57 protein-coding genes and 1 pseudogene (1 of these 58 cut by a window edge) are annotated in these 54,396 nt (G+C 71.5%); 25 read left to right on the top strand and 33 right to left on the bottom strand.

Translation table 11 applies throughout. The features are described 5' to 3' along the window. Position 1: 1 nt before the first annotated feature. Genes ADK54_RS28290 through ADK54_RS28275 form a run of 4 tightly spaced genes read left to right on the top strand, consistent with a single transcriptional unit; the run spans position 2 to position 2,492 of the window. On the top strand, positions 2-586 hold the full coding sequence (locus tag ADK54_RS28290) for a TetR/AcrR family transcriptional regulator (RefSeq protein WP_053728562.1): 585 nt from the start codon (positions 2-4) through the stop codon (positions 584-586). 34 nt (positions 587-620) lie between these two features. Beyond that, positions 621-1,034: a cupin domain-containing protein gene (locus ADK54_RS28285; RefSeq protein WP_053728561.1), complete on the top strand. Its 414-nt coding sequence runs from the start codon at positions 621-623 to the stop codon at positions 1,032-1,034. A 10-nt stretch (positions 1,035-1,044) separates the two neighbouring features. Then, a complete protein-coding gene (locus ADK54_RS28280; RefSeq protein ID WP_053728560.1) occupies positions 1,045-1,614 on the top strand; it encodes a DUF4865 family protein in 570 nt (189 codons plus the stop codon). Next, entirely contained in the window at positions 1,608-2,492 is an 885-nt protein-coding gene (locus ADK54_RS28275; protein ID WP_053728559.1) for a phosphotriesterase family protein, read from the top strand. The genes ADK54_RS28280 and ADK54_RS28275 overlap by 7 nt, the downstream gene beginning before the upstream one ends. Here ADK54_RS28275 and ADK54_RS28270 read toward each other — a convergent pair. Then, entirely contained in the window at positions 2,480-3,700 is a 1,221-nt protein-coding gene (locus tag ADK54_RS28270; RefSeq protein WP_053728558.1) for an ROK family protein, read from the bottom strand. The two genes, ADK54_RS28275 and ADK54_RS28270, sit on opposite strands and share 13 nt — an antisense overlap. A 397-nt stretch (positions 3,701-4,097) precedes the next feature. On the opposite strand from ADK54_RS28270, the gene ADK54_RS28265 reads away from it, so the two are divergent. Further along, positions 4,098-5,312, top strand: coding sequence for an MFS transporter (locus ADK54_RS28265; protein ID WP_078966695.1), 1,215 nt, complete (start codon positions 4,098-4,100; stop codon positions 5,310-5,312). A 61-nt stretch (positions 5,313-5,373) separates the two neighbouring features. On the opposite strand, the gene ADK54_RS28260 is transcribed toward ADK54_RS28265, so the two are convergent. Next, positions 5,374-5,778, bottom strand: a complete 405-nt coding sequence (locus ADK54_RS28260; RefSeq protein WP_053728556.1) for a MarR family winged helix-turn-helix transcriptional regulator — start codon at positions 5,776-5,778, stop codon at positions 5,374-5,376. A 160-nt stretch (positions 5,779-5,938) separates the two neighbouring features. Between ADK54_RS28260 and ADK54_RS28255 the strand changes: the two genes are divergently transcribed. Then, the gene (locus tag ADK54_RS28255) at positions 5,939-6,226 is read left to right on the top strand and encodes a DUF6332 family protein (protein ID WP_053728555.1); all 288 of its coding nucleotides are present in this window, start codon (positions 5,939-5,941) and stop codon (positions 6,224-6,226) included. On the opposite strand, the gene ADK54_RS28250 is transcribed toward ADK54_RS28255, so the two are convergent. The 3 genes from ADK54_RS28250 to ADK54_RS28240 form a co-directional block, all read right to left on the bottom strand. Next, entirely contained in the window at positions 6,187-6,852 is a 666-nt protein-coding gene (locus tag ADK54_RS28250; RefSeq protein ID WP_053728554.1) for a response regulator transcription factor, read from the bottom strand. The genes ADK54_RS28255 and ADK54_RS28250 overlap by 40 nt on opposite strands. After that, positions 6,849-8,114 carry a sensor histidine kinase gene (locus ADK54_RS28245; protein WP_078966694.1) on the bottom strand — a complete coding sequence of 422 codons (1,266 nt, stop codon included), beginning with the start codon at positions 8,112-8,114 and terminating at the stop codon, positions 6,849-6,851. Before ADK54_RS28245 ends, ADK54_RS28250 begins: the two co-directional genes overlap by 4 nt. 98 nt (positions 8,115-8,212) lie before the next feature. Continuing rightward, entirely contained in the window at positions 8,213-8,911 is a 699-nt protein-coding gene (locus ADK54_RS28240; RefSeq protein ID WP_053728552.1) for a TetR/AcrR family transcriptional regulator, read from the bottom strand. Between the two features lie 203 nt (positions 8,912-9,114). On the opposite strand from ADK54_RS28240, the gene ADK54_RS28235 reads away from it, so the two are divergent. Continuing rightward, on the top strand, positions 9,115-9,570 hold the full coding sequence (locus tag ADK54_RS28235) for a nitroreductase family deazaflavin-dependent oxidoreductase (protein ID WP_053728551.1): 456 nt from the start codon (positions 9,115-9,117) through the stop codon (positions 9,568-9,570). Positions 9,571-9,603: 33 nt separating this feature from the next. On the opposite strand, the gene ADK54_RS28230 is transcribed toward ADK54_RS28235, so the two are convergent. The 4 genes from ADK54_RS28230 to ADK54_RS28215 are packed head-to-tail and all read right to left on the bottom strand — an operon-like array spanning position 9,604 to position 14,183. After that, the gene (locus ADK54_RS28230) at positions 9,604-10,914 is read right to left on the bottom strand and encodes an alpha-glucosidase/alpha-galactosidase (protein ID WP_053728550.1); all 1,311 of its coding nucleotides are present in this window, start codon (positions 10,912-10,914) and stop codon (positions 9,604-9,606) included. A gap of 11 nt (positions 10,915-10,925) precedes the next feature. Next, positions 10,926-11,813, bottom strand: coding sequence for a carbohydrate ABC transporter permease (locus tag ADK54_RS28225; protein ID WP_053728549.1), 888 nt, complete (start codon positions 11,811-11,813; stop codon positions 10,926-10,928). Beyond that, positions 11,810-12,808: a carbohydrate ABC transporter permease gene (locus ADK54_RS28220; protein ID WP_053728548.1), complete on the bottom strand. Its 999-nt coding sequence runs from the start codon at positions 12,806-12,808 to the stop codon at positions 11,810-11,812. Before ADK54_RS28220 ends, ADK54_RS28225 begins: the two co-directional genes overlap by 4 nt. 31 nt (positions 12,809-12,839) lie before the next feature. Continuing rightward, the gene (locus tag ADK54_RS28215; protein ID WP_053728673.1) at positions 12,840-14,183 is read right to left on the bottom strand and encodes an ABC transporter substrate-binding protein; all 1,344 of its coding nucleotides are present in this window, start codon (positions 14,181-14,183) and stop codon (positions 12,840-12,842) included. A gap of 354 nt (positions 14,184-14,537) precedes the next feature. On the opposite strand from ADK54_RS28215, the gene ADK54_RS28210 reads away from it, so the two are divergent. Beyond that, on the top strand, positions 14,538-15,275 hold the full coding sequence (locus ADK54_RS28210; protein WP_420717418.1) for a TNT domain-containing protein: 738 nt from the start codon (positions 14,538-14,540) through the stop codon (positions 15,273-15,275). Positions 15,276-15,315: 40 nt separating this feature from the next. Here the strand turns inward: ADK54_RS28210 and ADK54_RS28205 are convergent, their stop codons facing one another. After that, complete coding sequence (locus ADK54_RS28205) at positions 15,316-16,581, bottom strand: geranylgeranyl reductase family protein (RefSeq protein WP_398878029.1); 1,266 nt, start codon at positions 16,579-16,581, stop codon at positions 15,316-15,318. A gap of 177 nt (positions 16,582-16,758) precedes the next feature. On the opposite strand from ADK54_RS28205, the gene ADK54_RS28200 reads away from it, so the two are divergent. Together ADK54_RS28200 and ADK54_RS28195 are read left to right on the top strand one after the other, a co-directional pair. Continuing rightward, a complete protein-coding gene (locus ADK54_RS28200; protein WP_053728546.1) occupies positions 16,759-18,123 on the top strand; it encodes a dipeptidase in 1,365 nt (454 codons plus the stop codon). A 95-nt stretch (positions 18,124-18,218) separates the two neighbouring features. Continuing rightward, on the top strand, positions 18,219-18,929 hold the full coding sequence (locus ADK54_RS28195; protein ID WP_053728545.1) for an MBL fold metallo-hydrolase: 711 nt from the start codon (positions 18,219-18,221) through the stop codon (positions 18,927-18,929). Here ADK54_RS28195 and ADK54_RS28190 read toward each other — a convergent pair. Then, positions 18,888-19,928 (bottom strand): NUDIX hydrolase, encoded by a 1,041-nt coding sequence (locus tag ADK54_RS28190; RefSeq protein WP_053728544.1) that lies wholly within the window; start codon positions 19,926-19,928, stop codon positions 18,888-18,890. The two genes, ADK54_RS28195 and ADK54_RS28190, sit on opposite strands and share 42 nt — an antisense overlap. A 244-nt stretch (positions 19,929-20,172) precedes the next feature. Here ADK54_RS28190 and ADK54_RS46875 point away from each other — a divergent pair, with 244 nt between their 5' ends. Beyond that, positions 20,173-20,349 (top strand): hypothetical protein, encoded by a 177-nt coding sequence (locus tag ADK54_RS46875; RefSeq protein ID WP_199827044.1) that lies wholly within the window; start codon positions 20,173-20,175, stop codon positions 20,347-20,349. Positions 20,350-20,475: 126 nt separating this feature from the next. Further along, positions 20,476-21,192 carry a 2OG-Fe(II) oxygenase gene (locus ADK54_RS28185; RefSeq protein ID WP_053728543.1) on the top strand — a complete coding sequence of 239 codons (717 nt, stop codon included), beginning with the start codon at positions 20,476-20,478 and terminating at the stop codon, positions 21,190-21,192. 13 nt (positions 21,193-21,205) lie between these two features. On the opposite strand, the gene ADK54_RS28180 is transcribed toward ADK54_RS28185, so the two are convergent. The 7 genes from ADK54_RS28180 to ADK54_RS28150 form a co-directional block, all read right to left on the bottom strand. After that, positions 21,206-22,129: an AAA family ATPase gene (locus ADK54_RS28180; protein ID WP_053728542.1), complete on the bottom strand. Its 924-nt coding sequence runs from the start codon at positions 22,127-22,129 to the stop codon at positions 21,206-21,208. Between the two features lie 8 nt (positions 22,130-22,137). Further along, positions 22,138-23,343, bottom strand: a complete 1,206-nt coding sequence (locus tag ADK54_RS28175; RefSeq protein ID WP_234392230.1) for a T4 RnlA family RNA ligase — start codon at positions 23,341-23,343, stop codon at positions 22,138-22,140. Between the two features lie 79 nt (positions 23,344-23,422). Further along, positions 23,423-23,695 (bottom strand): hypothetical protein, encoded by a 273-nt coding sequence (locus tag ADK54_RS28170; protein WP_053728540.1) that lies wholly within the window; start codon positions 23,693-23,695, stop codon positions 23,423-23,425. Positions 23,696-23,903: 208 nt separating this feature from the next. Further along, entirely contained in the window at positions 23,904-24,827 is a 924-nt protein-coding gene (locus ADK54_RS28165) for a carbohydrate ABC transporter permease (protein WP_053728539.1), read from the bottom strand. Beyond that, positions 24,824-25,738 carry a carbohydrate ABC transporter permease gene (locus tag ADK54_RS28160; RefSeq protein WP_053728538.1) on the bottom strand — a complete coding sequence of 305 codons (915 nt, stop codon included), beginning with the start codon at positions 25,736-25,738 and terminating at the stop codon, positions 24,824-24,826. Before ADK54_RS28160 ends, ADK54_RS28165 begins: the two co-directional genes overlap by 4 nt. A 71-nt stretch (positions 25,739-25,809) precedes the next feature. Further along, positions 25,810-27,105, bottom strand: a complete 1,296-nt coding sequence (locus ADK54_RS28155) for an ABC transporter substrate-binding protein (protein ID WP_053728537.1) — start codon at positions 27,103-27,105, stop codon at positions 25,810-25,812. A 293-nt stretch (positions 27,106-27,398) separates the two neighbouring features. Continuing rightward, the gene (locus tag ADK54_RS28150) at positions 27,399-28,352 is read right to left on the bottom strand and encodes an ROK family protein (protein WP_053728536.1); all 954 of its coding nucleotides are present in this window, start codon (positions 28,350-28,352) and stop codon (positions 27,399-27,401) included. Positions 28,353-28,511: 159 nt separating this feature from the next. Between ADK54_RS28150 and ADK54_RS28145 the strand changes: the two genes are divergently transcribed. After that, positions 28,512-29,549, top strand: a complete 1,038-nt coding sequence (locus tag ADK54_RS28145) for a LacI family DNA-binding transcriptional regulator (protein ID WP_053728535.1) — start codon at positions 28,512-28,514, stop codon at positions 29,547-29,549. Between the two features lie 169 nt (positions 29,550-29,718). Here the strand turns inward: ADK54_RS28145 and ADK54_RS28140 are convergent, their stop codons facing one another. Beyond that, on the bottom strand, positions 29,719-30,999 hold the full coding sequence (locus tag ADK54_RS28140) for an RNA-guided endonuclease InsQ/TnpB family protein (protein ID WP_053728534.1): 1,281 nt from the start codon (positions 30,997-30,999) through the stop codon (positions 29,719-29,721). Between the two features lie 23 nt (positions 31,000-31,022). On the opposite strand from ADK54_RS28140, the pseudogene tnpA reads away from it, so the two are divergent. Next, positions 31,023-31,229, top strand: a pseudogene (tnpA, locus tag ADK54_RS42705) (IS200/IS605 family transposase); the annotation flags it as partial. A gap of 238 nt (positions 31,230-31,467) precedes the next feature. Here tnpA and ADK54_RS28130 read toward each other — a convergent pair. From ADK54_RS28130 to ADK54_RS28110, 5 genes are all read right to left on the bottom strand, one after another. Further along, on the bottom strand, positions 31,468-32,766 hold the full coding sequence (locus ADK54_RS28130) for a DUF6986 family protein (protein ID WP_053728533.1): 1,299 nt from the start codon (positions 32,764-32,766) through the stop codon (positions 31,468-31,470). Positions 32,767-32,928: 162 nt separating this feature from the next. Further along, positions 32,929-33,891: an electron transfer flavoprotein subunit alpha/FixB family protein gene (locus ADK54_RS28125; protein ID WP_053728532.1), complete on the bottom strand. Its 963-nt coding sequence runs from the start codon at positions 33,889-33,891 to the stop codon at positions 32,929-32,931. Positions 33,892-33,996: 105 nt separating this feature from the next. After that, the gene (locus ADK54_RS28120; RefSeq protein ID WP_053728531.1) at positions 33,997-34,782 is read right to left on the bottom strand and encodes an electron transfer flavoprotein subunit beta/FixA family protein; all 786 of its coding nucleotides are present in this window, start codon (positions 34,780-34,782) and stop codon (positions 33,997-33,999) included. 199 nt (positions 34,783-34,981) lie between these two features. Beyond that, positions 34,982-35,491, bottom strand: a complete 510-nt coding sequence (locus ADK54_RS28115) for a flavin reductase family protein (protein ID WP_053728530.1) — start codon at positions 35,489-35,491, stop codon at positions 34,982-34,984. Between the two features lie 222 nt (positions 35,492-35,713). After that, positions 35,714-36,067: a TlpA family protein disulfide reductase gene (locus ADK54_RS28110; RefSeq protein WP_053728529.1), complete on the bottom strand. Its 354-nt coding sequence runs from the start codon at positions 36,065-36,067 to the stop codon at positions 35,714-35,716. A 233-nt stretch (positions 36,068-36,300) separates the two neighbouring features. Here ADK54_RS28110 and ADK54_RS28105 point away from each other — a divergent pair, with 233 nt between their 5' ends. After that, on the top strand, positions 36,301-37,032 hold the full coding sequence (locus ADK54_RS28105; RefSeq protein WP_053728528.1) for a lysophospholipid acyltransferase family protein: 732 nt from the start codon (positions 36,301-36,303) through the stop codon (positions 37,030-37,032). 4 nt (positions 37,033-37,036) lie between these two features. Here the strand turns inward: ADK54_RS28105 and ADK54_RS28100 are convergent, their stop codons facing one another. From ADK54_RS28100 to ADK54_RS28080, 5 genes are all read right to left on the bottom strand, one after another. Beyond that, a complete protein-coding gene (locus ADK54_RS28100) occupies positions 37,037-37,741 on the bottom strand; it encodes a B3/4 domain-containing protein (protein WP_053728527.1) in 705 nt (234 codons plus the stop codon). A 13-nt stretch (positions 37,742-37,754) separates the two neighbouring features. After that, positions 37,755-38,354: a transglutaminase-like domain-containing protein gene (locus ADK54_RS28095; RefSeq protein WP_053728526.1), complete on the bottom strand. Its 600-nt coding sequence runs from the start codon at positions 38,352-38,354 to the stop codon at positions 37,755-37,757. An 82-nt stretch (positions 38,355-38,436) separates the two neighbouring features. Further along, positions 38,437-39,498 (bottom strand): threonine aldolase family protein, encoded by a 1,062-nt coding sequence (locus ADK54_RS28090; RefSeq protein WP_199827042.1) that lies wholly within the window; start codon positions 39,496-39,498, stop codon positions 38,437-38,439. Further along, positions 39,495-40,241 carry an SDR family oxidoreductase gene (locus tag ADK54_RS28085; RefSeq protein WP_053728524.1) on the bottom strand — a complete coding sequence of 249 codons (747 nt, stop codon included), beginning with the start codon at positions 40,239-40,241 and terminating at the stop codon, positions 39,495-39,497. Before ADK54_RS28085 ends, ADK54_RS28090 begins: the two co-directional genes overlap by 4 nt. Before the next feature lie 26 nt (positions 40,242-40,267). After that, complete coding sequence (locus tag ADK54_RS28080) at positions 40,268-41,668, bottom strand: DUF6421 family protein (RefSeq protein WP_053728523.1); 1,401 nt, start codon at positions 41,666-41,668, stop codon at positions 40,268-40,270. A 363-nt stretch (positions 41,669-42,031) separates the two neighbouring features. Between ADK54_RS28080 and ADK54_RS28075 the strand changes: the two genes are divergently transcribed. Together ADK54_RS28075 and ADK54_RS28070 are read left to right on the top strand one after the other, a co-directional pair. After that, complete coding sequence (locus ADK54_RS28075; protein WP_199827041.1) at positions 42,032-42,676, top strand: PadR family transcriptional regulator; 645 nt, start codon at positions 42,032-42,034, stop codon at positions 42,674-42,676. Positions 42,677-43,007: 331 nt separating this feature from the next. Continuing rightward, entirely contained in the window at positions 43,008-43,691 is a 684-nt protein-coding gene (locus tag ADK54_RS28070; protein ID WP_053728521.1) for a glycerophosphodiester phosphodiesterase, read from the top strand. 7 nt (positions 43,692-43,698) lie between these two features. On the opposite strand, the gene ADK54_RS28065 is transcribed toward ADK54_RS28070, so the two are convergent. After that, positions 43,699-44,247, bottom strand: coding sequence for a GNAT family N-acetyltransferase (locus tag ADK54_RS28065; protein WP_053728520.1), 549 nt, complete (start codon positions 44,245-44,247; stop codon positions 43,699-43,701). 75 nt (positions 44,248-44,322) lie between these two features. Here ADK54_RS28065 and ADK54_RS28060 point away from each other — a divergent pair, with 75 nt between their 5' ends. The 7 genes from ADK54_RS28060 (at position 44,323) to ADK54_RS28030 (ending at position 50,236) form a co-directional block, all read left to right on the top strand. After that, a complete protein-coding gene (locus tag ADK54_RS28060; protein ID WP_053728519.1) occupies positions 44,323-44,709 on the top strand; it encodes a VOC family protein in 387 nt (128 codons plus the stop codon). Positions 44,710-44,883: 174 nt separating this feature from the next. Further along, on the top strand, positions 44,884-45,447 hold the full coding sequence (locus ADK54_RS28055; RefSeq protein ID WP_053728518.1) for a DUF5134 domain-containing protein: 564 nt from the start codon (positions 44,884-44,886) through the stop codon (positions 45,445-45,447). A 200-nt stretch (positions 45,448-45,647) separates the two neighbouring features. After that, on the top strand, positions 45,648-46,583 hold the full coding sequence (locus ADK54_RS28050) for a M56 family metallopeptidase (RefSeq protein WP_053728517.1): 936 nt from the start codon (positions 45,648-45,650) through the stop codon (positions 46,581-46,583). Positions 46,584-46,617: 34 nt separating this feature from the next. Then, complete coding sequence (locus tag ADK54_RS28045) at positions 46,618-47,289, top strand: phosphatase PAP2 family protein (protein WP_053728516.1); 672 nt, start codon at positions 46,618-46,620, stop codon at positions 47,287-47,289. Positions 47,290-47,308: 19 nt separating this feature from the next. Next, positions 47,309-48,013 (top strand): HAD family hydrolase, encoded by a 705-nt coding sequence (locus tag ADK54_RS28040; protein WP_053728515.1) that lies wholly within the window; start codon positions 47,309-47,311, stop codon positions 48,011-48,013. Positions 48,014-48,191: 178 nt separating this feature from the next. Next, a complete protein-coding gene (locus ADK54_RS28035) occupies positions 48,192-48,794 on the top strand; it encodes a TetR/AcrR family transcriptional regulator (protein WP_053728514.1) in 603 nt (200 codons plus the stop codon). 95 nt (positions 48,795-48,889) lie between these two features. Further along, entirely contained in the window at positions 48,890-50,236 is a 1,347-nt protein-coding gene (locus tag ADK54_RS28030; RefSeq protein ID WP_053728513.1) for an FAD-dependent oxidoreductase, read from the top strand. A gap of 13 nt (positions 50,237-50,249) precedes the next feature. On the opposite strand, the gene ADK54_RS28025 is transcribed toward ADK54_RS28030, so the two are convergent. Further along, positions 50,250-50,612, bottom strand: a complete 363-nt coding sequence (locus tag ADK54_RS28025) for an ArsR/SmtB family transcription factor (protein ID WP_420717410.1) — start codon at positions 50,610-50,612, stop codon at positions 50,250-50,252. 95 nt (positions 50,613-50,707) lie between these two features. Between ADK54_RS28025 and ADK54_RS28020 the strand changes: the two genes are divergently transcribed. Continuing rightward, positions 50,708-51,811, top strand: coding sequence for an NADH:flavin oxidoreductase/NADH oxidase (locus ADK54_RS28020; RefSeq protein ID WP_199827048.1), 1,104 nt, complete (start codon positions 50,708-50,710; stop codon positions 51,809-51,811). A gap of 13 nt (positions 51,812-51,824) precedes the next feature. Here ADK54_RS28020 and ADK54_RS28015 read toward each other — a convergent pair whose 3' ends face one another. Continuing rightward, positions 51,825-53,711, bottom strand: a complete 1,887-nt coding sequence (locus ADK54_RS28015; RefSeq protein WP_053728512.1) for a neutral/alkaline non-lysosomal ceramidase N-terminal domain-containing protein — start codon at positions 53,709-53,711, stop codon at positions 51,825-51,827. Between the two features lie 10 nt (positions 53,712-53,721). Beyond that, a protein-coding gene (locus ADK54_RS28010) for a class II aldolase/adducin family protein (RefSeq protein ID WP_078966691.1) crosses the window boundary here: on the bottom strand, positions 53,722-54,396 show its 3' portion. It continues 150 nt past the right edge of the window; only the last 675 of its 825 coding nucleotides appear in the window; its start codon lies beyond the right edge, outside the window; it ends in the stop codon at positions 53,722-53,724.

Here is a 54,396-nt window from a genome sequence, read left to right as displayed (position 1 = left end):
TATGTACAGTGGCTTCATGAGCACTCCGGAGCGTCTGATCGAAGCCACCCGCGAGCTGCTGTGGGAGCGGGGCTACGTAGGCACCAGCCCGAAGGCGATCCAGCAGCAGGCGGGCGCGGGACAGGGCAGCATGTACCACCACTTCGCGGGCAAGCCCGATCTGGCACTCGCCGCGATCCGGCGCACCGCCGAGGAGATGCGTGCCGCCACCGAGGCCACGTTCGGGGGCGGTGGCACGGCGTACGAGCGGATCTCGGCGTACCTGCTGCGCGAGCGCGACGTGCTGCGCGGCTGCCCGGTCGGGCGCCTCACCATGGACCCCGAGATCATCGCCGGCGCCGAGCTGCGCGCGCCGGTCGACGAGACGCTCGACTGGCTGCGCGGCCGGATCGCCGAGATCGTCCAAGAGGGCCTGGACCAGGGCGAGTTCGCTGACACGCTGGTGCCGCGGGAGATCGCCGCGGCCGTGGTGGCGACCGTCCAGGGCGGCTACGTCCTGGCCCGCGCCTCCGGCTCGCCCGACGCCTTCGACGCGGGCGTGCGCGGCCTGCTCTCGCTGCTCGCCCCCGCCGCCAAAACCCAGTGACCACCGCCAACCCCCAGCGAAGGAACGGTCGTACGTGCACATCACCCGTCAGCGCCCCGACACCCGGCCCGGACCGGCCGAGCACTTCACCGGCACGGTGTGGCTGGACGAGATCGCCGCGCCCCAACCCCCGTCCCGGCTACGGATGTTCAGCGTCCACTTCGCCCCGGGTGCCCGCACCGCCTGGCACCGCCACCCGCACGGCCAGGTCCTTCACGTGACCGAGGGCGAGGGCCTGGTGCAGCGCCGGGGCGGCGGGATCGAGCCGATCCGGGCGGGCGACACGGTCTGGATCGAGCCGGACGAGTGGCACTGGCACGGCGCCGGGCCGCGCACGTTCATGACGCATCTCGCGGTCGTCGAGGCCGCCGCCGACGGCACGACCATCGAGTGGGACCGCCACGTCGGAGCCGACACGTACCCGGCCGTGACCGGCCCCGCATCCTGAGGAGTGCGCGATGCACGCCATGCAGTACGAGATCACGCTGCCCGCCGACTACGACATGGAGATCATCCGCAAGCGCGTCGCCACCCGGGGCCACCTCCTGGACGACTTCCCCGGGCTCGGCCTCAAGGCCTATCTGATGCGCGAGCGCGGGACCGAATCGCCGGTCAACTCCTATGCCCCGTTCTACCTTTGGGCCACCCCCGAGGGAATGAACTCCTTCCTTTGGGGTCCCGGTTTCCAGGGGATCGTCAACGACTTCGGGCGTCCGCGGGTGCGGCACTGGGCGGGTCTGTCGTACGCCGATGGACCCGCGTCCGGGGCCGGGCCGACCACGGCGACCAGCCTGCGCGTGCCCGTGCCGGAAGGCGTCGAACCGGCCCGGTTCGTGACGGACGAGGTGGCCCGGACGCCGGAACCCGGAGTGGTGGCGAGCGCCGTGGCCATCGACCCGAGCCGGTGGGAACTGGTGCGGTTCACGCTCTGGGAGCAGCCCGATCCACCGGCGGAAGGCGACCGGTTCCAGGTGCTTCACCTGTCGGAGCCCGGGCGTGCGGGGCTGCGGTCGGGACGGCAGTGGTGAAGGCGGCGCACACGGTGCTCGGCGAGGTGCCGGCCGACCGGCTCGGCGTCGTCGACGCGCACGACCATCTCTTCATCCGCAGCCCGCGGTTGCCGGGTCAGGAGGTCGACGACGTCGGGGACGCGGCGGCCCGACTCGCCGGGTTCGGCGCGCTCGGCGGTGGCACGGTGGTGCAGTGGACGCCGTACGGCATGGGGCGCCGCATCGCCGAACTGCCCGCCCTTTCACGGGAGTCGGGGGTGCGGATCATCGCCGCCACCGGACTGCACCAAGCCGCCCACTATTCCGGCGAGTTGCTCGATTCGGTACGCGACCGGCTGGCCGAGCTCTTCGTCGGCGAGCTGATCGAGGGCATCGGGGACACGGGCGTCCGGGCGGGCCTGATCAAGGTGGCGGGCGGCTTCCACGGGCTCGACGAGCACGCCACGCTCACGATGCGGGCGGCCGCCGAGGCGCACCACCGCACGGGCGCGCCGGTCGCCGTCCATCTGGAGCTGGGCACGGGCGCACTCGACGTACTCGACCTGCTGTGCGGGGAGCTGGAGGTGCCGCCCGGCTCGGTGATCCTCGGCCACCTCAACCGCTCCCCCGACTTCGCCGCGCACCGCCTGGCCGCCGAAGCGGGTGCCAACCTCGCCTTCGACGGGCCGTCACGGGCCAACCACGCCACCGACTGGCGGATGCCGGACGCGCTGCGGGCGCTCGCGGACGCCGGGTTCGCCGACCGGCTGCTGCTGGGCGGGGACACGGTGACCCCGGACACCCCGGGCATGCAGTATCTGCTGCGCCGGGTGCGGCCCAGGCTCGAACTCGCCCTGGGGAAAGGGGTGTTGGAGCAGATCCTCATCGCCAATCCGGCGCGGGTCTACGCCTGGTGAGTGAGCGCGCCGAGCGGGTCGTCGAGCACCGGCTGCCAGGCCAGCTCGGCCGCTCCGACCAGGCTGTTGTGGTCGAGGGAGCAGGCGAGGATCGGGACGCCGCCGCTCCGGCCCCACAGACTCCGGTCGGCCACGACGGCCCGCAGCCGGTCCGGGTCCGCCTCCAGGAGCGCCTTGTGCAGGCCGCCGAGGATGATCCGGTCGGGGTTGAGGATGTTGACGAGTCCGGCGAGGCCGAGGCCGAGCCGGTCGATGAGCCCCTCGGCGGCGTGCCGGATCGCGACGTCCGCGTACTCGTGGCGCAGCAGGGCCCGTGACTGTTCGAGGAGCGACACCTCGGGCCCGGGGGTTCGGCCCGCCGCCGTGAGGAAGGCGAGCGGGTCGGCCTCTACGTCGAGGCAGCCTCGGCTGCCGCAGTAGCAGGGGCGGCCGTCCGGGTTGACGGTGAGGTGGCCGACCTCCAGGGCCAGGCCCGAACTCCCGCTGTGCAGACGGCCGTCGAGGACGAGCGCGCCACCGACGCCGCGGTGGCCGGTGGCGACGCAGAGCAGGTGCTGAGCGCCGCGGCCCGCGCCGTGCCGGTGCTCGGCGAGGGCCGCGAGGTTGACGTCGTTGCCGGTGAAGGCGGGGCCCGTGATGCCGGCCGCCCGGACGCATTCGGCGAAGATCTCGCGCACCGGGGAGCCGGCGGGCCAGGCCAGATGCAGCGGGTTGAGCGCGGTGCCCTCCGGTTCGGCGACGGCGGAGGGCACGGCGAGGCCCGCGCCCACACAGCGGCGGCCGGTGCCCTTGAGGAGCGCCGCGCCCGCATCGACGACCTCGCCGAGGACCTGGGCCGGATCGGCCGAGACGATCACACAGCCGGGGTCGGTGGCGACGATCTCGCCGCCGAGGCCGACCAGGGCGGCCCGGTAGCCGTCGGCGTGGACCTGTGCGGCGAGCGCGACGGGCCCTGTCTCGTTGACGGCGAGCCGGTGCGAGGGGCGGCCCTGGGAGCCGGCCGCGGCGGGCCGGGAATCGACCTGGATCAGGCCGAGCGCTTCGAGCTCGGCGGCGACGGCGCCCGCGGTGGCGCGGGTGACGCCCAGTTCGGCGGTGAGCACGGCGCGGGTCGGCGCACGGCCGGTATGCACCAGTTCGAGCGCGGGTCCGAGCGCACTGCGGCCCCGCTCCAGCCTGGTCCGGGTGGTCGTCGCCTTGCCGTTCATGGGGGCGAGTCTCCCATGATCCCGGACGGAAGCGGTTCTTCCGGCAGTTGGCCGGGCCAGGGGTCCGGCGCTGCGGCCCGGTGGTCGGCTCCTGGGGCTCCGCCCCAGACCCCGTTCGCGCCTTAAGGACGCTCGTCCTCGAACTCCCCCAAGGCCTCAAGGGCCAGGGGGGACCCTCATGACGGGCTGAAGATGCCGGTGCGGACCGAGGCCGGTGCTGCCAGGGGCGCGGGGAACTGCGCGAGCAACCACGCACGGCCCGCGGCCGAATGCGGGTTTTAAGGGGCGCGGGAAACTGCGCGACCAGCCATCCACGGCCCGCAGCCGAAGCCCCCGGGCGGGGCCCCGCCGCCCCCAACCGGTTGATGCGCCACCCCATCGCCCCTATCCTGACTTTGTGCCGCTACTAAACAAAGTCCGGACGGCCGCTCCGGGGGGACCTGGCGAAAACACCGCCGCATCCTCCCTGCCCCGCCTCCGCTCCGCCCTGACCGTGTTCTTCGCCCTCGACGGCTTCCTCTTCGCCGGCTGGGTGGTCCGCATCCCCGCGATCAAGCAGCAGACCGGGGCCTCCGCGGGCGAGCTGGGGCTCGCCCTGCTCGGCGTCTCGGCCGGGGCGGTGGTGACGATGGTGCTCACCGGCCGGCTCTGCCGCCGGTTCGGCAGCCACCCGGTCACCGTCGTCTGCGGCGCGCTGATGGCGCTGGCCATCGCGCTGCCGCCGCAGACCCACTCGGCACTCGCGCTCGGCCTGGTGCTGCTGGTGTTCGGCGCCGCGTACGGCGGCATCAACGTGGCGATGAACAGCGCGGCCGTGGACCTGGTCGCGGCGCTGCGCCGCCCGGTGATGCCGAGCTTTCACGCGGCGTTCAGCCTCGGCGGGATGGTCGGCGCGGGCGTCGGCGCGCTGGTCGCATCGAGCCTCTCCCCCACCTCGCACCTGCTGGCCCTGACCGGGGTCGGCCTCGTGGTGACCGCACTCGCGGGCCGGGTGCTGCTTCACCATCCGGCGCCGGTGCACGCGAGCACACCCCACGCCCAGGGGCGCCGGCTCGACGGGCGGGCCCGGCGCCTCGTGCTGCTCTTCGGCGTGATCGCGCTCTGCACGGCGTACGGCGAGGGCGCGATGGCGGACTGGGGCGCGCTGCACCTGGAGCAGGACCTGGACGCGGCGCCCGGTGTCGCGGCCGTGGGCTACTCACTGTTCGCGCTGGCCATGACGGCCGGGCGGCTCTCGGGCACCGCGCTGCTCGAACGGCTCGGCCAGACCCGCACGCTGGTCGCGGGCGGGCTCACGGCCAGTGCCGGGATGCTGCTCGGCGCGCTCGCCCCGACGGTCTGGCTCGCCCTTGCCGGCTTCGCCGTGATGGGCCTGGGCCTCGCCAACATCTTCCCGGTCGCCGTCGCACGGGCGGGTGCGCTCGCCGGGCCCGGCGGGGTGGCCGCGGCCTCCACGCTCGGCTACGGCGGCATGCTGCTCGGGCCGCCCGCGATCGGGCTGCTGGCCGAGTGGGCGTCGCTGCCGGTCGCCCTGACCACGGTCGCGGTCCTGGCGGCGGGCGCCGCGCTGATCGGCTACACCGCACGGCACGCGACGGCGTCCCAGGCCTGAAAGGATCGCTCAACTCACGGCTGCGGCAAGGGAGTTCACCGCAGCGGCGCGCTTCAGGCGCCTACCGCTCGGCCCGGTCCCCGAGCATCCGGGAGAGCACCGCGCGCTGGAGCGGCAGCACCTCGGCGTGACGGGACCGGCCGGACGCGGTGATCGCCACGCTCACCCCGCGCCGGTCCTCGCTGCACATCCCCCGCGCGACCAGGCCGTCCTTCTCCAGACGGCCGATGAGGCGGGACAGCGCGCTCTGGCTGAGGTGGATCCGCGAGGCCAGCTCCTGCACGCGGAACGCGCGGCACGGGTCGCCCTCGCACCCCTCGGCCAGGACGTCGAGGACCTCGAAGTCGCTCGCACCGAGCCCGTACACATGGAGCTCGCGGTCGAGTTCGCACGTGGTGCGCGCATGGAGCGCGAGGAGCTCCCGCCATTGCGCCACGAGCAGGCGCTCGGTCTTCTCAGCTGCCATGGCGGCACCGTAGCAGAGCCGGACGTTTTTGTTGCAACGGCATTAAATGCACCCGCATTCAATGCACGCGCAGGTAGTGTGCGCCGTGCAAGCATCGGGGGGAGGGACGGCCGGAGGGCGATGGTTGCCCACCGGCCGTCCCTGCTGTGAGACTTCGCGCATGGGGACACGGAGCCGGGCCGAGCGGGACGCCATCACGATCGAGATCGGATACGCGCTGTTCAGCGCCCTGTTCGCGGCCGGCGTGGTGTTCGGCGCGATCGGCGGCTCCGGCTACGCCCTCGAACTCCCGCACCCCCTGCGGCGGGTGCTGCTGCTCATCGGCGGCGGCTGCGCCCTCATCGTCTTCGTCTGGCGGACCGTGCACGTGCTGTGGCGCTTTCCGTACGGGGCCGACCGGGGCCCGCGTCAGCCCAGCCAGCCCGGGCGCACCAGACCCGACTCGTAGGCGAGGACCACCAGTTGGGCCCGGTCGCGGGCGCCGAGCTTCACCATCGCCCGGCTGACGTGGGTCTTCGCGGTGAGCGGGCTGACGACGAGGCGGCGGGCGATCTCGTCGTTGGAGAGGCCGATGCCGACCAGCGCCATCACCTCCCGCTCCCGCTCGGTGAGTTCGGCCAGGGTGTCGGCCGCGGCCGGCTCCTTGGAGCGCGCGGCGAACTCGGCGATCAGCCGCCGGGTCACCCCGGGCGAGAGCAGGGCGTCGCCGTCGACCACGGCCCGGACCGCGCGCAGCAGTTCCTCCGGCTCGGTGTCCTTCACGAGGAAGCCGGAGGCACCGGCGCGGATCGCCTCGAAGACGTACTCGTCGAGCTCGAAGGTGGTGAGCATGACCACCTTCACCGCGGCCAGGTCCGGGTCGGACGTGATCCGGCGGGTGGCGGCGAGGCCGTCGAGCCGGGGCATCCGGATGTCCATCAGGACGATGTCCGGCCGCAGTTGGCGCACCAGGCCCAGCGCCTCCTCGCCGTCGGCGGCCTCCCCCACCACCTCGATGTCGCCCTGGGCGTCGAGCAGCGCCCGGAACCCCGCCCTCACCAGGAGCTGGTCGTCGGCAAGCAGTACGCGGATCAAGGGGTCTCCTTCGGGTGGGCGGCCAGCGGAAGCCGGGCGGTCACGCGGAAGCCGCCGGCCGGGACCGGTCCCGCGTCGATCGTGCCACCGAGCGCGGCGGCCCGCTCCCGCATGCCGATCAGGCCGTTGCCGCTGCCGCCCGCGTCGCCGCCGCCGGACGGCGGTCCCCCGTCGTCGATGCGCAGCACCAGGGCGCCGGGTTCGTAGCCGACCGCGACCCGTGCGGTGCGCGCTGCCGAGTGGCGTACAACGTTGGTGAGGGCCTCCTGCACGATGCGGAAGGCGGCCAGGTCGGTGCCGGGCGGCAGCGCCTCGGGCCCGCCGGTCGTCGTGGTCTGGACGGTGAGTCCGGCGCTCGCGGCCTGCTCGACGAGTTCGGGGAGCCGGTCCAGGCCCGGGGCCGGGGAGCGCGGGGCCTCCCCCGGCGCGCGCAGCGTCTCCAGGACCTGGCGCACCTCGCCGAGCGCTTCCTTGCTCGCGGACTTGATGGTGGTCAGCGCGGTGCGAGCCTGCTCGGGGTCGGAGTCGAGCAGCGCGAGGCCGACGCCGGCCTGGACGTTGATGACGGAGATGCTGTGGGCGAGCACGTCGTGCAGTTCGCGGGCGATGCGCAGCCGCTCCTCGTCGGCCCGCCGTTTCGCCGCGGCGGCCCGCCCGGCCCGCTCCCTGGCCCACTGCTCCCTCCGTCCGCGTACGAGCTCGGCGACTGCGATGATGGCCACCGCCCAGGCGGCGACGCCCACTTCCTGGCTCCAGGGCGCGGCGGTGTCGCCCGCCGGGGGCAGCCAGCGGTAGAGCCAGTGCGCGACGAGCAGGTGCCCGAGCCAGAGCATGGCGATCGCGCCCCACGCCTGGCGGCGGCATCCGGCGACGACCGCGGTGAAGCAGCCGACCATGACGGGCAGGAAGACCGGTCCGTAGGGATATCCGGCGCCCAGGTAGACCATGGCGGCCGCCGAGGCGGCGAAGACCGCGACGACGGGGTGGCGCAGGCGGATCAGGAGCACCGCGCAACTGGCCACGAGGAGTACGTGGGCGAAGGAGTCGAGCGGGGCCCGGCCTGCCTGGGAGTGTTCGGCGAAGTGGGATCCGACCAGGACGAACACGGTGAGCGCGGCCGTCGACGGCCACGGCAGCCGGGCGCTGGGCCGGTCCTCGCCGTCGGGCCCCCGCACCCAGCGCCGCACGAACGGAGGCGGCCCCTCCTGGTGCCGGGGTGGGCCGCCGCGGCCGGTGGCGCGCGGTGACTGCTGCTCTTCCATACCGGCCACGCTAGACCGGGGGCGGCGGCCGGGGCGTCAGCCGGGCGAGGTGATCACACGTACTCCGCAGGGAGTACCGGGCGCGCGGAAGCGCTGGGCTACCCGGGGAGCACCAGGCCCACCGAACGGGCCAGCTGCTCGGCGGCGTGCGTGAAGAACGGCTCGCGGTCCTCGACGACCCGGTGGAACTGGCCGAACACCTCGAACGAGACCAGGCCGAACAGCTGCGACCAGGCGGCGACCAGCGCGACGGCCACCGCGGGGGGCAGGTCGGGGACGAAGTCGGCGGCCATCCGCTCGGCCTCGGCGCGCACGGGCGCGGCGAGCGGCGGCGGGGCGATGCCCTTGCCCTGGTGGGCGTCCCGGGCGATGGAGATGAGGACGAGCCCGACCCGGGCGGCAGGCCCGATCGTCGCCTCGGGCGCGGTGTAGCCGGGGACGGGCGAACCGTAGATCAGGGCGTACTCGTGGGGGTGGGCCAGCGCCCAGGTGCGCACCGCGCGGCAGACGGCGGTCCAGCGCGTCGCGGGCGACGCCGCGGCGCGCTGCTCGGCGAGGGCGTGCTCTGCGGCTTCGCCCACGGCGTCGTAGGCGTCGACGATGAGGGCGGTCAGCAGGTCGTCCCGGCTGGGGAAGTACCGGTAGAGGGCCGAGGAGACCATGCCCAGCTCGCGGGCGACGGCACGGAGCGAGAGCTTCGTCGCGCCGTCGGCGGCCAACTGCTTTCTGGCCTCGTCCTTGATGGCCTCGGTGACTTCGATACGTGCCCGTGCGCGGGCTCCCTGGACGGTGCTCATGGCTTCAGTCTGCCAGTTCGGAGAGCAGTGGCCAAGAACGCGACTGCCGCACTGAAATCGGAGCAGTGAACATTTTTGAGAGCACTGCTCTTGATTTGGAGCGGCGCTTCGGTGCACACTGCTCACGAACGAGAGCACCGCTCTCGACCAGGATTGGCGCGCCACTCGCCTACCGGCCCACTCACCCCCAGGGGAGACACACCATGTCCGCATCCGCACACGTCCAGAAGCCCGGCTGGTTCACGGTCAACGTCCTCAACCGGTCCGTCGCCTGGCTGACCCGGCGCGGGCTGAGCGTCTGGGGCTCCCGGGTCCTCGCGGTCCGCGGCCGCAAGAGCGGCGAGTGGCGGCGCACCCCGGTCAACCTGATGACCTTCGAGGGAGAGCAGTACCTGGTGGCTCCGCGCGGGCACGTCCAGTGGACGCACAACATGCGGGCGGCCGGCGGCGGCGAGCTGCACCTGGGCAAGAAGGCCGAGGCGTTCACCGCGGTCGAGGTCCCCGACGACGACAAGCCCGCCCTGCTGCGCGCCTACCTCAAGCGCTGGAAGGCCGAGGTCGGCGTCTTCTTCAACGGCGTCGGCCCCGACTCCAGCGACGAGGAGCTCCGCCGGATCGCCCCCGACCACCCCGTCTTCCGCGTCACGATGACCCGGTGACCCCGCTCGGCACCTCAGGCCCCCGTCCGGGGCTCAGTGTCCGAGCACCGACCTCAACTCCGGTTGCAGCAGCGGCTCATGGGCCCGTACGAGATCGTCGCAGAGGTCCCAGATCCGCTCGACGGGCAGCGTCGCCGCCGTCGCCGGGTCGCACATCGCGGCGTGCCGGATGTGGCGCGGCTCGCCGAGCACGGCGGCCCGTACCACGAGGTCGGTCACCGAGACGTAGGCGCGGTTGAGCGCCGCGCACTGCGGCGGCAGCGCGCCGATCCTGGTGGGCTGCACCCCCAACGCGTCGACCAGGCAAGGGACTTCGACGACCGAGTCGGCGGGCAGGTCGTCGATCAGACCGTGGTTGGGGACGTTGCCGTAGACGGTGCGCGGGGTGCCGGTGACGATGCTGTGGATGATCTGCGGGGCGTACTCCATGGTCCCCTCCACCGGCAGCGGCCGCCCCGAGGCGAGCGCGTCGCGGGTGCGGGCGTAGGTGGCGAGGTTCTCCTCGACGATGTCGAGGTAGACGCCGACCGGCAGGCGCAGCCGGTCGACCTCCGCGTCGTGGTGCAGATACCAGGGCACGTACTCCGAGGAGTGCTCGCTGGTCTCGGTCGGATAGTGGCCGAGCCTGCGGTACATGTCGACGCGTACCCGGCGCAGCAGTTCGGGGTCCTTGGCGATGGCCTCGTCGAGGAGGGGATACAGGTCCTGGCCGGCGCGTTCGAAACGCAGCACCCAGGACTGGTGGTTGACCCCGGCGGCGAGGTAGGAGACCTCCTCGAAGGGCGTGCCGATCAGCTCGGACAGGTCGTGCATCGTCCAGTACACGGAGTGGCACAGGCCGACGGCCCGCAGCGCGGGGGCCACCCTGTGCAGGTAGAGCAGGTTCATGGCCATCGGGTTGGTGTAGTTCAACAGGTGGGCGTCCGGGCAGAGTTCGGCCATGTCGGCGGCGAGCGAGCGCAGCAGCGGGAAGGTGCGCAGGGCGCGGAAGATGCCGCCGATGCCGAGGGTGTCGCCGATGGTCTGGCGCAGCCCGTAGCGGGCGGGGATCTCGAAGTCGGTGCGGGTGGCCCGGTTCATGCCGATCTGGACGGTGTTGATGACGAAGTCGGCGCCGTCGAGCGCCGCGCGCCGCTCCGGGTGGGCGCTGACGAGCGGCGCCGCGCCCAGCTCGGCCGCGATGTGGCGGGCCGCCGCCTCGCTGGTGGCCAGACGTCCGGGGTCGATGTCGTGGAGCGCGATGCGGGCGCGGGCGAACTCGGGGAAGGCGAACAGGTCGGCGAGCAGCCCCTGGGTGAATTCCACGCTGCCGGCGCCGATGAAGGCGATCTTGGTCTCGGTCATGGCGTGCTCCCTCACCCCTTCAGCCCGCTCGACGTCAACGACTGGATGAAGGTCTTCTGCGCGAACAGGAACGCGAGGAGGACCGGCAGGACCGTGACGACGTTGCCCGCCATCACCGCGGACCACTTGGTGTGGTGCTGGCCCTGGAAGGTGGTCAGGCCCAGTTGCAGGGTGTAGTGCGCGTCGTGGTTGATGGCGATGAGCGGCCACGAGAGGTCGTTCCAGGTGGCGAGGAAGGTGAGGACGGCGACCGTGGCCAGTGCCGGGCGGGCCAGCGGCGCCACGATCGAGACGAGCACCCGCAGCCGCGAGCACCCGTCGATCCAGGCCGCCTCCTCCAGCTCCCTGGGCAGGGACAGGAAGAACTGCCGGAACAGGAACACCGCGAACGGCGTGACCAGGGACGGCACGATCAGGGCGCCGAGCGTGTCGATGAGCCCGAGCCACTTCATCACCAGGAACGTCGGGATCATGGTCAGCTGGAACGGCACCGCCATCGTCGCGAGCATCAGCCCGAGCAGCAGCCGCGACCCGGCGAACCGCATCCGTGCGAAGGCGTAGCCGCCGAGCGCCCCGAGCACCAGGTTCGAGGCGACGGCCACGAACGCGACGATGCACGAGTTCAGGAACCAGCGCGGGAACATCGCGTTGCCCAGGACGTAGCGGTACCCGCCGAGGTGGATGCCGTGCGGCCACAGCGCGGGCGGGAACCGGTTGATCTCCGCGTCGCTCATCACGGAGCTGAGGATCAGCCACACCAGGGGCAGCGCGAAGCCGATCGAGAGCGGGGCGAGGAGCAGGTGCCAGGGGCTGAACGGCAGCCGGCGGCGCCGGGAGGTGCGGCTGGCGGGGGCGCTGACGGAGGCGGCCGCCCCCTGGGTCATCGTGGGCGCGGTCATCGGCCCGCTCCTTCCGGTTGGGCAACACCCGTTCCCCGTACGGGAGTTGCTCCCGTACGTTCCCGGTGGCGCCGGTACAGGCGCAGCACGACGGCCGCCGCCACCAGGCCGACCGCGAGGACATAGGCAGCGGCGGCGCCGTATCCGGCGGTGAAGTTCTGGAAGGCCTGCTCCCAGACGAAGTACACGATGACGGTGGTGGCGCCGAGGGGGCCGCCCTTGGTGGTGACGTACACGAGGTCGAAGACCTGGAGGGCGATGATGAACTGCCACAGGAGCAGGAACACCGTGACCGGGGTCAGCGAGGGCAGGGTGACGTGGCGCAGCACCTGGGCCCGGTTCGCCCCGTCGAGACGGGCCGATTCGACGAGTTCGGCGGGTACGTCCTGGAGGGCGGCGAGGTAGACGATGACGCAGAAGCCGATGCCGCTCCACAGCGAGATGAGCAGCAGGACGTAGAGCGCCTGGCCCGGGTCGGAGAGGAAGCCCTGCGGGGAGACGCCGAGGTGGTGCAGGAGCGCGTTGGCCACGCCGAACTCGGGGTCGAAGATGAACGAGAACAGCACGCCCTGAGCGGTGGCGGAGACCACGAACGGGATGAAGACCAGCGTGCGGTAGAGCCCGACGAGCCGGATGCGCCGGTTCAGGGCGAGGGCGAGCGCCAGCCCGCCGGCCAGGCTGAGCGGTACGTAGACGCCCGCGTAGATCAGGGTGTTCTTCACGGCGGTACGGAACGCCGGGTCCTTGCTGAGGGCGTGGTAGTTGTCGAGCCCCACCCAGCGGCCCGGCGTGACCAGGTCGTCCGCGCGGAAGGAGAGCAGCAGCGACCACAGCAGGGGTACGACGCTGAGCCCGAGGATCACCAGGACGGCCGGGCTGATGAAGGCCCAGGCGGTGGCGGTCTCGCCGCGCGCCCGGCGGCGCCTGGCGGCGCGGGCGGCCGGGGTCGGGTCGAGCGTGAGCGGGCGGGGAGTCCGCGGCCCAGTACTTCTCATCTCTCGGACCCTTCTGGTCACGGGGTCGGCTTCAGCGCGGGATCAGCAGGGCGGCGTCGGCCTTCTCGACGCACTGGCGCATGGCCTTGTCCGGGGAGGAACGCCCCAGCAGGATCGCCACGACGGCCTCGCCGAACGCCTGCGAGATCTGCGGGTAGGCCGGGTGCACGGGCCGCACCCGCGCCGACTCCAGGGCCTTGGTGAACACCGGCAGCCCGACGGTCTTCGCGGAGTGGTCGGCCCAGGCGGGCAGGCGTGCGCTCTCCACACTGAGCGGCAGGCTGCCCGCTCCCATGTCCCATTTGACGTCCTGGTCGGGCGCGATGAGCCACTGGACGAATTCGACGGCGGCCTTCGAGCGTGCGGAGCCGTTGTCGAATACGGTCCAGGTGTCGGGGCCCGAGATGGTGATCGGCCGACCGCTGAACGAGGGTAGCGGCACCACCGCGTAGTCCACCTTCGCGGTGATGATGTCCGCCAGCGTCCAGGGGCCGCCCATCACCATGCCCATGCGTCCGGACAGGAAGACCTGGTACATCTGGGCGCTGCCCGGCTTGGGGTCTATGTAGACGCTCTTGCCCGCGACGAGCGAGGCGATGGTCTCCAGGGCCCGGCGGCCCTGGTCGGCGAAGCCGATGCTCTTGCCGCCCGGCCCGATGATCTCCCCGCCGAGGTCCCACACCATCGGCCACAGCCGCCAGGTGGTGTCCTCGTCGCCGACGCCGGGCCAGCCGGTGCCGAAGACGCCCTTGGAGGCGTCGGTGAGTTTGTGGGCGGTGTCGATGAACTCGGCCCATTTCCAGCCGGGTTGGGGCAGCTCAAGCCCTGCCCGCCGGAACAGGGTCTTGTTGCACACGACGGCCATGGAGTCGACCAACGAGGGCGCGGCGCGCACCTTGCCGTTGACGGTGACCGCGTCCCGCAGCGAGGGCCAGTAGTCGGTCCATGGCACGGGTCCGCCGCGCAGGGCCGTGGTGAGGTCGACGACGCGGGGGCTGCGGGCGATGCTCGCGATGTCCGAGCCGAAGACGTAGGCGATGTCCGGGTACGAGCCCGAGGCGAGCGCGGCCGTCACCTTCTGCAGCATCACGTCGGAGGTGGCCCCGCCGCCCGTGTCGACGTGGATCTTGGCGTGGGTGCGGTTGAACTCCGCGACCAGGGCTTCGATCGCCTTCTTCGAGGTGTCGGTCTGGCCGTGCCAGAGCTCGACGGTCACCGTCCCGTCGGGGGCGACGCCCTCGGCGGAGCCGCAGGCCGCGAGGGCCGGTGCGGCGACGGCGGCCACCGCGCAGCCCGCCGAGGCCCTCAGCAGCGCGCGGCGGTCCGGCGCTCTGTGGGACGAAGGGGCGGTGGAGTGATCCGGGCCGGCGGGCATGATCCGCTCCATCCCTCGCGGGTACGTCCCCGCCTCGGACCCGGGGTCGGATCCTGGCGACTCGGGCCGGTCCTGGGACCCCGGTCGGGGGACCTTGTCGGCTGGGCGCACCTCTCGCGGTGCCGGACCAAGCCGCGGTCCGGGCCACTGGCTGGATGAAAGCGCCTTCTGCCGCCGGGCGTCAAGAGCCCGGAGCCGTGTCGTTGGGGTGCTCCACCGGATGGGGTCGCGGGGGCTGCCCGCAACGGTCCCGATCCGGCCCCCGACCGGCCGCTATTCGGCCGAACTTGCGACCGGGGACCCACAAGTCACTTTCTTCCCAGTAGATGTGATGACTCATCATCTCTGAGGAGGATCTCGGTGAAACCCCTGCGCAGACTGCGCGTTCTCGTCGGGACGGCGTTCGCGGCCCTGGCCGCCACAGCGCTGATAGGCACCGGCACCGCGCAGGCGGCCACGGACGGCGGCACGGCGCCGGTCACTCCTGCGGCCCAGCATCCGGCCGCGTGCTCCGGCACGTACCAGGGCGACGAGCGGCTCGGCCCGCAGAACCTGCCCCGCCCGTGGAACGGACCGGTGGGGCCGCTGGTCCTCGGCTACCACCGCACCGGGCACCTCACCCCGGGGACGTTCCTCGCCACGTTCTGGGACACGACCGCCGGGTCCTGGAAGTACCCGCCCAATGACGGCTTCGCCAACCGCGCCGACGGCACCCCGGACAAGCACGCGGTCGCGCTGCGCGTCGGCGAGGACCTGGACCGGTTCGGTTCGGAGTACGGCTCGTTCCTCGCCCCGGCGGGGGCCCGCTACAGCGAGCGGGCGCTCCCCCCGCAGAGCCTGATCACCCGTGAGGCGGCCTACCCGTGCGCCTATCACTCGTACGAGGTCGTGAAGTCGTTCACCGTGTGGCAGGGCCGGATCGCGCCCTGGTTCGACCAGCCCGGCGGCGGTCGGCAGATCAAGCTGGACCCGGCGTTCGTCGACCCGGGGCAGGGCCAGTCCCTCAACGTCAAGTGGCTGCTCGACCACGGCTACCTGAAGGCCGAGACCAACCCGGCGGCCGCGGCGAGCGCGCTCGCGGGCGTCGGCTGAGCCGGGCGGGCCGGGGCTGGTCGGCCCCGGCCCGGGCCGGTCAGCGGTCGACGGCGTCCAGGGCGCGGCGGGCCATCGGGTGCGAGCGCACCAGACCGGCCAGCGTGGTGGCACCGCGGGTGATGTCGGCGAAGGCCTTCCACGCGGGCCGGAATCCGGTGATCGCGGCGTGCAGCAGCAGCGGGCGCTTCTCGAAGAGGGTGAGCATGCGGCGGCCCACCCCCATCTCGACGCCGAGGCCGGCCTTGATGGCGAACGCGTAGTTCAGGGCCTGGCGGCGGGCGTCGACGGCGTCCTGCGACTCTGCGATGCGCACCGCCCATTCGCCGGCGAGGCGGCCGGAGCGGAGGGCGAAGGAGATGCCCTCCCGCGTCCACGGCTCAAGCAGACCCGCCGCGTCGCCACAGACCAGGACGCGGCCGCGGGACAGCGGCGAATCGTCGCTGCGGCAGCGCGTCAAGTGCCCGGAGGAGACGGCCGGTTCGAAGCCCGCCAGGCCCAGCCGGGCGATGAAGTCCTCCAGGTAGCGCTTGGTGGCGGCGCCTTCGCCGCGCGCCGAGATCACGCCGACGGTCAGCGTGTCGCCCTTGGGGAAGACCCAGCCGTAACTGCCGGGCATCGGGCCCCAGTCGATGAGCACCCGCCCGGCCCAGTCCTCGGCGACGCTCGGCGGCACCGGAATCTCGGCTTCGAGACCCAGGTCGACCTGCTCGGTCTTCACTCCGACGTGTGCCCCTATGCGGCTGGCGCTGCCGTCGGCGCCGACGACGGCGCGGGCCAGCACGGTCTCCCCGTCGGAGAGGACCACGGCGACGGTGCGCCGGTCGGGCACGGCCGAGCCGTGCTGCTCGACCTTGGAGACGGTGACGCCGGTACGGATGATGGCGCCCTCCTTCTCGGCGACCGCGACCAGGCCCGCGTCGAACTCCGGCCGGTTGATCAGGCCGAACAGCATGTTCTTGGAGCGGCGGGTGCGGGTCAGCTTCCCGTTGAGCGAGAAGGTGACCGCGTGCACCCGGTCCTGGAGCGGCAGTTCGAAGCCGGGTGGCAGGGCGTCGCGCGAGGGGCCGATGATGCCGCCGCCGCACGTCTTGTAGCGGGGCAGTTCGGCCTTCTCCAGGAGCAGCACCTTGCGCCCCGCGGCCGCCGCCGCGTACGCGGCCGAGGCTCCCGCGGGGCCCGCGCCGACCACGACGACATCCCAGACGGGCCCCGCACCCGGTCCGGTCACCGATTCGGCGGCGGGCTCGCCCTGGTGCTCTTCCAGCGGTCCGTCCGTCCCGGCGTCTGCGTTCTCGCTGCTCACGATGTGCCTTTGCTCCCCGTCCGACCAGTGGCCCCTGTTGACGACCGCATCCTACGGGGCAGTAGCCCCGCCCTCCTGTCCTGGCCCGCTGTGGGAGGATCGGCCATATCTTCGCCGTACACACACGTGCACCTGCGTATCTGTACATACAACGTCGCACCCACGAGGAGCGTGCCCATGACCGCCAATCCGATCGCCGAGACCATCGCCTCACTGATGCCCCGCGCCAAGACGGAGCTCACGGAGCTGGTCGCGTTCCAATCGGTGGCGGACGAGGCGGTGGCGCCGAAGAGCGAGTGCGAGGCCGCGGCGAACTGGGTGGCCGACGCGCTGCGCACCGAGGGCTTCCAGGACGTGGCCCTGCTCGACACCCCGGACGGTTCGCAGTCGGTGTACGGGCTGCTGCCCGGCCCGGTCGGCGCGCCGACGGTGCTCCTCTACGCGCACTACGACGTGCAGCCCAAGCTGGACGAGTCCGCGTGGGTGACCCCGCCGTTCGAGCTGACCGAGCGCGACGGCCGCTGGTACGGGCGCGGCGCCGCGGACTGCAAGGGCGGGTTCATCATGCACCTGCTCGCGCTGCGCGCCCTCAAGGCGAACGGCGGCGTGCCCGTCTCCGTCAAGGTGATCGTGGAGGGCTCGGAGGAGCAGGGCACCGGCGGCCTCGAACAGTACGCCGAGGCGCACCCCGAGCTGCTCACCGCCGACGCGATCGTCATCGGTGACACGGGCAACTTCCGGGTCGGCCTGCCCACGGTGACGGCGACGCTGCGCGGCATGACCATGATCCGCGTGCAGATCGACACCCTTGAGGGCAACCTGCACTCGGGTCAGTTCGGCGGCGCCGCCCCGGACGCGCTGGCCGCGCTGATCCGCGTACTGGACTCGCTGCGGGACGAGCACGGCCAGACCGTGATCGAGGGCCTCGCCGCGGACTCCGCGTGGGACGGTCTGCAGTACCCGGAGGCGGAGTTCCGCCAGGACGCCAAGGTCCTCGACGGGGTGGCGCTGCCCGGCACCGGCACCGTCGCCGACCGCATCTGGGCCCGCCCGGCCGTCACGGTCATCGGCATCGACTGCCACCCGGTGGCCGGCGCGACGCCGTCCATCCCGGCGACCGCCCGCGCGCAGATCAGCCTGCGGGTGCCGCCCGGCCAGGACGCGGCCGAGGCGACCAAGCTGCTCTACGCGCACATCGAGAAGCACGTCCCGTGGAACGCCCGGGTCGGCTTCGAGCAGGTCGGCCAGGGCCAGCCGTTCCGCGCGGACATCAACAGCCCGGCGTACACCTCGATGGCCGAGGCGATGGCGGTGGCCTACCCGGGCGAGGAGATGCAGTCCTCGGGCATGGGCGGCTCGATCCCGCTCTGCAACACCCTGGCGGCGCTCTACCCGCAGGCCGAGATCCTGCTGATCGGCCTCAGCGACCCCGAGGCGCAGATCCACGCGGTGAACGAGAGCGTGTCGCCCCAGGAACTGGAGCGCCTGTCGGTCGCCGAGGCGCACTTCCTGGTCAACTACGCCGAGTCCAAGCGGAGTTGAGCCCGCACGGGCGGCCGAGGGGTTAAGCGCTCGGCGGACATCGCCCAGAGCGTAGATCCATGCGGCGAGCGGCGTCACCGACGTACGTTCGCCGCATGGATCTGGTTGAAGTCCTCCCCCGGCTGCACATGTTCCGCTTCCCCGTCGGCCAGGCGTATCTGTGGCGCGACGACGACGGGCTCACGCTCGTCGACGCGGGCGATCTGAACGCCGCGGCGCCCATCGAGGGGGCGATCCGCGGGCTCGGGCTCGACCCGGCCGCGATCCGCCGCATCGTGATCACGCACTGCCACCGCGACCACTTCGGCGCGGCCGGCGAGCTCGCCGAGCGGTACGGCGCCGAGGTGATCGCGCACCACCTCGACGCCCCGGTGATCAGGGGCGAGGCTGCGATGACCGAGCCGGTGCTCCTGGACTGGGAAGTTCCGCTGTACGAGCGCGGGCTGACGCTTCCGGAGGCACCGCCGACCCGGGTGGACCGCGAGGTCGGCGACGGGGACGCGCTGGCCTTCGGGGACGGCGCGGTGGTCGTGCACTCCCCCGGCCACACCGACGGTTCCCTGTCGGTCCATCTGCCGCGCCACGGCGTGCTGTTCACGGGTGACAGCGTGGCCGGCGTCGGCCAGGTGATGGTGGGTGTCATGAACACCGACCGGGAGCGGGCGCTCGCCTCGTTCCGCCGCCTCGCCGGTCTCGGCGCGGACACCGTCTGTTTCGGGCACGGCGACCCGCTGACCGAGAACGCGGCGGCGGTCATGAAGGCCTCAGCCGACCGGGACTCCGGCCTCCAGGTTGAGCACGGTTGACCGCTCCCTCGCCCGCAGCGCCCAGCGCAGCCGCTCGAAGCGGGCGGGCGGCAGCAGGTGCGCGGCCTCCTGCTCGCTGACGAAGCGCCAGCCGCGCAGTTCGGCGCCGGGCAGCAGCACCTGCCCGGCCCGCGCGCTGTCGAGCCGGCCGCCGTCGAAGAGCATCCGCAAGCCGCCGAACCCGGGGGGCCTGGGCGGTTCCCAGTCGACCACCAACAGCCTCGGTACGCGGTCGAGCCGGACGCCGAGTTCCTCCTCGACCTCGCGGACGCCGGCCCTGGCCGGGGCCTCGCCGCGCTCGACGACGCCGCCGGGGAACTCCCAGCCGGGTTTGTAGGTGGGGTCGACCAGGAGCACCCGGTCCTGGTCGTCGAAGAGCAGCACCCCGGCGGCGAGCGTCTCGGCGGTGGGCTCGGGGGTCTGCACGATCTCGCACGCGCGGGCCGCTCCGGAGCGGACCGCGTCGGCTATTCGCTCGGCGCTCTCGCGCGGGGTGAGCGCGCTGTTGTCGACGGGGTGCGCGTCGGCGGCGATCCAGCCGAGCGCGCGCCGGAAGGGCTCGATGTGCTCGTACGCCCACTTGCGGACGCGCTGCTCGTCGGCCTCGGGGTCGTCGGGGAACTCCACCCGGGCCGCGATGCGCGCCCGCAGGATCGTTTCCTCCTGGGTGAGGACCACATGGCGTACGGGGATGCGGCGGGCCGCGAGCCCACCGAAGATCTCGTCCCGGTACTCCTGCCTCAGCAGGGTCATCGGCACCACGAGCACGCCGCCGACCTCGGCGTGCAGCGCGGCCGCGCCGTCCACCACCAGGCGCCGCCAGATCGGCAGGTCCTGGTAGTCGGTCACCTGGTCGAGCATCTTCTGCGGCAGCAGGTGCCGCAGTGCCCCGCCGATCACCTCGGGGTCGTAGAACGTGCTGTTCGGGATCAGGTCGATCAGCTCGCGCGCGGTGCTGGTCTTGCCCGCGCCGAACGCACCGTTGACCCACACAATCACGGTTCCCCCTCTTCGGTAGCCCCCAGTGGACTGCCCGCAACACCCTGCCACGGAAACCCGCGCCCCGGCTGTGGCCCTCCTTGATCGCATACCCAACTGTGGCCGGGCTGTTGCCTGCCGGGCGCGACCTTCGGGCCCCGCCCGGCGTCTTGGTGTACGAGCACCGGCCACGGGGGCCCGTAACGCCGACGGCGCGGACGTCGTTGTGCGGGTGCCAAAAGAGACGACAAGGGGGTGCGACGAAATGCGTCGTACGGTACTGGAACGATTTCCCGCGGGCGGGCCGCGCGGCCACTGGCCGGCCGAGGAGTTCGCACGCGACCGCAGGAACGAAGGGCTCGCGGCCGAGGTCGTGATGGACCTGGAGAGCGACGCCTTCCTGGTCGTCGTCACCCGCCCCGTGCCGGAACCGGTCGGCTGACGCGGCTGAGCCCGCGCTCAGCGCGACGTCCGGATTCCGCCGGTCGGCGCGGACCGACGGCGCGACCCTCGATGGTGAACAACGGTCCGGGTACGAGCCCGGTACCCCGCACATCGGAGGGTCCCCATGTCCAGCACCCGCACGGCCGACCGCGTGAGCGCGGGCGACTGGCCGAGGATCGTCGAGGAGCTCGACGCATACGGCTGCGCGCCGACCCACCGCCTGCTCACCGCGGCCCAGTGCCGGTCACTGGCCGAGGCGTACGACCAGGCCACCCGGTTCCGGGCGACGGTCGACATGGCGCGCTACCGCTTCGGATCGGGGCAGTACCGCTACTTCGCCGAGCCGCTGCCGGACCTCGTCCGAGAACTGCGGGCGGCCTTCTATCCGTTGCTGCTGCCCATCGCGCGCGACTGGGCGGCGAGGCTGGGGCGGCCGGCTCCGTGGCCGGACACCCTTGAGGAGTGGCTGGCCCGGTGTCAAGAGGCAGGGCAGGCCAAATATGCGCAGATCCTGCTGCGTTACGGGCCCGGCGACTGGAACGCCCTGCACCGCGACGTGTTCGGCGAGGCCGTCTTCCCGCTCCAGGTCGTCGTCGCTCTGGACGCGCCCGGCGCCGATTACACCGGCGGCGAGTTCCTGCTTGTGGAGCAGCGGCCGCGGGCCCAGTCCAGGGGCACCGCGACCCTGATTCCGCAGGGCCACGGGCTGGTCTTCACCACCCGGGACCGGCCGGTGGCCTCCCGGCGCGGCTGGTCGGCGGCGCCGGTGCGGCACGGCGTCAGCACCGTACGCAGCGGACACCGCCGCACCCTCGGCCTCGTCTTCCACGACGCGGCCTGAGGCATGAACTCGCTCAGAAATCCCCGTAGTTGACCTGCCAGGTGGGCAGGCCCATGCGGCGCCAGACGGCGACGACCCGGTCCCGGTCGTCGAGACTCACGCGGACGTTGAACCGGTGACGGACGTGCGCGTCGAAGAGCTCGGCCTTCACCAGGTCGTCGCGCCGCCCGTCACCGGCCGGCCGCATCCACAGCTCGTCGTACGGCACGTCGTGCGCGGCGAGCCAGGCCTGGGTCTGCGGCCGGAACTCCTCGCCCCGGCCCGAGAGCAGCACGACCTTGTCCCCGTGCGCCTGCCGGAAGCCGGTCAGCGCGTCGCGGACGGACCCGTTGAGGCCGTCCTGCTCGCAGCGCGTGAAGTCGTACGGGTTGCGGTTGAGGTTGATGGCCAGCGTGCCGTCGATGTCGCACATCACGGCGCTGGGCAGGGTCTCGTCCGGGGTGTAGGGCTCGACCTCGGCGAGGACGACGGTGTCGTTCAGCCAGGCGTCGGTGAGCCGCCAGCCGTTGCGTACGGCCTTGGCGTGCTTGTCGGCGAGCAGGCGGATGATGTCCTCGCCGACCGGGTTGGCGCGGGCCGCGTCGCGCCGCAGGCACTCCTCGACGGGCACGTCCGTGAAGTCGTGCACGACGAACCGGGCCCGGCCCGCAACGGCGGCCTTGAGGCGCTTGGGGATGTTCGGGGTCAGGTGCGTGTTGTCGACGACCACGTCGAACCCGGCGGCGATCGTCTCGCGCACGGCCGCGTCCTGGACCGCGAGGACGGTCTGCTCGGCGGTGTACGCCCGCTCCCGTCCCTCGCCCGCGTTGTCGAACATGCCGCGCAGGTCGTCGAGGTTGACGCGGCGGCACTGGCCGTCGGAGTCCGCCACGAGCTTGCGGGCGGCGGTGGTCTTGCCGGAGGCGGGCAGTCCGGTCATGACGTGCACGGTGGGCATGGAAAACTTCAGCTTTCTTCGTCGTTCGTGAACGGGTCGGCGGCCGTCGGCTTGACGCTCCGCCAGATCATGAGGTCGATGCCGCGGCCGTCGAGCAGTTGGAACACGGCCGCGCGTACGGTGCGGTCCTGGATCTGCTGGGCGGCGCGGGCGAACGCGCCCCGGTCCTCGGCGAGTCGGGCGATCTCGCCGAACCGTTCGGCGGCGAGGCGGGCCAGTTCGGCGGCCTGCCCGTCCAGGCGCGCCGTCACACTCCGCACCCAGGCGTCGAACTCGTCGGGGACCTGCTGAAGCATAGCTTCCAGCGGATCGGCGCCGTCCGCGGTGAGCTCCTCGATCTCGCCGGGCGCGCAGCCGAGCGCCTGGGCGACCCGCTTGGGGTCCTCGCCGGCGAACCGGCGGATGCCGAGGAAGCGCCAGATGTCCCGCTCGGTGATGCCGGTGAGCACCTTGTGCAGCCGTACGTACTCGCTGATCTTGGCCTTGACCCGGAGGCCGGAGGCGTACCGCAGGACGTAGCCCTCGGCGTCCGTGCCGGTTGCCTCGCGGCCGTCGGCGTGCACGTTGGACTCGGCGCGCGTCAGGAGTTCGGCGAGTGGCATCGCGGGCCACGTGCGCGTCACCGAGCCTATGGACGCCCAGTCCTCGGCGGCCCGGGACAGACCGATCTCCTCGCCCGTCGCGTCGTACGCGGCGAGGAGCACGAGGTCCCGGCGGCCGCCGTAGTCGACGACGATCCGGTTCTCGGGGTAGAGGATCTCCGCGAGGTAGGTGACGCCGGGCCGCAGCGCCGTCGTGTCCCGCCCCTCCAGCCAGGCGGTCGCCCAGGCGGCCTGTTCGGAGGTGAACGAGCCCCGGGAGGCGACCTGCCAGCGGCCCTCGTAGTGGAAGGCGATGCCGAGCGAGCCGTCGACCTTGTCGTACACCTCGAACGGCTCGTCGGGCAGCGGCGGCGCGTAGGGACGGCCGTGGGCGTGCTCGCCCACGTTGAAGAACTTGGGCAGGCAGTGCGCGACGACCGTCCCGCTCACGTCGTCGACCACGAGTCCGCGGCAGCGCGTGGTCACCTCGTCCCACGCCTGCTCGTACTGACACGCCCTCGTGTACGAGAGGATCGACAGAGGCAGTTCGGGGTGCGCCTTGCGGACGACGTGGCCGGCGTCGATGGCGGCGGCCAGGCCTGCGGGCGGGACGATACGGTCGAGGTCGATCACTGCTTGCTCCAGGGAAGGGTGCTGTCACCTGCAGCTTGACCGATCCTGACCGGCAGAGCGAGGGAATTTCGATCAGTGCTCAGGCCGCGAGCGGGATGCTGGGCGCGATGAAGTAGCCGTCCCGGTCGTACCAGCGGATCTCGGTGATGCGCACGTCGTGGAACCCGGTGCGCTGGAAGATGGGATCCATGAGGGCGGCCCCCTCGGGTGCGTCGGACGTCTCCAGGTCGAGGATGGTGACGGTGGGGTTCACGGGACTCGGCCGACGGGCTATCTCGCGGCCGGGCAACGGGTTGTGCGCGGAATCGAAGTCGTGCAGGAGCGCGGTGGCTACGTGCAGTTCGACGGTCATGGCGACCTCCGAGTTCAGGCTGCGACTGCCCGTGCGGCGGCCGGGCGGTGGCAGGCGCGTATCTGCTTAGGGTCGCAGACCTTCTGGCGGACGCCTTGAGGGGCCCTGGATTGCCGCTTGAGCCGGCCTGGACGGCCGGTCGCGGGGCCGACGAGCCCGACTGGTTTCCCGGCCGGGCCCGCCTCCCTGACGATCCGTCAACTATCCGCTACCCCTTGCTCGACCCCAGCGTGAGCCCCGCGATGAAGTGCCGTTGCAGCAGCAGGAACACGATCAGGGTCGGCAGCGCGACGATCACCGAGCCCGCCGCCAGCAAGTTGTAGTCGGTGAAGAATTGGCCTCTCAGGTTGTTCAGCGCCGAGGTGATCGGGAGTTTGTCGCCGTCGGACATGAAGACCAGGGCCCACAGGAAGTCGTTGTACATCCAGGTGAACTGGAGGGTTGCCAGCGCCGCGAGGGCCGGGCGGCACAGGGGCAGGGTGATGCGCCAGTACTGGGTCCACACGCCGGCGCCGTCGACGATCGCCGCCTCCAGGATCTCCTGCGGCAGGGTGCGCATGAAATTGGCCAGCACGAAGACGCAGAACCCGATCTGGAAGCCGACCTGGACGGCGATGACGGCCCAGTACGAGTCGAACATCGTCATCGAGTCGGACATCCAGTACGGCAGCGGGATGCGGTTGAACACGACGTACAGCGGTGTCACGATCACCTGCTGCGGCAGCAGGTTGCCCGCCGTGAACAGCATCAACAGGACGATTCCGCCCCGGAGTTTGAGGCGGGACACGGCGAACGCCACGAACGCGGCGAAGAACAGGACGAGGATCACGCCCGGCACCGCGATGATCAGGGTGTTGACGAAGTACTTCGTCATGCCCGAGTCGGTGAACGCCTGCTTGTAGTAGGCGAAGGAGAGGTGCTTGGGGAGCGAGAAGTAGCCGTCGCGCGAGGTCTCCTCGTACGGGCGCAGCGACGCGTACACGGCGAGCAGCAGCGGTGCGAGGAAGGCGAGCGAGACCGCCATCAGGAACGCGTGCACGCCGAGGCGGCCCGGGCGCACCCGGCGCCGGCGGGTGGCGGGGGCCGTCGCCGGGGCGGTGGTCGTGGGCGCGGGGGCGGTGTGCGTGGTCATCGGTTCTTCTCCCCTCGGATCTCCTGGACCAGGTACGTGATGACGAACCCGAGGGAGACGGTCAGCAGCACCACGGCGATCGCCGAGCCGAAGCCGATGCGGCTGGCCTCGCCGATGATGTTGTCGGTGACGAGCACCGAGAGCACTTCGAGGCCGTTGCGCCCGTGGTTGACGGCGTACACGATGTCGAAGGCGCGCAGCGACTCGATGACCGTGATGACGCCGACGATGACGTTGACCGGGCGCAGCGTGGGGAAGACGACCCGGAAGAAGGTCTGGCGCTCGCTCGCGCCGTCGATGGCCGCGGCCTCCTTGAGCGAGGGGTCGACGGCTTTCAGCCCCGCGAGGTACAGGATCATCACGTAGCCGGTGTGCCGCCAGGCCGCGGCCAGCAGGATCATCCAGATGTTCAGGTTCGGGTCGCCGAGCCAGTCGGTCGGGTTGCTCTTGTCGCCGAGCACGGCGTTGAGCGCTCCCTGGTCGCGGGAGAAGACCAGTTGGGCGATGAACCCGACGACGGCGAGGGAGAGGACGACCGGCATGTACAGCGTCGACTGGTAGAAGCGGCTGAACCGCACGCCCTTGTCGATGAGGACGGCGAGCAGCAGCCCGAACGGCGTTGCCACGAAGCCGAGTACGCCCAGCCACATCAGGTTGTGCCGGACCGCCGGCCAGAACGGCGGGTAGTTGGTGAAGAGGTCGGTGTAGTTCTGCGTGCCGACCCATTTGATGTCGCCGATGCCGTCCCAGCTGGTGAAGGACAGGACGACGGAGGCGAGGGTCGGGCCCCACACGATGGCGATGTCGAGCAGGACGGGCAGTCCAAGCAGCACGCCGAGGACGACGAGGTCGCGGGCGGTGAACCGCCTGGGGCCCCGTCGTCCTGCGCGCCGCGCGGTGATGAGCGCCACGGCTGAGTACTCCAAGTGGAAGCAATCGACGGTCAGTTGGGAGAGCGCTGAGCCCCCTCGGGCCCGGGCTCTTAGCCCTCGGTGGCGAAGATGGACTTCTTCTGCCGTTCGATGTCGTTGACGAGGCCGTCGACGTCCTTCGGGTTGCCGATGAACTTCTGGATGGCCGGGATCATCACGGTGGAGGCGAAGTCGGGGCGGGTGTCCCGGTCGAGGAACTGCGAGATCTGCTTGGCCCCGGAGACGAGCTCGACGGCCTTCTTCTGCAGCGCGCTGTACTTCGCCGTGTCCGCCCCGGAGTTGACCGCGATGTTGTTCGGGTCGCCCGCTAGGTAGACGTCCTCCGCCTGGGGCGTGGCGAGCCACTTGAGCAGGTCCTTGGCGCTCTCCATGGACTGCTTGTTCTTCAGCTCCTTGGCGTTCTTGGCGAGCAGGAAGCCGTCGATGGGCGCCTCGACCGCGTCCTGTCCGTACTGCGGGTTGATCTCCGGGAACGGGAAGAACGCGATGTCGTCCTGGTCGGCCTTGGGGAACTGCTGGCCCACGTGCGGCAGTCCGAACACCGCCATGCCCGACTGCTTCTTCTGGAGGCTCTGCGCGGCCTCCTGCCAGGTGCGCCCGTTGGCGCCCTGCTGGCAGTATGGAAGGATGCGGCGCCAGCTGTCGAAGACGTCCTTGACCCGCTTGTCGGTCCACGCCTCCTTGCCGGCCATCAGGGACTTGTGGAAGTCGTAACCGTTGGTGCGCATGTTGAGGTAGTCGAAGGTGCCCATGGCGGGCCAGCCGTCCTTGTCGCAGAACGCGATCGGATCGAGCTTGTCCTTCTGCATCTGCTTGGCCAGGTCCACGTACTGGTCGAAGGTCTTCGGCGCGGTGTAGCCGTGCTGCTCGAAGACGCTCGCGCGGTGGAAGACCGCCCACGGGTAGTAGTAGTACGGCACGAAGTACTGCTTGCCGTCCGCGCCGGTCGACTGCGCCTTGAGCGCGTCGGAGAAGCCCTGGAAGCCCGACCACAGGTCGCTGATGTCGTACAGCAGCCCCTTCTGCGCGAAGAACTGCATGCGGTAGCCCGCGAACCACATGAAGACGCCGTCCGGCTTGCCCTGCAGATAGCGGTTGATGTTCTCCTGGAAGGTGTTGTGGTCAACGGTGTTGACCTTGATCTTGCGGCCTTCCTTGGACTGCTTCTCGTACGCCGCGAACGCGTCGGCGAACGCCTTCTTGGGGACGGCGTCCGAGGAATTCGAGCCCATCCGGATCGTCTTGGTGTCCCCGCCGGGCCCGCTGCCGCACGCCGCGAGCAGCGAGGGCAGCGTGACCGCCCCAGCTCCGATCGCCGCACCACGCAGAAGATTCCGCCGGGACATCCGATGTCCTGCCACGCTACTGGGCGTTATAGGACCGTTGAACGATGACTGCGCCATGTCCCCCTCCTCCGGGGTGCAACCCAACACAACCAAACGCGAGGCTTGGATCACACCCCCAAGTCAGGGCGTCGTCAAGGGTTTTGACGCAAAGCCGAGCAACCGTTACCGCTTCTCATCCAACAGACTCCAACAAGCCCTACCGGAAACGCTCGTCACTGGCGGGTGGTTGGCAGGGGCATGAAGTCGTCCTACCTTGCCCCTTTTTGACTCCGTGGGCAAAGACGTCGGAGCAGTTACTTCAGCAACGCCGCCTCGTCCGACCGCCGCGCCGAGGCGGCCGCGGCCGCCCCCACCAGACCCGCGTCCGTACCCATCAGCGCGGGCGCGACAGTGAGGCGCTGGACGAAGGAGAGCGTGGCGTAGTCGCGCAGGGCCCGGCGCAGCGGGGTGAAGAGGACGTCGCCCGCGCCGGCCACTCCCCCGCCTATCACCGCGATGTCGATCTCGACCAGCGTCGCGGTCGCGGCGATGCCGGCCGCCAGCGCCTGGGCGGCACGCTCGAAGGAGGAGGCGGCGACGGGGTCGCCGGTCCGGGCGGCTGCGGCGACGGCGGCGGCCGAGGCGTCGCCGTCGGGGCCGGGGCGCCAGCCGTTCTCCAGGGCCCGGCGGGCGATGTTGGGGCCGCTGGCGATCCGTTCCACACAGCCGCGCGCACCGCACGGGCAGGCGTCGCCGTCGAGGTCGACGCAGATGTGGCCGATGTGGCCCGCGTTGCCGGTGGGGCCGGGGTGCAGTTTGCCGCCGAGAACGAGGCCGCCGCCGACGCCGGTCGACACGACCATGCACAGTGCGTTGTCATGGCCGCGGGCGGCGCCGAGCCAGTGTTCGGCGGCGGCCATCGCGACGCCGTCGCCGACGAGCTCGACGTCGAGGCCGCCGGTGACCGCGCGCACCCGCTCGACCAGCGGAAAGCCGCGCCAGCCGGGGATGTTGACGGGGCTGACCGTGCCGGCCGAGGCGTCCACGGGCCCGGCGCTGCCGATGCCGACCGCGCCCGTACGCTCCCACAGCGGGGATCCGGTCAGCTCGGCGAGGACCGCCTCGGCCGCGCGCATCACCGTGTCGCCGTCCTCATGGGCGGGAGTCGGCCGCTGGGCGCGGACGAGCAGCCGTCCGGCGGCGTCCACCAGGGCTCCGGCGATCTTGGTGCCGCCGATGTCGAGCGCGGCCACGAGGTCGGTGTGCATCGAGGTCGGATCTCCTGGTGAAGGCCGGGTAACAGCAGGTCAAGATGAGAGTCTCCACGCATGTGACAACGTTGTCCAGGGCCTATGCTCGACGCCACACGCACCGTTATGGCACTCGACCGCGCCGGACGGCTCCCGACGACGACAGGACAGCGCACTGTGGCCGAGAACGCCCGCCACCACGAGCCCCGCTACGGCAACCGTCCGACGATGAAGGATGTCGCCGCGCGCGCCGGTGTCGGCCTCAAGACGGTGTCCCGGGTGGTCAACGGTGAGCCCGGGGTGACCCCGGACACCGAGCGGCGGGTGCAGGAGGCCATCGAGGCGCTGGGCTTTCGCCGCAACGACAGTGCGCGGGTGCTGCGCAAGGGCCGCACCGCGTCGATCGGCCTGGTCCTCGAAGACCTCGCCGACCCGTTCTACGGGCCGCTCAGCCGGGCCGTCGAGGAGGTCGCGCGGGAGCACGGGGCGCTGCTCATCAACGGTTCCAGCGCCGAGGACGCGGACCGCGAGCAGGAGCTGGTCCTCGCGTTCTGTGCCCGCCGGGTCGACGGCCTCATCGTGATCCCCGCCGGGTCCGACCACCGCTATCTCGAACCGGAGATAAAGGCGGGCGTGGCGACGGTGTTCGTGGACCGCCCGGCCGGGCGGATCGACGCCGATGTGGTCCTGTCCGACAGCTTCGGCGGTGCCCGCGCGGGCGTGGCCCACCTCATCGCGCGGGGTCACCGGCGGATCGGCTTCATCGGCGACCAGCCCCGCATCCACACGGCCACCGAGCGACTGCGCGGCTACCACGCGGCGATGGCGGACTCGGAGCTGCCGGTCGACGACGCCTGGGTGTCGCTGGGCTCGACCTCCCCCGAGCGGGTGCGCGCGGCGGCCGAGTCGATGCTGACCGGGCCGGACGCGGTCACCGCGCTGTTCGCGGGCAACAACCGAGTGACGGTCACGGCGGTACGGGTCCTGGCGGGCCGCGAGCGCCCGGTGGCCCTGGTCGGCTTCGACGACATCGAACTGGCCGACCTGCTCGGCATCACGGTGATCTCGCAGGACGCCGCCACCCTCGGCCGCACGGCGGCGGAGCTGCTCTTCCGGCGTCTGGACGGCGCCGACGAGACGCCCACCCGCGTCGAACTGCCCACCGTGCTGATCCAGCGCGGCTCGGGCGAGATCCCGCCGCCCGCGGACGCGTAGCGCGCGGATCGGCACGTCCCGCTGAGCGTCAGCAGGTCTTGAAGCCCGGCACCGGTCGGCTCGGTTCAGCAGGTCTTCAGGCCCGGCACCGGCTGGTCGTTGTCGCCGCCCTTGAGGTAGACGACGGTGACTTGAAGTGCTCTCCCGGCTGAGGCCTGGAGATTCCTGCTTACCTCGCGGCAGCGGGCTTGACGCGCTTGGCACGCCTGACGACTGCCCTCCCGGCAGCCGGGATGAGCGCGAGGCCCATCCGGTACAGGTGCAAGACGTTCCGGGCCGCGTTGTGGTCGGCGTTGCCCGACCAGCCGCAGCCCGGGTTCTTGCACACGAACACGGCCTGGGACTCCCGGCTGCCAGGCGTGGTGAAGCCACACGCTGAGCAGCGCTGTGAGGTACCGGGGGCGGGGACCTTGTGCAGGGTGCCGCCATGCTGGGCGGTCTTGTACGTCAGCATGGTGACCGTGCGGCCCCATGCCTCCCCGCTGATGGAGCGGTTCAGCCCGGACTTCCGGGCGACGTTCTTCCCCGGCTCCTCGATGGTTCCCCTGGCCGACTTGACCATGTTCGTGATGGTGAGCGCTTCGACCACGACGGTGCCGTATGTGCGGGCGATGGCGGTGGTCGTCTGGTGCTGCCAGTCCAGGGCCCGGCGCTTGGCTTTCGCGCGCAGTCCTGCGATCTGGTCGTAGGTGCGGTGCAGTCGGCGGCTGGTGCGCTCGCCGGACTTGCGGTGCTGCTTACGCCGCGCGGCGCGCTGCTCCAGGTGCAGAAGCCTGGCCTTCTCCTTGCCGGTCACACATTCGCCATGCTCGTACGTTTCGCCGTCCGAGAGGGCTATGGGCACGATGACGCCGACGTCGATGCCGACGTCCGGCTCCTGGTGAGGCTTCGGCTTGACCTCCAGGGTCTGAACACGGAAGGCGACGTGCCAGCCGAGCGCGTCCCTGACCAGGCGCGCCCCGGTGATCCGGTTCTCCGTATTGGCACGCTTGCCGACCGGAAGGCCTTTGGTCCACCGGAAGCGGACCCGGCCCGCCTTGGGAATGTTGACCTGCCCCCAGCGGCGGTGCACACGGACGATGTTCAGGTCCCGGCCCTGCGGGATGTCCACGGACATCACCGTGCGGAGGCGGCCCTTGAAGTTCGGGGCGTCGGCGCGGCCCTCCCAGCAGTTCTTCCACGCCCGGAAGTACGCCTTGAGCACCCCTTGCGCGGCCTGAGCGGGCAGGACAGCAAGGAAGTCGATGTCCTCGCGGGCCTGGCGGATCGCGGCGTCCGCGTTCGCAAGAGTCCGCATTTCCTGCGGCATCATCCGCCACCACGCGTGCAGCAGGTTCCACATCGTGCGGGCCGCGTGCGCCTGATCATCCGCCGCGCGAACCCCGGCAGGCGACAGTGCAAGCCGGGCACGGTGCCCGAACTGCTGGCTGGCCAGGGTGTCTTGACTCACGATCGAGAACCTAGCAATGGTCTATGTCACCGCGCTGGAACCCTCATCCCGATGTCAGAACCGGTCGCCATGTTGTCTACAACCTGCACGTTCACTTGGTTTTTGTCACTAAGTACCGGCGGGAGGCGTTCACCGACGCCATGCTGACCCGCACCGAAGAGATCATGCGGGATGTCTGCGCCGACTCCGAGGCCGAGCTGAAACAGTTCAACGGCGAACAGGACCACGTCCGCCAGCGGTACATCGGAAACCAGCAGCGCCCCGTCTGACCCGTCACACCGGGGACAGAGCACTCCGGCGCTCCGCGCCTCCAGGCCAAGAATGGCCTTCACCCCGCCCTAGAGGGCGAGCGCTGGCCAAGATCGGGGGTAGACACACCGCTGCCCCGTCCCTCTGTGGCGGTTGTGGTCGCGTACAGAGTACGGGGCAGCGGTGACAGTCCTCGGGGCCCGTCCGGTCCCGGCTGTGCTACGGGGCGGTGACGGTGAGGGTGCCGCGGCGGGGCGAGGCGAACGCGTCGAGGTCGGCGCGGGTCAGGCCGGTCAGGCGGGCCACCTCGGCGTTGTCGAGGGCCCCGCAGTCCAGGCCGCGCAGCAGGTAGCCGCTGAGCGCCTTGGCGGTGGCGGGCTCGTCCATGACGTCGCCCGCGGTCTTGGCGACGTACGCGGCGAGGCGTCCGGCGGCCTGCTCCAGGCCCTCGCGGTAGAAGGCGTACACGGCCGCGTAACGGGTCGGCATGTGGCCGGGGTGCATGTCCCAGCCCTGGTAGTAGGCGCGGGCCAGGGCGCGGCGGGTGAGGCCGTAGTGCAGGCGCCAGGCCTCGTGGACGTGCGCGGTCGAGCCGATGGGCAGCACGTTGGTCGAGCCGTCCGAGACGCGTACGCCGGTGCCCGCGGCGGCGACCTGCATGACGGCCTTGGCGTGGTCGGCGGCGGGGTGGTCGCTGGCCTGGTAGGCGGCGGAGACGCCGACGCAGGCGCTGTAGTCGAAGGTGCCGTAGTGCAGGCCGGTGGCACGGCCCTGGGCGGCGTCGATCATCTTGGCGACGGCGGCGGTGCCGTCGGCGGCCAGGATGGACTGGCTGGTCTCGATCTGGATCTCGAAGCCGAGCCGGCCCTCGGGCAGGCCGTGCGCCTTCTCGAAGGCGCTGAGCAGCCGTACGAAGGCCGTGACCTGCTCGGGATAGGTCACCTTCGGCAGCGTGAGCACGAGGCCCTCGGGCAGGCCGCCGTGCCGCATCAGCGTGGTGAGGAAGACGTCGGTGGTGCGGATGCCTCGGTCGCGGACGGCGGCTTCCATGCACTTCATGCGGATGCCCATGTACGGGGCGGCGGTGCCGTTCTTGAAGGCCTCGGCGATGAGGCGGGCGGCGCGGGCGGCGTCGGCGTCCTCCTCGGCGTCGGGGCGCGGGCCGTAGCCGTCCTCGAAGTCGACGCGCAGGTCCTCGATGGGCTCGCGCTGGAGCTTGGCGCGGACGCGGTCGTACACGGGCTGGGCGAGTTCGTCGGCGATGCCGAGGACCTTGGCGAAGGAGGCGGCGTCCGGGGCGTGCTCGTCGAGGGCGGCCAGCGCCTGGTCACCCCAGGCGCGGATGGTGCCCGCGTCGAAGACGTCGCCGGGTACGTAGACGGTGTGTACGGGCTGGCGGGTGCCGGGGTCGCCCGGGTATCGGCGGGCGAGCTCCTCGTCCACCGCCACGAGGGAGGCACTGATCTCCTCGCTGACGACGCCGGCGAGGCTCGTTGCCACCTGCTCCTGCTGACCCATCCTGCACCCTCCACACTGTCGAACTTTTCCGCTGAACGGAATCAACAATCCGTATGGCGAAGTTAGTAGGCCGCCTCTCCTACGTCAATGGTTGTCCGAAACGCCCGGGGGCCGCGCGGTGAAGATCACCACGCGGCCCCCGGGCCGGATAGAACTCGCAGGTCAGCCCTTGCGGGAGTTGACCTCTTCGGTCAGCTGCGGGACGACCTGGAACAGGTCGCCGACCACGCCGTAGTCGACCAGGTCGAAGATCGGGGCCTCGGCGTCCTTGTTGACGGCCACGATGGTCTTCGAGGTCTGCATGCCGGCCCGGTGCTGGATGGCGCCGGAGATGCCGTTGGCGATGTAGAGCTGCGGCGAGACGGACTTGCCGGTCTGGCCGACCTGGTTGGAGTGCGGGTACCAGCCGGCGTCCACCGCGGCGCGCGAGGCGCCGACGGCCGCGCCGAGCGAGTCGGCGAGGGCCTCGATGATCCCGAAGTTCTCGGCGCCGTTGACGCCGCGGCCGCCGGAGACCACGATCGCGGCCTCGGTCAGCTCGGGGCGGCCGGTCGACTCGCGCGCGGTGCGCGAGGTGACCTTGGTGCCGGTGGCGAGCGCGGAGAAGGTGACCGACAGGGCCTCGACGGCGCCCGCGGCCGGGGCGGCCTCCACGGCGGCCGAGTTCGGCTTGACCGTGATGACCGGGGTGCCCTTGGAGACGCGGGACTTGGTGGTGAAGGAGGCGGCGAACACGGCCTGCGTGGCCACCGGACCCTCGTCACCGGCCTCCAGGTCGACGGCGTCGGTGATGATGCCGGAGCCGATGCGGACCGCGAGGCGGGCCGCGATCTCCTTGCCCTCGGCGGAGGACGGGACGAGCACGGCGGCCGGGGAAACGGCGTCGTACGCGGCCTGGAGGGCGTCCACCTTCGGTACGACGAGGTACTCGGCGAACTCGGGGGCGTCGGCGGTGAGGACCTTGACCGCGCCGTGCTCGGCGAGCGCGGCGGCGGTGTTCTCGGCGCCCGCGCCGAGGGCGACGGCGACCGGCTCGCCGATGCGGCGGGCCAGCGTCAGCAGCTCAAGGGTGGGCTTGCGGACGGCACCGTCCACGTGGTCGACGTAGACCAGAACTTCAGCCATGGGACTTCAATCTCCTGCAAGTGCGAAGAAAAGACGGGCAGTTGAGGGGCTCGGCGAGCCCTAAGTGCGGGGTCGGCCCGGAACGTTCCCGGACCGCCGGAACACTTAGATGAACTTCTGGCTCGCCAGGAACTCTGCGAGCTGCTTGCCGCCCTCGCCCTCGTCCTTGACGATCGTGCCGGCCGTGCGGGCCGGGCGCTGGGCCGCGGAGTCCACCGCGGTCCAGGAGCCTTCGAGGCCGACCTCGTCGGCGTCGATGTCCAGGTCGCCCAGGTCCAGGGACTCCACCGGCTTCTTCTTGGCGGCCATGATGCCCTTGAAGGACGGGTAGCGGGCCTCGCCCGACTGGTCCGTCACCGACACGACGGCCGGCAGGGACGCCTCAAGCTGCTCGGAGGCGGTGTCGCCGTCACGGCGGCCCTTCACCGTGCCGTCCTCGACGGAGACCTCGGAGAGCAGCGTGACCTGCGGGACGCCGAGGCGCTCCGCGAGCAGCGCCGGCAGGACACCCATGGTGCCGTCGGTGGACGCCATGCCGCAGATGACCAGGTCGTAGCCGGTCTTCTCGACGGCCTTGGCCAGGACCAGCGAGGTGCCGATCACATCGGTGCCGTGCAGGTCGTCGTCCTCGACGTGGACGGCCTTGTCGGCGCCCATCGAAAGCGCCTTGCGCAGCGCGTCCTTGGCGTCCTCGGGGCCGACGGTCAGCACGGTGATCTCCGCGTCGTCCGCCTCGTCGGCGATCTGCAGTGCCTGCTCGACCGCGTACTCGTCGAGCTCCGAAAGGAGGCCGTCGACGTCGTCGCGGTCGACGGTCAGGTCATCGGCGAAGTGCCGGTCGCCGGTGGCGTCGGGCACGTACTTCACACAGACAACGATCCTCAAGCTCACGCCGGCTCTCCTACTGCATCGTCATTTCTGGGCTGCCTTGATGCACGCAGCATAGGCGCCTGATGGGGCGGTTTCCGGTCGGGGCGACCGGCGCTCCGAACGAAATATTACTCGCCAGTACACCCAGCTTGTTCCCAGTAAGCAAGCGCTTTGAACTGTGACCTTGCCAACGCTGAGTAATCGAACCGGTGAGGAACTCTCAGTCGCGCAGCGCGTTGAAGCGGCCCTGGTGGTAGAGCAGCGGGCGGCCGGCGCCCGCGGGGTCGCCGACGACGGCCTGGCCGAGCACGATGCGGTGGTCGCCGGCCGGAATGCGGGCCACGACCTTGCAGACCAGCCAGGCAAGGACGCCGTCCAGGACGGGCACGCCTTCGGGGCCGGTACGCCAGTCGGTGGCCGGGCCGAACCGGTCGGCGCCGCTGCGGGCGAAGGTGGCGGCCAGGTCCTGCTGGTGCTCGCCCAGTATGTGCACGCCGATGTGGTCGGCCTCGGCGACGACGGGCCAGCTGGAGGACCCGGTGCCGATGCCGAAGGAGATCAACGGGGGCTCCGCGGCCACCGAGTTGAGCGAGGTCGCGGTGAAGCCGACAGGTCGGCCGCCGCGCTGGGCGGTGATCACCGCGACGCCCGCGGCGTGCTGACGGAAGACTGACTTGAGCAGTTCGGGAGAGGCGGTCTGAGGGGTACCGAGCTCGGGCGAGGCCGTCATGGAATTGTCCTTCTGCGATGGGTGCGACGGGGGCTGCGGGTGTTCAGCAGCCCGGACAGCGCGCGCTCGCGTTGCGGGCGAGGTCCACGTGGGCGCGTCCATGAAGAAGGAGATCTGTCGGCACATCGTCAGACTGACGATTCGGCACGGCCGCAGTCAAGTGGCTTCCGGGATATGGGAGATGCCTCACTGCGAGCGCCGACGAGAAATCCGGCGCGCACCTCACACCGCCTGCCCGAGCGCCGCGATGACGTCGGCGCGGCGCGGCTGTCCGGACGCCCGGCGCACGATGCGGCCCGTCGCGTCGAGCACGAGCACGGTCGGGGTGCGCGCGATCTCCAGGTCCCGTACGAGCGCGAGCCGCTCCTCGGCGTCGATCTCCACGTGCGCGACACCGTCCACCATCGCGGCCACCTCGGCCAGGGTGCGCCGGGTCGCCCGGCAGGGCTGGCAGAACGCGCTGGAGAACTGCACCAGCGTGGCCCGCCGCCCGAGCCCGCACCCCAGCTCGGCCTCGCCGAGCCTGCGCCCGCCGTCGTCCACCACGCCGCCTCCCACTGCCGCTGCCCCGCCCATGTCTTCACGCGGCCACTACCTGCACTGTCGTACGGTTGCAGCGCGTATCGGTCCGCAATGATTCCCCCGGCCCCGACCTGCGAAGACGTGACGAGAATCTCCCCTGCGCACAGCGCCAGGACTGGCCAGCTCGGCGCGCATCGGGCACCATCTGCCCAAAGCCTAAAACCTACGGCTGCGTAACTTATTCTCCGGGAGCACCCTCCCCGGGCACACGAAGGGTCTCCCCTCAGATGGCAGAACTCGTCTATCGGCCGGTCATCGGCGCCGCACGCACGATGTTCAAGGCGCTCGACCTGAAGATCGACACCCAGGGTTCGGAGAACATCCCGCGCACGGGCGGGGCGGTGCTCGTCAGCAATCACATCAGCTACCTCGACTTCATCTTCACCGGGCTCGCGGCGCTGCCGCAGAAGCGGCTCGTGCGCTTCATGGCCAAGGAGTCGGTGTTCCGGCACAAGATCTCCGGCCCGCTGATGCGTGGGATGAAGCACATTCCGGTCGACCGCAAGCAGGGCGAGGACGCCTACCAGCACGCGCTCGCATCGCTGCGTTCCGGTGAGGTGATCGGTGTGTTCCCGGAGGCGACGATCTCGCAGTCCTTCACGCTGAAGAGCTTCAAGTCGGGTGCGGCGAGGCTCGCCCAGGAGGCCGGGGTTCCGCTGGTCCCGATGGCGCTGTGGGGCACCCAGCGGGTGTGGACCAAGGGGCGGCCGCGCAATTTCAAGCGCAGCCACATCCCCGTCACGATCCGCGTCGGCGAGCCCGTGGAGGCGCCCGCCGACCAGTACGCGGGCGCCATCACACGGCGACTGCGCGAACGCTGCCAGGAGCTGCTCGAAGCAGCCCAGCGCGCCTATCCCGTACGCCCGAAGGACGCGAGCGACACCTGGTGGGTGCCGGCCCACCTGGGCGGTACGGCGCCGACGCCCGAGCAGGTGAAGGACGCCGAGGCCAAGGGCTGAATCGTCACTCCATTACGGATGCGGCGACCGGGGGGTGGACGGTGATCCGCGCCCCGGGGCTGAACTTCTCCAGGATTTCGGCCAGTTCGGCGCCGGCCGTGACCAGGTCGCGGTGCGGCGCCATGCCCTCCAGGAGGAAGAGCGCGTTGACCGACTCCTCGGTGAGCCTGGTCCGCACTCCCTGGCGCCAGTTCCAGCGGCGGCAGGTGACGCCCTCGTCGTCGCACCACACCACTTCGCCCGCGTCCGGGCGCTCGACGACCGCCTCGCCTCCCGCGACCGTGTGGAACGGCTCCTCGCCGGTGGCCCGCACCAGACGCATCGCCCCCTTGATGTGATCGGTGTCCTCGCCGCCGACCGGGACGAGGTGGGCGACGCTGATCGCGTTGTACGCGTCGACGAGCCGGTTGATGCGCGGCAGCCCGCCGTCGGCCAGGGCCCGCTTGGCGAGCGCCTCGGCCGAGTTGCGGGTGCGGTTCGGCTTGGAGCCGAAGGCGGTGTAGGCGGCGCGCCAGGCGACCATGTGCGGATCCTCGTGCGGGGCCCGGCCGTCGAGCCGCGCGGCGAGCCGCCACGCGGCGTCGTCGAGCAGCGCCGAACTCGCCTCGTCACTGGGCGCGTTGACGAGTCCGTACGCCTCGACGGCGACGTGGGTGAAGCCGGGTGCGATGGCCCTGACGTCGTCGGACACGGCGAGTGTGAGCGTCATGATCGGTGGTGCCTCACAGTTCGGTCGGATAGATCGGCCACAGCGACGGCCGGTCGGGGGCGGCTCGCAGAGCGCTCATGACCGCCGGATGAGGTACATCGTAAAGCACCGGGTAGTCCACTTCACTAAACTCCGGCCGAGCCTTCCACGCAAGGCGCTCCTCGTCGAGCGAGAACTGGGCGTCGACCCCCGGCTTGTTGCCGCGCGCATCGACGCGCGCCCACGCGTTCCCGCCGGGCAGCCGGACGGCGACCAGGCCGTGAATGAAGGGGTTGGAGCCGTCGTCGTCGGCCAGCCGCTGGTAGCAGAAGGCGGCCGGGATCCCTTCGGCGCGCAGCAGCGCGGCCAGGGCGTGCGACTTGGCGCAGCAGATGCCGGTGCGCTCGGCGAGGACGTCGGAGGCCCGCCAGGTCACCCGCAGGTCGCCGGAGTCCTGGGAGTGCGGGACCTCGTCCCGGATGAATTCGTAGGCGGCTTTGGCGTATGAGTATGCGTTCGTGGCGCCGGACGTGAGCCGGGCGGCCGTCTCGCGCACCAGCGGGTGCTCATGGTCGATGACCTCATCCGCGGCGAGGTAGGCGGCGAGTCGGGGATGGTGCTGGATGAGTTCCATGGCAGGCGAGCGTACGAATGCGGCCGCCCGCAAGTCAATGACTTTACGAACAGCCGCATAGGTATCCATATGTCCGGGCCGGTTAGCGGGCCATCTCTTCCTTCAGCGCCGCCAGGAAGCCGTCGACGTCGTCCTCAGTGGTGTCGAAGGAGCACATCCAGCGGACGTCGCCGGCGTTCTCGTCCCAGAAGTAGAAGCGGTAGCGCTTCTGGAGCCGCTCGCTCACGTCGTGCGGCAGGCGCGCGAAGACGGCGTTGGCCTGCACCTCGTGGAGGATCTCCACGCCGTGGACCTGGCGCACGCCCTCGGCGAGGCGCTGGGCCATCGCGTTGGCGTGCCGGGCATTGCGCAGCCACAGGTCCTTGGCGAGCAGCGCCTCCAACTGCACGGAGACGAAGCGCATCTTGGAGGCCAGTTGCATGGACATCTTGCGGATGTGCTTCATCTGCTGGACCGCGTCCGGGTTGAGGACGACGATCGCCTCGCCGAACAGCATCCCGTTCTTGGTGCCGCCGAACGACAGGACGTCCACGCCGACCGCGTTGGTGAACGTACGCATCGGAACGTTCAGCGAGGCGGCCGCGTTGGATATGCGGGCCCCGTCGAGGTGGACCTTCATGCCGCGCTCGTGGGCGTGCTCGCAGATCGCCTTGATCTCGTCGGGCGTGTAGACCGTGCCCAGCTCGGTGTTCTGGGTGATCGAGACGACCTGCGGCATCGCCCGGTGCTCGTCCTCCCAGCCCCAGGCCTGCCGGTCGATGAGCTCGGGCGTCAGCTTCCCGTCGGGCGTCGACACGGTGAGCAGCTTGAGCCCGGCCATGCGCTCGGGAGCGCCGCCCTCGTCGACGTTGATGTGCGCGGTCTCGGCGCACACGACCGCACCCCAGCGGTCGGTCAGCGCCTGGAGCGCGGTGACGTTGGCCCCGGTCCCGTTGAAGACCGGGAAGGCCTCGGCGCCCGCGCCGAAGTGGCTGTGCATGACGCGCTGGAGGTGGTCGGTGTAGTCGTCCTCGCCGTACGCGATCTGGTGACCGCCGTTGGCGAGCGTGAGGGCCGCGAGGACCTCGGGGTGCGCGCCGGCGTAGTTGTCGCTGGCGAAGCCGCGCACCGCCGGGTCGTGGTGCTGTCGCGCGTCGGTCCTCACGGCTTGGGGGTCAGCCACAGGCGCTGTCCATTCACTTCCTGGGCGGGCCGGTCCCAGACGCCGGCGATGGCGTCGGCCAGTTCCTTGACGTCGGTGAAGCCCGCGAACTTCGCATTGGGTCGCTCGGCGCGCATCGCGTCGTGCACCAGTGCCTTGATCACCAGGATCGCAGCAGCGGCCGTCGGCCCGTCCTCGCCCCCTGCCTTGCGGAAGGAGTCGCCGAGCGCCAGCGTCCACGCCTCGGCGGCGGCCTTGCCCGCGTTGTACGCGGCGTTGTTCGCGGTGGGCTTGTGCGCGCCGGACTGGCTGACCAGCACGAAACGGCCCCGGTCGCTGCGCAGCAGCGGGTCGTGGAAGGCCAGCGAGGTGTGCTGGACGGTCTTGATCAGGAGCTTCTCCAAGAGCTCCCAGTCGGCCAGGTCGGTCTCCGGGAAGGAGGTGCTGCCGCGCCAGCCGCCGACGAGGTGGACCATGCCGTCGATCCGCCCGAAGTCCTTCTGGATGCGGTCGGCCCAGTCGCGGGTGGCCTGGAGGTCGAGGAGGTCGACGGTGTCCCCGGTGACGGTGGCGCCGCCGTGCGCGTACCGCGCGGCGTCCACGGCCTCGGCCAGGCGCGCGGCGTCCGCGTCGGCGCCCACGACGATCGCGCCCGCCTCGGCGAGCCGCAGCAGGGCGGCCCGGCCGGCCGGTCCCGCGGCTCCCGCCACGGCGACGACGGCGCCGTTGAGAGGTCCGTTGTTCATTTTCCTCGCCCCTTCCGTACGAGAGCTCACGCGGCAGCCCCGACCGAGCCGGAAGCGGCGGTGATCCCCTTGGTGGAGGCGATCACGTCCTTCAGCTTCTTGGAGAGCGCCTCATAGAACATGCTGAGCGGAAACTCGTCCGGAAGCACGTCGTCGACGAGCTTGCGGGGCGGCTGGGAGAGGTCCAGGGCGTCGGGGCCCTTGGCCCAGCGCGATCCCGGGTGCGGGGCGAGGTAGGTGGAGACCAGCTCGTACGCGGCGAACCAGTGCACCAGCTTCGGCCGGTCGATGCCGTCGCGGTAGAGCTTCTCGATCTCGGCGCACAGCTGGTTGGTGACCTGGGGGGCGCGGTCCCAGTCGATGTGCAGCTTGTTGTCGGTCCAGCGCACCACGTCGTGCTTGTGCAGGTAGGCGAAGAGGAGCTGACCGCCGAGCCCGTCGTAGTTGCGGACGCGGTCGCCGGAGACCGGGAAGCGGAACATCCGGTCGAAGAGCACGGCGTACTGGACGTCACGGCCGTGCCGGTTGCCCTCGGCGTCCAGCTTCACGGCCTCCTTGAAGGCGGTGAGGTCACAGCGCAGCTCTTCGAGGCCGTACATCCAGAACGGCTGGCGCTGCTTGATCATGAAGGGGTCGAACGGCAGGTCGCCGTGGCTGTGGGTGCGGTCGTGGACCATGTCCCAGAGCACGAAGGCCTGCTCGCAGCGCTCCTGGTCGGCCACCATCTCCCGGATGTCCTCGGGCAGTTCGAGCCCGAGGATGCGTACCGAAGCCTCGGTGACGGCACGGAAGCGGGCCGCCTCGCGGTCGCAGAAGATGCCGCCCCAGGTGAAGCGCTCGGGGGCCTCGCGCACGGCGATCGTCTCGGGGAAGAGGACGGCCGAGTGCGTGTCGTAGCCCGAGGTGAAGTCCTCGAAGGTGATGCCGCAGAACAGCGGGTTGTCGTAGCGCGTGGCTTCCAGCTCTGCGAGCCACTCGGGCCACACCATGCGCAGCACGACCGCTTCGAGATTGCGGTCGGGGTTGCCGTTCTGCGTGTACATGGGGAACAGGACCAGGCGCTGGAGTCCGTCGGCGCGGTCGGCGGCCGGGTGGAACCGCATCAGCGAGTCCAGGAAGTCCGGCACGTCGAAAGCGCTGTCGGCCCATTTACGCAGGTCGCCGACCAGCGCGTGGTGGTAGGCGGCGTCGTGCGGCAGCAGCGGGGAGAGCTGCTCGACCGCGGCTATGACCTGGTCCAGGGTGGCCTCGACGACGGCGCGGAGCGGGGCGCCCTCGGCGTCGAAGTCGATCGAGCCGTCCTTGGACTGCCAGGGCCGGATCTCCTCGACGGCATTCTTGAGCGCGGTCCATGCGGGGTGGTCGACCACCCGCCGGTCGGATACTGCGCCCCCCACGGCCGGGTCCTGCACAAGAATTTCCGTCATGTCACTTCCTCCACAGGAGAACCTCGCGTTAAGACACCGTATCCGCGTTCGCTTCCCCCGCTCAAGAGGTATCTCAATAAATTATCCTGCCATCCCGCTTTCGCACCGCTCTTCTTCCTGTGTTAACGCAATGGCACGGCTATGGCTGCGGCGTGGCCGGTGATCGCGACCCGGCCTTCGGCGATCGGGCGGGCACCGGCATGATCGGGCGCGGGCCGATACCGACCGATGCGGATCGGTACGGATCGCAACGGAGCCGATGCGGATCGGTGGGATCTGCCAACCGCACCTCCAAGATCACGGAGCTTCTCACGGGCCCTTCAGGGGTTGTGCCCGTGCGCCGCGCTCACTTCAATTCGCCATATGACTAGTCGTCAGTTCTCCAACGGGCAGTACGCGGCACGGCGGTTGCCGCCGACGGCATGGGCGGTGCTCGGGCTGCTCTCGTTCCCCGGCGAGCGGACCGGCTACGAGCTCAAGAAGTGGGCCGACGGCTCCCTGCGGTTCTTCTACTGGTCCCCCGCGATCAGCCAGATCTATGCCGAGCTGCGCCGCCTTGAGGCGCTCGGGTACGCCACGTCCCGCCGCTCGGGGCCCGAGGAGCCGCGCGCCAAGCGGCGCTACGCGATCAGCGAGGCCGGCCGCGACGCGCTCGCCGAGTGGGCCGACTCCCCGGAAGTCGCGGGCCCGCCCGTCCTCAAGCATCCGCTGGTGCTGCGGATCTGGCTCGGGCACCTGGCGGCGCCGGACCGGCTGCGCGCCCTGGTCGAGGAGCACCTCGCCCGCACCGAGGCCGAACTGAAGGAGGTGCGGGCCGCGCTGGCCCGTACCGAGGACGACGAGCAGTGGGCACATCCGCGGATCGCGCTGCGCTGGAGCGAGCTGCGGGAACTGGCCGAGCTGGAGCTGGCACGGGAGATGCTCGCCGATCTGGACCGGCTGGCGCCGCCGCCGGGTGGAGAGCAGGGTGGAGAACCGGACAATCACGACGGCTGGCCCGGCCCCTGATGAGGCCCGGACGCCAAGGACGTCAAGGGCCGGAGGAATCGCCCACGGGCGGGTGACACGGGTTGGCCCGCGCGGGGTGCGCACAGGTAGGACGGAGTCCTTCCGTCCGTCGCCCGCACCCCGGAGCCGCCCCCGTGAGTACCCGCGCAGTGCTTGTCGCCGCCGTCATCACCGGCCTCATCCTTGGGATCGCGTCAACCCGCGCGGAGGAGTCCGATGCCCCGCGCGAGCCGGGGTCCGTTGCGGTGGCGGGCCGTTAGGCTGCGGCTGCCGCGTGCGCACGGGACCGCCGCACGCGCCAATACCGCCGTCGACGGAAGCGAGGCCTGTCTTGACGTTCCTCACCATCGGTCATCGCGGGGTCATGGGTGTCGAGCCGGAGAACACCCTGCGTTCCTTCGTCCGCGCAGAACGCGCGGGCATGGACGTCATCGAACTCGATCTGCACCTCAGCAAGGACGGCGCCCTCGTCGTCATGCACGACGCCGAGGTCGACCGCACCACGGACGGAAGGGGCCCCATCGGCGAGATGACCCTGGCCGAGCTGCGGGAGCTGGACGCGGGTCAGGGCGAACGCATCCCCGTGTTCGAGGAAGTGCTCGACGCGGTGAAGACCCCGGTCCAGGCAGAGATCAAGGACGTCGCCGCGGCCCGCTCGCTCGCCGAGGTGATCCAGCGGCGCGATCTGGTGAGCCGGGTGGAGGTCCTGTCGTTCCACGACGAGGCGCTCGCCGAGATCGCCTCGCTCGTGCCCGGGGTGCGCACCGGGCTCGTCGACGACAGCTGGGGCCCCGATCTCATCGACCGGGCCCGGGCCGTCGGCGCGAAGACCCTGGTCCTGAGCATCCACCGGCTCACCCTGGAAACGGTCGAGCAGGCCCACGCGGCGGGGCTCAAGGTGATCGGCTGGACCGTGAACACTCAGGACCATCTGCGCCTCGTGCGCGCCCTGCAACTGGACGGCGCGACGACCGACTACCCCGAGATCCGCCGCACCGGCCGCTTCACCGCGTAGCGCTCCCTCAGCCCAACTCCTTGACGAGCAGCTCGAATTCGAGGTCGTCGCGCTGCGGCAGGCCGAAGCGGTCGTCGCCGTACGGGAAGGGCGTCATCCTTCCCGTACGGCGGTAGCCGCGCCGCTCGTAGAAGGCGATGAGTTCGTCCCGTACCGAGATCACGGTCATGTGCATCTCGCGCACGCCCCACTCGGCACGGACGGTGCGCTCCGCCTCGGCGATGATCTGCTTGCCGAGGCCCGCGCCCTGGAGCGCGGGAGAGACCGCGAACATCCCGAAGTAGGCGGCGTCACCGCGGTGTTCGAGCTGGCAGCACGCGACGAGGGCCCCGTCCCGCTCCACGGTGAGCAGCTTGCTGCCCGGCGTCGTGATGACCGCGCGCACTCCGTCGGGGTCGGTGCGCTGCCCTTGCAGGATGTCGGCCTCTGTGGTCCAGCCCGCGCGGCTGGAGTCCCCGCGGTAGGCCGACTCGATGAGCGGCACCAGCGCCTCGACGTCGGCTTCGGTGGCGTCCCGGTAGCTCAGCTCTCCGGCGACACGCCTTGCGGTGTCCATCGTGCGGTCTCCCTGCTGATCGATTGCGCTGCGGCGGCCTCCCGAGCGTAACCCGGCCCGTTAGGGTCCCTTGCCATGGTGCACGTATTGAGCAGCCGGACCCTTCTGCGCCCCACCGACCCCGAGCGTTCGCGCGCCTTCTACGGCGAACAGCTCGGGCTCGCCGTCTACCGCGAGTTCGGTACGGGGCCGGAGCGCGGCACGGTGTACTTCCTGGGCGGCGGCTTCCTTGAGGTGTCCGGCCGCGCCGAGCACCCGCCGGCGCCGGGCCTCCAGCTGTGGCTCCAGGTGGCGGATGTGACGCAGGCGCACGAGGAGCTCGTGGCGCGCGGGGTGGCCGTCGCGCGGCCGCCGGTGCGCGAGCCGTGGGGGCTCGTCGAGATGTGGATCGAGGACCCGGACGGGGTGCGCATCGCGGTCGTGGAGGTCCCGGCCGACCACCCGCTGCGCTTCCGCCCCTGACGACACCGCACGGCGTTCCGCGGCTCCCGGCATCCGGGCCGTCCGGCGACCCCGGCTCTGACCGGCGAAGATCTCCCGCGCGCTCCCCTTGTGTGTCCCTGCGCCCGCGTATGCGGCCCCACGGCCGGGCATCGACCTGTCGGCAGGGCCATCCATCGAGCGGGGAGGTACGCCGTGCACGGTCCGGTGCTGCCCGGCTGGCTGCTCGTCGCACTGTGCGCGGCGACCGGCTCGTACTGTCTGCTGCGGATGCGCAGCGGTTCCGCGCAAGCCCGTGGGGCGGCGGGCGGGGAGGCGGTGATGGGGTTCGGGATGGCCGCGATGGCCGTGCCGGCCGCGTTCCTGTCCCCACCGCCGTGGCTGCCGGCGGGGTACGCGGTGATCTTCGGCGGTGCCGCGCTGCGGGCGCTGTGGCTGGCACGGGGCGGGGTGCACCATCTGCACCACGTGGTGGGCTCGCTGGCCATGGTCTACATGGCGCTCGCGATGGCGCCGGGGGCCGGGGGCGGCGCGCACGCCGGGCACGAGGGGCATGCGGCGGGCGGCGTTCCGCTGCTGACCGGGGCGCTGCTGCTGTACTTCGCGGGCTATGTCCTGTCGGCGGGGGCGCGGCTGCTGCCCACGGCGAGCGGGGGCGGATCCGTGGCGGCCGTCTCCTGGGGCGCGCGGCCCGAACTGGCGCTGGCCTGCCGCCTTTCGATGGGGGTCGCCATGCTCGCGATGCTGGGGATGGTCTGAGGCGCCCGGCGGCGCGGGCCGGGCGCTCGGGCGCATGGGCGTCGAGGGCTCGCCCGGAGACGAGGTCCGGCCGGAGCCCCCACCGGGAAGTGGGCGCCGAAGCTCCCCGTGAGACGGGTACCCGCGGCCCCGTCGTGGCGTGCGTCACTTGGCGTCCGCGGCCATACCTATGACGGCGGCCCCGCTCATAGGCTGAGACCATGACGGTCTCCCTCGCGTTGCTGGTGCTCGGCCTGGTGTCCGCCGTCGCCGCCCCGCGACTCCTCGCCCGCGCCGACTGGGTCGAGCGCGAGCCGGTGGTGGCGCTGTGGGTGTGGCAGTGCGTGGTGGCGGCGGTCCTGCTCTGCTTCGGGCTCGCGATGGTCTTCAGCGCCGCGTCCGCCTGGCAGACCGTGCGCGGCCAGGTGTTCGCGCCCGCGCCCCGCGCCGTCGTCGAGGCGTACGCGCTCGGGCCCTACGGTCCCTGGTCGGCGGCGCTCGCGGTGGTGCTCTTCCTCGGCGGCGCCTGGACCGGGGCGATGCTCACCCGGGAGATCAGGGACAGCTGGGCGCGCCGTCGCCGGCGCCGGGCGGAGCTGCGCCTCCGCTCGCCGCTGCTGCCCGGCGAGGAGCCCTCCGGCGAGCGTCTGGTGGTCCTGGAGGCGGCCCGCCCGGATGCCTGGTGGCTGCCGGGCCAGACACCCCAACTGGTCATCACCACAGCGGCACTTCAGCGCCTGAAGGGCCGTCAGCTCGATGCGGTGCTCGCCCATGAGCTCGGCCACGCGCGGGCCCGGCACGACTGGCTGCTGCACTGTTCCGGCGCGCTCGCCCGGGGGTTCCCGCAGGTGCCGGTGTTCGCCGCGTTCCGCGACGAGATGCACCGCCTGGTGGAACTGGCCGCCGACGACGTGGCGTCGCGCCGCTTCGGCCGCCTCACGATCGCGCTCGCGCTGGTCGAACTCAACGAGCACCGCGGGGTGTTCGGGCCCTGCCCCGCCCCGGACGGCCAGCTCCCCCAGCGCGTGCACCGGCTCCTGTCGGCGGCGCCGAGGCTGCCCGCGAGCCACCGCCTGCGGCTGACGGCGTACGCCGCGCTCGTGCCGGCCGTGCCGCTGGTCGTGGCCCTCGTGCCGGGCCTGCACGCCTTGGGCTAGCCGTACCCCGGCCCCATCGGCTTGGATCATCCGCATGCTGCTCGCTCCCGCCGAGGCCCGTCCGCGCCCGGTCACGCTGTTCCGTGCCGGTCTCGTCTGCTCCCTGCTCGCCGGGGTCCTGCTGGTTCTGGTGGTGGCCCAGTGGGGCCCGCTGATGGCGCTGGACCGGGCGGTCGCCGACGGGCTGCACCGCCGGGCCGTGGCCGACCCCGGCCTCACCCACGTCAACCGGGTCCTGACTGACTGGGTGTGGGATCCGTGGGCGATGCGGGCTCTGCTCGCGGTGGCCGTCGGGGTCCTGCTGTGGCGCGGCGAGCGGCTGCTCGCGCTGTGGGTCGCGGCGACGAGCGGCCTCGGTACGGCCGTGCAGCAGGGGCTGAAGGCGGCGGTGGACCGGGACCGGCCGCGGTGGCCGGACCCGGTGGACTCCGCCGGGTACGCCGCGTTCCCGTCCGGCCACGCGCTGAGCGTGACGGTCGCCTTCGGGCTGCTCGTGTGGCTGCTCGCGCTGCACGGGGCCGGGCGCCGGGCCCGTACGGCCGTGCCCGTGATCGGAGTGGTCTCCGCGCTCGGCGTGGGGTTCACGCGCCTGTTCCTGGGCGTGCACTGGCTCTCGGACGTGGTGGGCGGCTGGCTGATCGGTCTGGCGGTCGTCACGCTGAGCGCGGCGGCCCACAGGCGATGGGTCTTGAACCGCCGGGGATGAGCACGCGAGGATCACGAGCATGACGATCAAGAGCGTTCTCTTCGATTTCTCCGGCACCCTGTTCCGGATCGAGCCGGTCGACACGTGGCTCTCCGCCGTCCTCGACGCCTCCGGCATCGCTCTGCCAGACGCCGAACTCGCCCGCTGTGCAAGGGAGTTGGAGGAGGCGGGCGCGCTGCCCGGCGGCGCCAACCCGTTGCGGCTGCCCGACCAGCTGGCCGACCTGTGGGCCGTGCGCGACCGGAGCGGCGAACTCCACCGGGAGACGTACACCGGTCTCGCGCGGCAGGTGGAGCTGCCCGATCCGCGCCTGTACGACCTGCTCTACGACCGCCACAAGACCCCGGCCGCCTGGCAGCCGTACCCCGATGCGAAGCAGGTCCTCGGGGGGCTGCGGCAGCGCGGGATCACGGTCGGCGTGGTGAGCAACATCGGGTGGGACCTGCGGCCGGTCTTCCGCGCGCACGGCCTGGACGACTTCGTGGACGCGTACGTGCTGTCCTTCGAGCACGGGGTGCAGAAGCCGGACGAGCGGCTGTTCAGGGCGGCCTGCGAGGCGCTCGGGCAGGACCCGCGCGAGGTCCTGATGGTGGGCGACGACCGGCGGGCCGACGGCGGCGCCGCGGCGCTCGGCTGTGCGGTGCACTTCGTCGACCACCTGCCGGTGGACGAGCGTCCGGGCGCCCTGCTGCCGGTGCTCGCGCTGGCCGGAGAAGGCCGCTGAGCAGCCGGAAGGAGTGACCGGAAGGGGCCGGAAGAAAAGGGGGCCACCCGTCCGGGGTGATCCCCCGCGTCACCCCGAACGAGCAGCCCATGCCGCAGGTCAGACCCCGGCCAAGGGGTACCGTCCCGCGACCACCTGAGTATATTGGCTCCAAGCCAGTCAACGCAGGAGTTACAGCATGTCCCCGCGCAGCGCATCGGTCAATGAAGAACTGCGCAGACGTTCTCGCGAGCGGCTGCTGCAAGCCACTGTGGAGCTGGTGGCGGAACGTGGCTATGAGTCGACGACCCTCGGCGACATCGCGGACCGGGCCGGTTCGGCCCGCGGCCTGGTGTCGTACTACTTCCCGGGCAAGCGCCAGCTGCTCCAGTCCGCGGTGCACCGCCTCATGCACCTCACGCTTGAGGCGGGCCTGGAGCGCGAGCCGCGGAGCGCCGACGGGCGCGAGCGGCTTGCCCGCGCCATAGACGCGATCCTCGGACTCACGCACTCCCAGCCGGTCCTCATGCGGGCCCACATGGCGGGCATCCTGCAGGCCCAGGGGTTCGTGCAGTGCCCGGAGCAGCAGCGCCTGGCCGCCCTTCTGCGGGACACCGTGGAGCGCTACGGCTCGCAGGACGTGGACACCGAGTACCCGCTGCTGCGGGCCAACCTGATGGGCGCCGTCTTCGCCGCGCTCCTTCCGGGCGCCCCGATGGACGCGACGACCCTGCGGACCGAGCTGTTCCAGCGGTACGGACTCGACTGGGAGCTGGGCGTGCCGCCCGAACCGACCCCCTGACCGGCGGCGCATGTCTACCCGCCGTGCGCACAGCGGTGCCATCCTGAAGGTCCTCTGCGGACTTCTGCGGTTCTCTCTCCCAAGGAGCACCCGCCATGCTGCGCATCGCCGTCGTCGGATCCGGGCCGAGCGGGGTCTACACCGCCCAGAGCCTGCTGGAGCAGAGCGCGGTCGCACAGGTCCACGTGGACGTCCTGGACCGGCTGCCGTGCCCGTACGGCCTGGTCCGCTACGGGGTCGCCCCGGACCACGAGAAGATCAAGTCGCTGCAGAACAATCTCCGCACCGTCCTTGAGGACGGCCGCATCCGTTTCCTGGGGCACGTCGAGGTGGGCCCGGGCGGCGTCCCGCCGGAGCTGCTGCTGCGGCTCTACCACGCGGTGGTGTACTGCGTCGGCGCCAAGTCCGACCGGCATCTGGGGATTCCCGGCGAGGACCTGCCCGGCAGTTTCTCCGCGACCGAGTTCGTGTCCTGGTACAGCGCGCACCCCGACAGTGACCCCAACTCCTTCGTTCTGGGCGCGCGTTCGGCCGTGGTGATCGGTGCGGGCAATGTGGCGGTGGACGTCGCGCGGATGCTGGCCCGCGGCGCGGACGAGCTGCGGCCGACCGATGTGCCGCAGTCCGCGCTCGGCGCGCTCGCCGTCAGCCGGGTGCGCGAGGTCCACATGGCGGCCCGGCGCGGCCCCTCGCAGGCCCGGTTCACCACCAAGGAGCTGCGGGAGCTGGGCGCGCTGCCGGGCGCGGACGTGACGGTGGACGCCGCCGAGCTGGCCCGGGACCCGGACTTCGTCGATCCGTCCGCGCTGCCGGGCGCGGTCCGGCGCAATGTGGAGGTGCTGCGCGGCTGGGTGGGGCGCGGGCAGCGACCGGGCGTACGCCAACTTCATCTGCGGTTCTATCTGCGCCCCGTGGAGCTCGTGGAGCGGGACGGCAGGGTGGGCGCGGTGCGCTTCGAGCGGACGGTGCCGGACGGCGCGGGCGGGGTGCTCGGCACCGGGACGTACGAGGACATCGAGGCACAGCTGGTGCTGCGGGCGGTCGGCTACCGCGGGGTGCCGCCGCAGGGGCTGCCGTTCGACCCGGCGACGGGGACCGTGCCGCACGCGGCGGGCCGGGTGCTGCGCGAGGGGGCGCCGTCGCCGGGCGAGTACGTGGCGGGCTGGATCAAGCGCGGCCCGACGGGCGTGATCGGCACCAACCGCCCCTGCGCGAAGGAGACGGTGACCTCGCTCCTCCAGGACGCCCCGCGCCTGGCCGAACGCCCGGTGGCGGCCGAACCGCTCGACGCGCTGCGGGAGTTGGGACTTCACCCGGTCACCTGGCAGGGCTGGCTGGCGATCGAGCGCGCCGAGGCCGAGCTCGGGCAGTCGCTGGGGCGCCGCTCGGTGAAGATCCCCGACTGGGACGGGCTGCTCGCGGCCGCGCTGAACCCACGCTGAGGCGGGCCGGCTCTCAGGCGACGTCGCCGAGCCGCTCGGCCTCCCGTCCGGCCGCGTCCAGGATGGTGTCGAGCAGACCGGGGAAGAGGGCGTCGAGGTCGGCGCGGCGCAGGCCGTTCATCTTGGCGGTGCCCCGGTAGACCTGCTGGATCACGCCGCTCTCGCGCAGCACGCGGAAGTGGTGGGTGGTCGTCGACTTGGTGACGGGCAGCACGAAGTGCGAGCACGAGAGCTCGCCCTCGGTCGTGGCGAGCGCCCGGACCACCCGCATCCGCATCGGGTCGGACAGCGCGTGCAGGATGCACTCCAGGCGGATCTCGTCGCGCGCCGGGTGGGCGACTTCACGGGTGTTCGTCGGGGTGGTCACGGACGCCATTGTACGAAACTTATCGTAGTTTGACATCTCCCGTACTACGAGAGCTACCGTACGAAGCGTTCCCGGCGCCGCACCAGCGCCCCGGGCCGTTTCGACTGGAGTCTGCCGTGCCTGCTGCGAGTGCCCTTTTCGAGCCCTACACCCTGCGGTCCGTGACCGTCCCGAACCGGGTCTGGATGGCACCGATGTGCCAGTACTCGGCCGAGGTCTTCGGACCGAACGCGGGCGTGGCCCACGACTGGCACTTCGCCCACTACGCGGCCCGTGCCGCCGGCGGCACGGGCCTGATCCTGGTCGAGGCCACGGCCGTCAGCCCCGAGGGCCGGATCTCGCCCGCGGACCTCGGCATCTGGAACGACACCCAGGTCGAGGCGCTGCGCCGGATCACCACCTTCCTGGAGAGCCAGGGCACCGTCCCCGGCATCCAGATCGGGCACGCCGGCCGCAAGGCCTCCACGGACCGCCCCTGGCTGGGCGGCGCACCCCTGGGCCCGGACAGCGAGGAGGGCTGGCAGCCGCTCGGCCCGAGCCCGGTGGCCTGGGACGAGCGCCACACCGTTCCCACCGAGCTGACGGTCGATCAGATCAAGGAGGTCGTCGGCCAGTTCGCCGACGCCGCCCGCCGGGCCCTCGACGCCGGTTTCAAGGTCGTCGAGATCCATGGCGCGCACGGCTACCTGATCGGCGAGTTCCTCTCCCCGCACTCCAACCGGCGCACCGACGAGTACGGCGGCTCGTTCGAGAACCGCTCCCGCTTCGCCCTCGAAGTCACCGACGCCGTACGGTCGGTGTGGCCCGAGGAACTGCCGCTCTTCTTCCGCGTCTCCGCCACCGACTGGCTGGAGGAGGGCGGCTGGGACGCCGACGAGACGGTCCGCCTGGCAGCCCTGCTCAAGGAGCACGGCGTGGACCTCCTCGACGTGTCGAGCGGCGGCAACGCCTCGGGCGTACGCATCCCGACCGGGCCCGGCTACCAGGTGCCGTTCGCCGAGCGGGTGCACAACGAGAGCCCGCTCGCGGTCGCGGCCGTCGGCCTGATCACCGAGCCGGTGCAGGCCGAGAAGATCCTCGCGAACGGCGAGGCGGACGCGGTCCTGCTGGGCCGCGAGCTCCTGCGCAACCCGTCGTGGGCCCGCCAGGCGGCCCGTGAGCTGGGCGGCGAGGTGCACGTGCCGCACCAGTATCACCGGTCGGTCTGAGCCGCACCGGCATTCACCCGACCTCGAAGGGCTCGCTCACTCCGGTGAACGGGCCCTTCGTCGCGCTGTCGCCGTGGTACGCGATGCGGTAGGAGCCCGGCGGTGTGTCCGGCGGGATGTTCCAGGTGACCGTGGCGACCGAGGTCGCGCCGCCGGAGCGGGCCCAGCGGAACACCGTGGACCAGTCGCCGTCGTCGGCGATGCGCGTCCATGATCCGTCGTCGCCCCGGCGCTCCACGGTCAGGTAACTGCCGCCCCTGCGCAGGTTGTTGGAGGGGTGGGCGGCTACGAAGGAGGCGGTGGCGCGGCGGCCGATGAGCGAGAAGTCCAGTACGTCGCCGTAGCGCCGGCCCGGGTGCGGGGCGTCTGCGGCCGTGCGGCGGTGCCGCCGGCCCACCGGCACGGCGGGCTCCGGCGTGCCGGGGTCGACCGGGGTGCCGTCGCGCATCGCGGTGGCGAGGCCCGCCACGGTCTGGCAGAGCGCGGGCAGCTCCCAGCGCCCGAAGAGCGTGCTGCCGCCCTCGTACTCCTGCGCGTCGTACTCCTCGGGCGTCGTCACGTAGTGGACGTACCCGTTGCTGTACCCGGCGACCAGGACGTCGGACAGCTCCGCGCCGACGATCGCGGCGACCGTACGCCGCAGCCGCAGACCGGCGACGATGGTGACCTCGCCGGGAACGCCGATGAGGAACAGCGGCCCTATGCGCAGGAGTTGGACGGCCGCACGCTCCTGGACCATCGGCAGGATTCGGTTGACGGGGCCCGCGGGCAGGGCGAGCGCCTTGGGGTACTGGGCGTCGCGCAGGGCGGGCGCGAAGGGGTAGACGAGCCGCCGCGAGACCGCGTCCCACACGGGGTTGGCGCCGGGCCGGAACCCCTTGAAGCCGGGGCCGTCGACCCGGGCGCCGGCGAACGCGGCCGCTCCGGCGACGGGTGGCGAGGTGCGGTGCGTACGCCCGTCGCCGGTGAACTCGGGGCGCACGTCGACGGCGGAGAGGTGGACGTGGGTGGCGCGGGAGTCGAGCCCGCCGGAGATCTCCTTGCCACCGGTGAGCGCGGCCGCGGCCTGGTACTGGCGGGTGCCGATGATCCGGGTGTTCTCGAACTCGTCGCCGGTCGGTCCGCACCCGGGCGCCAGGGCCAGGTTCGGCGACATGTCGCCCGCGTTGGTCTGCGCGAAGGCGGTCACCAACTCCGGTTCGGTGTCGGCGAGATGGTCCACTCCGGCCACTTCTCGCTCCCAACGCAGGGCGGCGTAGCCCTTGTTGTCGGCGCTGATCAGCCGGTTGCGGTTGGTCATGCTGGTGTTGTGGGTGGCGAACCAGTTGACGGCCGCCGCAAGTCGGCCGTCGCGCTCGACGGTGAGCAGAGTGGTCGCCGGGTCGATGGCGCCGGGGAAGTGCGCGCGGTCGGCCGCCGGGTTGCGCTCGAAAGCCCGGCGCGAACGGTTGACGCTGGCGTCGGTCAACTCGCCATGGGATAGCCCGAGTTGAGCGGGAGCCAGGTCGGCGATCGCCGACCTGGCGGCCTCCGTGATGCCGTCGGTGATCGCGCGGAACGTCTGCTCGCGGAAGCCGCCGGTGTTGCCGTTGTAGAGCGCGTGGTGGAAGTAGCCGCCGGGCCCGCAGTGGGTGTGGGTGGCGGTCAGCATCACGTTGGCCGCGCCGTAGCCGTCGGGAAGGCGCCGCAGCACCTCCCGCACGACGGCGTCCGACATCAGCGGCAGTTCGCACACGACGAGCAGCAGCCGGGCCCCGCCCTCCCCGAAGGCGAAGGCGCGGGCCCGCTGGCGGGTGTGGATGCCCGCGCTCTGCTGGTCCGCCTTGCCGTAGCCGAGCATGCCGCACTCGGCGGCCTCTCCGGTGATGTCGGCGATGCCGCGCCCGGCTTGAAATGCCATACAGCAAAGGCTAGTTGACGTAATCCGGGTCGGAGTCGGCGATCTGTTCGTAGAGCGGCTGGGCCTGGAACCAGCCCGCGAAGTGGCCGCCGAGCTGGCCTCGGGCGTGCAGGGCGGTGTCGCGGTCGATGTGCTTGGGGGTGCCGGCGGCCATGGCCAGGAGCTGGGCCTGGCAGGAGCGCTCCATGGTGGTGAACCACCACACCGCCTCGGCGACCGACTGGCCGACGGTGAGCAGCCCGTGGTTCTGGAGGATCACCGCCTTGTACGCGCCGAGTGCGGCGCCGATCCGCTTGCCTTCCTCGGCGTCGCTGACGACGCCCCGGTAGTCGCCGTAGAGGCCGTGGTCCTCGAAGAAGGCGCAGGCGTCCTGGGTGATGGGGTCGAGCGGGATGCCGAGGGAGGAGAACGCCTTGCCGTGCAGGGAGTGCGCGTGGGCGGCGGCGATCGCGTCGGGGCGGGCCTGGTGGACGGCCGCGTGGATGACGAACGCGGCGCGGTTCACCGGGCGGGTGCCGTGCACGAGGTTGCCCGCGTGGTCGACGAGGATCAGGTCGGACGCCTTGATCCGACCGAAGCTCATGCCGAACGGGTTCACCCAGAACCGGTCGGTGTGCTCCGGGTCGCGGACGGTGATGTGCCCGGCCACGCCTTCGGAGAAGCCGAAGCGGCCGAACAGCCGGAA

This window comes from Streptomyces sp. WM6378, from assembly GCF_001279695.1.
Lineage (GTDB): Bacteria > Actinomycetota > Actinomycetes > Streptomycetales > Streptomycetaceae > Streptomyces.
Note: the sequence above shows the minus strand (reverse complement) of the source record. Positions and strands in the feature narration are given on the sequence as shown.

What these genes read in the sequence shown, in the direction of transcription:
- ADK54_RS28030 (WP_053728513.1), top strand. Translation starts at nt 48,890, where the DNA reads ATGCTGCGCATCGCCGTCGTCGGATCCGGGCCGAGCGGGGTCTACACC.
- ADK54_RS28225 (WP_053728549.1), bottom strand. Translation starts at nt 11,813, where the DNA reads ATGACCGCGCCCACGATGACCCAGGGGGCGGCCGCCTCCGTCAGCGCC.
- ADK54_RS28060 (WP_053728519.1), top strand. Translation starts at nt 44,323, where the DNA reads ATGGTGCACGTATTGAGCAGCCGGACCCTTCTGCGCCCCACCGACCCC.
- ADK54_RS28045 (WP_053728516.1), top strand. Translation starts at nt 46,618, where the DNA reads ATGCTGCTCGCTCCCGCCGAGGCCCGTCCGCGCCCGGTCACGCTGTTC.
- ADK54_RS28085 (WP_053728524.1), bottom strand. Translation starts at nt 40,241, where the DNA reads ATGAACAACGGACCTCTCAACGGCGCCGTCGTCGCCGTGGCGGGAGCC.
- ADK54_RS28050 (WP_053728517.1), top strand. Translation starts at nt 45,648, where the DNA reads ATGACGGTCTCCCTCGCGTTGCTGGTGCTCGGCCTGGTGTCCGCCGTC.
- ADK54_RS28100 (WP_053728527.1), bottom strand. Translation starts at nt 37,741, where the DNA reads ATGACGCTCACACTCGCCGTGTCCGACGACGTCAGGGCCATCGCACCC.
- ADK54_RS28025 (WP_420717410.1), bottom strand. Translation starts at nt 50,612, where the DNA reads ATGGCGTCCGTGACCACCCCGACGAACACCCGTGAAGTCGCCCACCCG.
- ADK54_RS28165 (WP_053728539.1), bottom strand. Translation starts at nt 24,827, where the DNA reads ATGACCACGCACACCGCCCCCGCGCCCACGACCACCGCCCCGGCGACG.
- ADK54_RS28245 (WP_078966694.1), bottom strand. Translation starts at nt 8,114, where the DNA reads ATGGAAGAGCAGCAGTCACCGCGCGCCACCGGCCGCGGCGGCCCACCC.
- ADK54_RS28075 (WP_199827041.1), top strand. Translation starts at nt 42,032, where the DNA reads ATGACTAGTCGTCAGTTCTCCAACGGGCAGTACGCGGCACGGCGGTTG.
- ADK54_RS28155 (WP_053728537.1), bottom strand. Translation starts at nt 27,105, where the DNA reads ATGTCCCGGCGGAATCTTCTGCGTGGTGCGGCGATCGGAGCTGGGGCG.
- ADK54_RS28215 (WP_053728673.1), bottom strand. Translation starts at nt 14,183, where the DNA reads ATGCCCGCCGGCCCGGATCACTCCACCGCCCCTTCGTCCCACAGAGCG.
- ADK54_RS28095 (WP_053728526.1), bottom strand. Translation starts at nt 38,354, where the DNA reads ATGGAACTCATCCAGCACCATCCCCGACTCGCCGCCTACCTCGCCGCG.
- ADK54_RS28065 (WP_053728520.1), bottom strand. Translation starts at nt 44,247, where the DNA reads ATGGACACCGCAAGGCGTGTCGCCGGAGAGCTGAGCTACCGGGACGCC.
- ADK54_RS28185 (WP_053728543.1), top strand. Translation starts at nt 20,476, where the DNA reads ATGTCCAGCACCCGCACGGCCGACCGCGTGAGCGCGGGCGACTGGCCG.
- ADK54_RS28280 (WP_053728560.1), top strand. Translation starts at nt 1,045, where the DNA reads ATGCACGCCATGCAGTACGAGATCACGCTGCCCGCCGACTACGACATG.
- ADK54_RS28220 (WP_053728548.1), bottom strand. Translation starts at nt 12,808, where the DNA reads ATGAGAAGTACTGGGCCGCGGACTCCCCGCCCGCTCACGCTCGACCCG.
- ADK54_RS46875 (WP_199827044.1), top strand. Translation starts at nt 20,173, where the DNA reads ATGCGTCGTACGGTACTGGAACGATTTCCCGCGGGCGGGCCGCGCGGC.
- ADK54_RS28180 (WP_053728542.1), bottom strand. Translation starts at nt 22,129, where the DNA reads ATGCCCACCGTGCACGTCATGACCGGACTGCCCGCCTCCGGCAAGACC.
- ADK54_RS28260 (WP_053728556.1), bottom strand. Translation starts at nt 5,778, where the DNA reads ATGGCAGCTGAGAAGACCGAGCGCCTGCTCGTGGCGCAATGGCGGGAG.
- ADK54_RS28080 (WP_053728523.1), bottom strand. Translation starts at nt 41,668, where the DNA reads ATGACGGAAATTCTTGTGCAGGACCCGGCCGTGGGGGGCGCAGTATCC.
- ADK54_RS28270 (WP_053728558.1), bottom strand. Translation starts at nt 3,700, where the DNA reads ATGAACGGCAAGGCGACGACCACCCGGACCAGGCTGGAGCGGGGCCGC.
- ADK54_RS28105 (WP_053728528.1), top strand. Translation starts at nt 36,301, where the DNA reads ATGGCAGAACTCGTCTATCGGCCGGTCATCGGCGCCGCACGCACGATG.
- ADK54_RS28240 (WP_053728552.1), bottom strand. Translation starts at nt 8,911, where the DNA reads ATGAGCACCGTCCAGGGAGCCCGCGCACGGGCACGTATCGAAGTCACC.
- ADK54_RS28130 (WP_053728533.1), bottom strand. Translation starts at nt 32,766, where the DNA reads ATGGGTCAGCAGGAGCAGGTGGCAACGAGCCTCGCCGGCGTCGTCAGC.
- ADK54_RS28235 (WP_053728551.1), top strand. Translation starts at nt 9,115, where the DNA reads ATGTCCGCATCCGCACACGTCCAGAAGCCCGGCTGGTTCACGGTCAAC.
- ADK54_RS28125 (WP_053728532.1), bottom strand. Translation starts at nt 33,891, where the DNA reads ATGGCTGAAGTTCTGGTCTACGTCGACCACGTGGACGGTGCCGTCCGC.
- ADK54_RS28290 (WP_053728562.1), top strand. Translation starts at nt 2, where the DNA reads ATGTACAGTGGCTTCATGAGCACTCCGGAGCGTCTGATCGAAGCCACC.
- ADK54_RS28200 (WP_053728546.1), top strand. Translation starts at nt 16,759, where the DNA reads ATGACCGCCAATCCGATCGCCGAGACCATCGCCTCACTGATGCCCCGC.
- ADK54_RS28195 (WP_053728545.1), top strand. Translation starts at nt 18,219, where the DNA reads ATGGATCTGGTTGAAGTCCTCCCCCGGCTGCACATGTTCCGCTTCCCC.
- ADK54_RS28015 (WP_053728512.1), bottom strand. Translation starts at nt 53,711, where the DNA reads ATGGCATTTCAAGCCGGGCGCGGCATCGCCGACATCACCGGAGAGGCC.
- ADK54_RS28110 (WP_053728529.1), bottom strand. Translation starts at nt 36,067, where the DNA reads ATGGGCGGGGCAGCGGCAGTGGGAGGCGGCGTGGTGGACGACGGCGGG.
- ADK54_RS28040 (WP_053728515.1), top strand. Translation starts at nt 47,309, where the DNA reads ATGACGATCAAGAGCGTTCTCTTCGATTTCTCCGGCACCCTGTTCCGG.
- ADK54_RS28115 (WP_053728530.1), bottom strand. Translation starts at nt 35,491, where the DNA reads ATGACGGCCTCGCCCGAGCTCGGTACCCCTCAGACCGCCTCTCCCGAA.
- ADK54_RS28230 (WP_053728550.1), bottom strand. Translation starts at nt 10,914, where the DNA reads ATGACCGAGACCAAGATCGCCTTCATCGGCGCCGGCAGCGTGGAATTC.
- ADK54_RS28170 (WP_053728540.1), bottom strand. Translation starts at nt 23,695, where the DNA reads ATGACCGTCGAACTGCACGTAGCCACCGCGCTCCTGCACGACTTCGAT.
- ADK54_RS28255 (WP_053728555.1), top strand. Translation starts at nt 5,939, where the DNA reads ATGGGGACACGGAGCCGGGCCGAGCGGGACGCCATCACGATCGAGATC.
- ADK54_RS28150 (WP_053728536.1), bottom strand. Translation starts at nt 28,352, where the DNA reads ATGCACACCGACCTCGTGGCCGCGCTCGACATCGGCGGCACCAAGATC.
- ADK54_RS28035 (WP_053728514.1), top strand. Translation starts at nt 48,192, where the DNA reads ATGTCCCCGCGCAGCGCATCGGTCAATGAAGAACTGCGCAGACGTTCT.